The following is a 56,893-nucleotide window of genomic DNA, read 5'->3' on the forward strand; positions in this document are numbered from 1 at the left end:
GCAGCCCTCATGGCCGCATGCGAACGAGCATTCTACCCGGAAACGGTGGTGAGGAAAGTGGCGATATTCCACGATGCTGGCACTGCGCTTTGACGGGGCTCACTTAAAATAGGGGCGTTTTGCTCAACTTCAAGCCGTTGGGGGAAAGAAGTCAGGCGTTGATTTAATGAGCAGAGCAGGGACAAAAGCAATGGGCCAGAGGTTCCACTGCTTTCTGCTAACATGGCGCCTCTGTTACCTCAGGTGTTCGATCATGGCATTGCGCCCTCTCTCGGCCAGAGCCCCCGCCGTTCTGCTACGCGAAGCCAAACCGCTGAAAGCCATCCTCGGCCATGCCCAGCGTCTGGAGCATTTGCAGCGCCTGCTCGAAAGTCAGCTGCAGCCGGCCGCCCGCGAGCATTGCCGTGTGGCCAAGTGGCGCGAAGGCGAACTGTCGCTGGTGGTCACTGACGGCCATTGGGCGACGCGCTTGCGCTACCAGCAAAAGCGCCTGCAACGGCAGCTGCAGTTGTTCGGTGAGTTCGCCAACCTGACGCGGATCAAATTCAGCGTGCGCCCGCCAATCATTCAGGCTCGGGCGGCAGGACACACGATGGATTTGTCGAGCAGTGCGGCGGAGACGATTCAGTCGACGGCCGACGGGATCAACGATCCGGGACTTCGCGCGGCGCTGGAGCGGTTGGCGGCGCACGCCAAGGGTAAAGCCTGAAGCAAAATCAAAAGATCGCAGCCTTCGGCAGCTCCTACAGAATGAATGCATTTCAACTGTAGGAGCTGCCGAAGGCTGCGATCTTTGCTTTCAGCGGCGCTTGCTGCCGCCTAATAAAGAGCCCATCAACCCGCGCACCAATTGCTTGCCAAGGTTATTGGCCGCCTGGCGCATCGCCGATTTCAACGCCTGCCCTGCCGCCGTGCCGAGGAACTCCCCGGCGCGGTCAGCGAGGCTCGGCTCTTCGGCCTGCGGTTTGCCCGTCGGGGTTTCGGCCTCAGGCGCGAGCCCTTTGCGTCCCATCAGAATTTCATAGGCCGATTCACGATCGATCGGCTTGTCGTAACGGCCCTTGAACGGCGAGCCGGCGATCAGCAGGGTGCGCTCGGTCTCGGTCAACGGGCCGATCCGCGATTGCGGCGGCGCCACCAGCACGCGCTGGACCATTTCCGGCGTGCCCTTCTCGGTCAGCGTGCCCACCAGCGCCTCGCCGATGCCCAGTTCGGTCAACACCGACAAGCTGTCGAACGCCGGATTCGGCCGAAAGCCATCCGCCACCGCGCGCAGGGATTTCTGCTCTTTGGCGGTAAACGCACGCAGACCCTGTTGAATGCGCAGGCCCAACTGCGCCAACACATCGTCCGGCAGATCCGCTGGCGACTGGGTAACGAAGTAGACGCCCACACCTTTGGATCGGATCAAACGCACCACTTGCTCCAGGCGTTCCTGCAATGCCTTCGGCGTGTCGCCGAACAGCAAGTGCGCCTCATCGAAAAACAGCGCCAGCAGCGGTTTATCAGCGTCGCCGCGCTCGGGCAACTGCTCGAACAACTCTGCCAGCAGCCACAGCAGGAACGTCGCGTAGACTTTCGGCGCCTCATGCACCAGCCGGCTGGCGTCGAGCAAATGGATGCGTCCACGGCCATCGGCGCCCGGTTGCAGAATGTCCTCAAGTTGCAGCGCCGGCTCGCCGAACAAGGCTTCCGCGCCCTGCTGTTCCAGCGTCGCCAACCGGCGCAGCAGCGCCTGGCTGGAACCGGTGGTCATCAACGCCGCGTCTTCGCCCAGCAGTTGCGGATTGTCCTTGAGATGATTGAGCAGCGCTTTCAGATCCTTGAGATCCAGCAGCAACAAGCCTTCGCGATCCGCCACTTTGAATGCTGCGTACAACGCCGATTGCTGACTGTCGGTCAGCTCGAGCAGGCTGCCGATCAGCAGCGGGCCCATTTCGCTCAGGGTTGTGCGCAGCGGATGACCGGATTCACCGTGGATGTCCCACAGCGTGACGGGATAAGCCTGAGGCGTATGACCCAGCCACGGCATGCCGGCGATGCGCTCGGCCACTTTGCCCTGCGGGTTGCCGGCAGCGCCGAGGCCGCACAGGTCGCCCTTGATGTCGGCGGCGAACACCGCCACACCGGCATCGCTGAACGCTTCGGCCAGACGCTGCAACGTCACGGTTTTACCGGTTCCGGTGGCGCCGGCGATCAGCCCGTGGCGGTTGGCCAGGCGCATGGCCTGAGCGATGGGTTGCGCGGCCGGATCAGCGCCGATAACGAGTTGCGAAGAGTCAGGCATTTTCTCACCCAATGGTTAATCTTTGATGACACATGGCCGATACATAAATTGGATAGACCCATCAGAAAATCGGGTCGGACATTTCCCTAAGGAGAGCCGGAAATACCAGTTTTTCAACCTTGCCCATAGTGCGCGTCTTTAGCAAAGCACGCCCAGGACATTAAGACCTTAGCGGAACCCCAAGCCATGAACAAAAACCTGCGCTTCAGCCATAAGATTTTGCTTGCCGCCGCTCTCATCGTCATTGCCGCTTTCGCCTCGTTTACGTTGTACAACGACTGGCTGCAACGCAATGCGATCCGCGATGACCTGAACAACTACCTCAACGAAATGGGCGAGGTCACCGCCGGCAATATCCAGACCTGGCTCAGCGGGCGCATCCTGCTGATCGAGAACGCCGCCCAGAACATCGCCATCAACCCGCAACCTGACACGGTCGCCAGCCTGCTGGAACAGAAAAGCCTGACCTCGACGTTCATGGCTACCTACCTGGGCGACGCCACCGGCCACTTCACCATCCGCCCGGACGTGAAGATGCCGGACGGTTTCGATCCGCGCGTACGCCCCTGGTATAAAGGTGCCGAAAGCAGCAGCACTTCGACCCTGACCGAACCTTACATCGATGCGGCAACGGGCCAGTTGATCATTTCCATCGCTACCGCGTCGAAAAAGGCCGGGCAGAGCGTCGGCGTGGTCGGCGGTGACCTCAGCCTGCAGTCACTGGTCGACACCCTCGCCGCCCGTGATTTCGATGGCATGGGCTATGTGTTCCTGGTCAGCGCCGATGGCAAGATCCTCGTCCACCCGGACAAGGCCCTGGTGATGAAATCGCTGAAAGAAGCCTATCCGCAGGACACCCCGCGCATCAGCAGCGATTTCAGCGAAGTGAGCGTCGACGGCAAAACCCGCATCGTCACTTTCGCCCCGATCAAGGGCCTGCCGTCGGTGAACTGGTACATCGGTTTGTCGATCGATAAAGACCAGGCTTACTCGATGCTCAGCGAATTCCGTACCTCCGCGGTAATCGCGACCATTATTGCCGTGGCTATCATCATTGCCCTGCTCGGAATGCTGATCCGCCTGCTGATCCAGCCGCTGCACGTGATGACCCGCGCCATGGAAGACATCGCCGACGGCGAAGGCGATCTGACCAAACGCCTGAACATCGTCAATAACGATGAATTCGGCATACTTGGCACCGCGTTCAACCGTTTCGTCGAGCGCATTCACGGCTCGATCCGCGAAGTGTCTTCGGCCACCGGCCAGGTCAACGAAGTCGCCCTGCGCGTGGTCGCTGCGTCGAACTCCTCGATGTACAACTCTGACCAGCAAGCTTCGCGCACCAGCAGCGTTGCCGCCGCGATCAATCAGCTCGGCGCCGCCGCCCAGGAAATTGCGCGCAACGCCGCGCAAGCGTCGAACCAGGCCAGCGACGCCCGGGGTCTGGCCGAGGATGGCCAGCAGGTGGTCGAGCGCAGCATCAAGGCGATGAATCAGCTGTCGAGCATGCTCAGCGCGTCCAGCACCAATATCGAGTCGCTGAACAGCAAGACCGTCAACATCGGCCAGATCCTCGAAGTGATCACCAGCATTTCCCAGCAAACCAACCTGCTCGCCCTTAACGCCGCGATCGAAGCGGCCCGCGCCGGTGAGGCCGGTCGTGGTTTTGCCGTGGTGGCCGACGAAGTACGCAACCTCGCGCACCGCACGCAGGAATCGGCGCAGCAGGTGCAGACCATGATCGAGGAGCTGCAAGTCGGGGCCCGGGAATCGGTGAGCACCATGAGCGACAGTCAGCGTCACAGCCACGACAGCGTGGAGATCGCCAACCTTGCCGGCGAACGCCTGAACAGCGTGACCCTGCGCATCAGTGAAATCGACGGGATGAACCAGTCGGTGGCGACCGCGACCGAAGAGCAGACCGCGGTGGTCGAGTCGATCAATGTCGACATTACCGAGATCAATACGCTCAACCAGGAAGGCGTGGAGAACCTGCACGCGACGCTGCGTGCGTGCTCGGATCTGGAGCAGCAGGCTTCGCGGTTGAAGCAGTTGGTGGGTAGTTTCCGCATCTGAGGCGCCGCCACTTCCGCCTTCGCGAGCAAGCCCGCTCCCACATTGGAATGCATTTCAATTGTGGGAGCGGGCTTGCTCGCGAAGGCGCCCACTCAAACAACACTAAACCGACCTGAGACCCCACCGCGCAATCCCGACCGAACATCTATTCTGGATAACGGTCAACCAAGGGAGAACAACACAGCGGAGGGTTGCTCACCGTGCATATCGCCGACATCACCATGTTCTACGCCCCGGCCAGCGGAGGCGTGCGTACTTATCTGGATGCCAAGCACCGTCGCCTTGGCGACCGCAGCGGTATTCGTCACAGCCTGCTCATCCCCGGCGCGCGACTGGGTGAACATGACGGCATTTACACGGTTCCAGCACCTGCCCTGCCTTTCGGCAAAGGCTATCGCTTCCCGCTACGGCTGGCGCCATGGCGAAACGTCCTGCAGGATTTGCAGCCGGATCTGATCGAAGTCGGCGATCCCTACCTCACCGCGTGGGCCGCGCTGGATGCCCGGCGGCAGCTGGATGTGCCGGTGATCGGCTTTTATCACTCGGATCTGCCGCTGCTGGTGGGCAATCGCATGGGCCACTGGGTCACGCCGAACGTCGAAGCCTACGTCACCCGTCTCTACGGCAATTTCGACCGCGTTCTCGCGCCGAGCCAGGTCATGGCGGACAAGCTCACCGGGCTCGGCGTACGCAATGTCCATGTGCAACCGCTGGGCGTCGATCTGCACACGTTTCATCCCGACGCCCGCGACCCCGGCCTGCGTGCCGAATTGGGGATTGCCGAAGACACCCGGCTATTGGTCTTTGCCGGGCGCGGTTCCAAGGAGAAAAACCTGCCGGTGCTGCTCAAGTGCATGCAACGCCTCGGCCCGCGCTATCACTTGCTGTTGGTCGGCTCGTCAATGCCCACTGCGGTGCCGGATAACGTCAGCGTCATCGATGAATTCTGCCCGGCAGCAAAAGTCGCGCGCCTGATGGCCAGTGCCGATGCGCTGGTGCACGCCGGTGATCAGGAAACCTTCGGTCTGGTCATCCTTGAAGCCATGGCCTGCGGCATTCCGGTGGTGGCCGTCGCAGCCGGGGCGTTTGAAGAAATCGTCAACGATTGCTGCGGTCTGCTCTGTGCCCCGAACAACCCGCAAGCGATGGCCAACGCCGTGCGCGAGCTGTTCAGTCGCGGCTGCGATCGGCTTGGCCGCCAGGCGCGCCAGCATGTAGAACGGCATTACGCCTGGGACACTGTGGTCGACAGCCTGCTCAGTCACTACCACGCTGTGCTCGGCCATACGCTGCCACGGGTGGCCAATGGTTGAACACATGAAAGCCGTATGCCTAGTGTTGCATGATGTGGCGCCCTCGACGTGGGCGGACTACCAGCCCTTCGTCGAGGCCGTCGATGCCTTGGGCAATGTGCCGATGACGTGGCTGGTAGTGCCGAACTTTCACCGCCACGATGCGCTTGATGCCAACCCGGCGTTTCGCCGGGTGCTCGACGCCAGGGTGGCCCGAGGCGATGAACTGGCGCTGCACGGTTATTACCACGACGACCAGGAAGCTATGCCAAACAACCCGCGCGACTGGTTCATGCGTCGGGTCTACACCCATGAAGGTGAATTTTATCGCTTGTCCCACGACACAGCCCTCGCCCGTTTGCATGCAGGTCTGGAAATATTTCAGCGCTACGACTGGCCAGTGCACGGCTTCGTCGCCCCGGCCTGGCTGATGAGCGACGGCACCCGCCAGGCCTTGCGCGAATTACCGCTCAGTTACACCAGCGATCCGCAGCATCTTTATCGCTTGCCTGACTTCAGCGCCCTTGATGCGCCCGGGCTGGTATGGAGTGCGCGCAGTGCCTGGCGTCGCGGCTTGTCGAAAATCGTCAGCGACCAGCGTGAACAGCGTTGGCGCGAGGCGCCGGTGATTCGCCTGGGCCTGCACCCGGTCGACATGCGCCACCGCTTTTCGCGCGATTACTGGTTACACACCCTGCAACGCCTACTCGCAGACGGACGCGTCCCTTTGACCAAGATCGACTGGCTCGCCCGCCAGCGCGGACAACTGGAACAGGCGGCATGAAGCGCAGTCTGTTGTTGCTGATCGGCCTGCTCGCGGCGGTGCTGATTCCGCTGCTGTTGGGCGGTGGTGAAATCTGGGCACGCCTGCGCGGCTTTCCGTTGAACTGGCTGTTGATCATGTTCGGCATGATCCTGCTCTGCTGGGGCATCAATACCCTGCGCCTGCGTTTGTTGCTCGGCGACCAGCGTGAAAAGGTCCCGCCGATGAAAAGCCTCGGCGTAGTGATGGCGGCCGAGTTCGCATACTGCGCCACGCCCGGCGGCAGCGGCGGGCCGCTGACCATCATGGCTTTGCTGGCCCGCTACGGCGTGCGTCCGGCGCGAGGCAGCGCAGTGTTTGCCATGGATCAGCTCAGCGATCTGCTGTTTTTTCTCTGCGCGCTGAGCGGGATTCTGATTTATGCACTGTTCCAGCATCTGAGCGATCGGCTCGAATGGCTACTGACGGTCAGCGCGGTGTCGCTGTTCGGCGGATTATTCAGTTGCGTGCTGATTGCGCGCTACCACCGGGCGTTGATTCGCCTGAGCGGTCGGGTATTGGCAGGCATGAACGTGACTGCGCGCACTCGCCGCCGCTGGGCGCGCAAGTTGCTGCACTTTCTCGCGGCGTTTACCGATACCTTGAAGCTGCCATGGCGGACGCTGGTCCAGGTGTTCGCCCTGACCTGCGTGCACTGGCTGCTGCGCTACAGCGTTTTATATCTGGCCCTGCGCGGGCTCGGTGCCGACTTGCAGTGGGCCTGGAGTTTTCTGGTGCAGATGCTCTCACTGGGCGCCGGCCAATTCAGCCTGTTACCCGGCGGCGCCGGCGCGGCGGAATTGACTTCGGCTGCACTGCTCGCGCCGATGGTGGGCAAATCCACCGCAGCGGCGGCGATTCTGATCTGGCGGGTGGTGACGTATTACTTCTATCTGCTGGTCGGCGGCCCGGTGTTCGTGCTGATGCTGGGCAAGCCGTTGCTGAAGAAGCTGATGAAAGTGCGCCAAGCCTAAAGATCGTCACCCGTTTCATCGTCCGACTCTGGTTTCAGCTGTTCCCACAACGCGGCGGCGCCGGGAAATTCGGTGCCGTCCTCAGGACCCATGTCATCCGGATCGTAGCGACTGAGGCAACCTTCACCAAGGGTGGCGGGCGCTTTTGAGGTGGCTTTGTCCAGTGGATCGCTCATGGTTTTTCCTCGGGCAGAAACGGCGAAAGAGCTTGAACGACGAAGGGCTTGAGCGATTCAACGCCCAAGCCCTTCGTTTTTCAAGCGTGTCTGTGCGATCAGAACACGACCGTCTTGTTGCCGTGCACGAGCACGCGGTCTTCGAGGTGATAACGCAGGCCGCGGGCCAGCACCATTTTCTCGACGTCACGACCGAAACGCACCATGTCTTCAATGCTGTCGCTGTGGCTGACACGCACCACGTCCTGCTCGATGATAGGGCCGGCGTCCAGTTCTTCAGTCACGTAGTGGCAAGTCGCGCCAATCAGCTTGACGCCGCGAAGAGACGCCTGATGGTAAGGCTTGGCGCCGACGAACGAAGGCAGGAAGCTGTGATGAATGTTGATGACCTTGTGCGCATATTCGCGGCACATGTCCGGCGGCAGGATTTGCATGTAACGCGCCAGCACCACCACTTCGGCGTCGTGCTGTTTGACCAGCCGCGACACTTCGTCGAATGCAGGCTGCTTGTCCTGTGGATTGACCGGGACGTGGTAATAAGGAATGCCGTGCCACTCGACCATGCTGCGCAGATCGTCGTGGTTGGAAATCACGCAGGAGATCTCGCAATCCAGTTCGTCGCTGTGCCAGCGGTGCAGCAGGTCGGCCAGGCAGTGGGATTCACGGCTGGCCATCAGTACAACGCGTTTTTTCTGCTCGGTGTCGGTGATGCGCCAGTCCATCGAGAACTCCTCGGCGATCGGCGCGAACTTCTCGCGCAGCTCTTCGATACCGAACGGCAGCGAATCGGCACGGATTTCGTGACGCATGAAGAACCAGCCCACTTGATTGTCAGAGTGGTGGCTCGCTTCGGTGATCCAGCCGTTATGAGAGGCCAGAAAATTACTGACTTTGGCAACGATGCCAACGCGGTCCGGGCAAGATATCACCAGCCGAAAAGTGCGCATGAGGGGGAAACTCCAGAACTTCACAAAGGCCGCCATTCTAGCGACTGTGCAGGAAAACTGCAGTACGCATGCGCGCCGTGCGGAACGAAGCCTGGCGAAACGACTTTCTGACGCAGGTTTTCGTCAAGACTGTGGCGCTTTAGCGAGAGGTTTGCCAGACAACTGTAAATATCTGTGCTGACTGCATCACATTATTTAACTGAACATTCAATTGGCGCCTAACTCCTGTAACTCATTTAAATAAAAAGCCCATCCAAATGTTTACTTGATGAAACAGCCTGACTATTATTACGGCACTGTCCCCTGTCATTCAGCATTCTACGAAAGGTAGTACTCATGTCCTTGATCAACGAATATCGCGCCACCGAAGAAGCCATCAAAGAACTGCAAGCCCGTCTGAAAAACCTGTCCGAAGACGACAAACTGCAAGCCGAACTGGAATTCGAAGGCAAATTGCGCACGCTGATGGGTGAATACTCCAAATCGCTGCGTGACATCATCGCCTTGCTCGACCCGGAAGCCAAATCCAAGGCTCCACGTGGCGGCGCAGTGAAAACTACCGGCACCAAGCGTGCACGCAAAGTTAAGCAATACAAAAACCCGCACAACGGTGAAGTCATCGAAACCAAAGGTGGCAACCACAAGACTCTGAAAGAGTGGAAAGCCAAGTGGGGCGGCGACGTGGTTGAAGGCTGGGCTACCCTGCTGGGCTAAGCCGCAACGCCTTCGCAGAGCGATCCGCGAACAAAAAACGCCAGCATGCGCTGGCGTTTTTTTATGCCCGTAAACTATTGCCAGGCATGTTCGATTTCAAAGCTTCAAACGTTTGCGTAATGCCTCGACATAGTTCTGCCAGTCGTTGAGCACCTCTCGCTGCAATGGCGTCGCACTAAGTGACCATTGCTCGGCAGCTTCGATAAATGACTGCACGGTATTCGGCGCACCTGCCTCAGGTTGCGTCAGACGCTGGCGACAAAATAATTTCCAGCGTTCTTGCTCGGCGACATCCAAGGTCTCTGGAAAGTTGCGTGCTCGATATCGAAAAAGTAATTCGGGCAAACGTTCATCATCGAAAGGCCACTGCTCTTGTGCTAATTGCGCAGGATCGGCCGTTCGAACTTGCTCGCATAGACGGCGATCTCGGTCACCGATAAATCCATCGTACAACTGCTGCTCCGGATCTTCGCTGGGAGTGAAATCTTCGCTGGCATAAATCGCCGCGATTTTATCTTTCCAGACTTGCTGTGCGTCAGTTAGTCGCAGTGCCCGCTCCTGATAAACCGCCATCTCCAGGCCGAGGCGTTGCTGATCTTGCGCACGCAATACCGCCAACGGCGCCACCACCGGGCAACGATTGATATGGATCAGCTTGAGCGGCACGGGCAATTCACCTTCAGCCAATTCATCGCGGCGGGTGTATAAACGCTGGCGCAGGGTTTGTGCATCAAGGTCCAGCAACCCTTGCGGATCAAGATGCAGATCACAGACGATCAAGGCGTTGCGATTCTTCGGGTGCCAGGCCAGCGGCAACACCACACCGACATAACTGCGCGCCGCCGAGAAACGCCCGGACACATGCACCAGCGGTTGTAACAGACGAATCTGATCCATGACTTTCTGTTTACTGCGCAGCTGGAACAGCCACTCGTAGAGCTTGGGCTGTTTCTCGCGAATCAACCGCGCCAACGCGATGGTGGCGCGCACATCCGACAACGCTTCGTGAGCGTGCCCGTGATCGATGTGATTGGCCGCCGTCAGCCGTTCGAGTTTGAGGGTTACCCGGCCATCGTCACCGGTCGGCCAGACCAGACCATCGGGGCGCAATGCGTAAGCGGCGCGCACCACATCAATCAGATCCCAGCGACTGTTGCCACCCTGCCATTCACGGGCGTAGGGGTCGAAAAAATTGCGATAGAGACTGTAGCGGGTCATCTCATCGTCGAAACGCAAGGTGTTGTAACCGGCGCCACACGTACCCGGTGCAGCCAGTTGCGCATGCACGCGAGTCATGAAATCGGCTTCGCTCAGGCCTTTTTCGGCGAGCTGGCCAGGGGTGATTCCAGTGATCGCGCACGCCGCCGGATGCGGCAGGATGTCTTCGCTGGGCTGGCAATAGAGATTGACCGGCTCGTCGATTTCGTTGAGCGCATGGTCGGTACGGATCCCGGCCACTTGCAGCGGACGGTCGTTGCGCGGATTGATGCCAGTGGTTTCGTAGTCGTACCAGAAGATTGAAGTCACGGGCGAATCCTGAACAGAAGATCGGCGAAGTCTAGGCGCTCAGCCGACCCCGGAGCCAGTCTCCTGTCCCTCAAACAGCACTTTTTCCAATTTCCTACAGCTTATGGGTACTCGTACTGTGGGAGCGTGCTTGCTCGCGAAGGGGCCAGCACATTCAACATCGCTGCTGCCTGTCACTACGCGCTCGCGAGCAAGCTGGCTCCCACAGGGCCAGTATGGTCAGCCTTTACGTGGCGGTTACACGCTGTGCAATACATAGTGATGTCGTTCCCCCCCGAGAGGCTGCTAGCATCAGGCGCACTTGCATCCCGAACAGGCGAACATCAGGTAGCCCATGCTCGAACCCACAGCACCGCCAAGGAAAGCACCGCTGGCCCCGCCGCTGGATACGCGTCATCAGGTCGAAACGCCGGAAGGCATCGACCTGCCGTTGCGTCCCGCCGGGTTGATGGTGCGCGCTGTGGCGTTTGCCATCGATCTGGGCATTCGCGGCTTCATCCTCGGCGTGCTGTTTATCGCACTGGCGTTTCTCGGCAGGCTTGGCATGGGCCTCGGCTCGCTGCTGCTGTTTGCCATCAGTTGGTGGTACATGGTGCTGTTTGAGGTGCTGCGTCAGGGCCGCTCGCCGGGTAAGCAATGGCTGGGGTTGCGCGTCGTGCACGACGACGGCACGCCGATCGGCTGGTCTGCCTCGCTATTGCGCAACCTGTTGCGTTTTGTCGACCTGCTGCCATTCGGCTATTTCCTCGGTGCACTCAGTTGCCTGCAACACCCGACCTTCAAACGCCTGGGCGATATCGCTGCCGGCACGCTGGTGGTTTACAGCGAACGTCCGCTGAACCGCCCGCAATTGCCTGACGCTGAACCTCGTCGCTCGCCCGTTGTTCTCACACTCAGCGAACAACGCGCGGTGCTCGGTTTCGCCGAGCGTCAGGCCCAGTTGTCTCCCGCGCGGGTCAATGAGCTGGCTACATTGCTGGCCCAGCCGCTGCATATTTGCGCGTCTGAAGCGGTGGTCGAACTCAATGGCATCGCGCGCGGTTTGTTGGGGCCGAGCCCATGAAGCAAAGCCTGTTCGAAACCCGCCACAAGGCCGAATGGGAGCGCTTCGCCTCGGCGCTCGAACGTCTCGAGCACGGTAAGGACACCCCGCAAGTGGCCGCTTTCCCCAAATCCTATCGACGCCTCTGCCAACACCTGGCCTTGGCACAGGAGCGCGGCTACAGCAGTTTTCTGATCGATTCATTGCAGCAACAGGTGCTGCGCGGCCATCAACAGCTGTACCGGCATCGCAGTCGCCTCGGCGCGCAGATAATCAGTTTTATCCTCGCCGACTTCCCGCGACTGGTGCGCGAGGAGTGGCGCTTTGTCGCGGTCGCCAGTCTGCTGTTCTTCGCCAGCCTGATCGGTTTCGGCGTGCTGGTGTATCTGTTTCCCGAACTGATCTACAACCTGATCCCGGCCGAACAGGTGCGCGAAATGCAAGGCATGTACGATCCAGTCGCTGGTCACCTCGGACGCACGGCGGAACGCGCGGCGAGTGAAGACTGGGTGATGTTCGGCTATTACGTGATGCACAACACGGGCATCGCCTTTCAGACCTTCGCCAGCGGTTTGCTGATGGGCGTTGGCAGCGGTTTTTTTCTGCTCTACAACGGCATGATCATCGGCGCGGTGGCCGGACACCTAAGCGAAATCGGCTTCGGCCAGACCTTCTGGTCGTTCGTGATCGGCCACGGCGCATTCGAACTGACCGGCATTGCCCTCGCCGGCGCGGCGGGGCTCAAGCTGGGCTGGGCGCTGATCGCACCGGGACGCCTGACACGCGGCGAGGCACTGCGCCTGGCTGCGCGCAAAAGCGTGTTGCTGGTCTGCGGGGTCATGCTGTTCTTGCTGATCGCAGCGTTCATCGAGGCGTATTGGTCGTCGAAAGCCAGTGTCACGCCACTGACCAAATATGCAGTCGGCGCCGCGCTGTGGCTGGCCGTCGCGGTTTATCTGTTGTTTGCCGGAAAGACCCGCCATGCGCCTGAGTGACGCCAGCGTCGTGATCCGCCCGCGCACGACCTGGGAAGCCATGGACCTGGGCGTGTTGATGAGCCAGCAGCATCGCCGGTTGTTGATGACCAGTTGGGCGATCGTCACCCTGCCGCTGTTCGCCCTGTTCAGCCTGCTGTTGTGGGACTGGCCATCGCTGGCGGTGTTCATTTTCTGGTGGCTGAAACCGGCCTACGAACGCCTGCCGTTATATATCCTCTCCAAAGCACTGTTCGGCGAAACCCCGACGCTCAAACAAGCCCTGCGTGAATGGCCGCGCCTTCTCAAGCCGCAACTGCTGGCGAGCCTGACCTGGCGACGGCTGAGCCTGAGCCGCAGCTTTGCGCTGCCGGTGACACAACTCGAAGGTCTCGACGGCGAAGTTCGACAACAACGCTTGCAGGTGCTGCTGCAACGCAACGGCGGCGCTGCGCAATGGCTGACAATTATCGGCGTGCATCTGGAAACCGCGCTGTGGATCGGCCTGATGGTCCTGTTCTACCTGTTGTTGCCGCAGCAAATCGAAACCGACTGGGACTGGCAGTCGCTGCTGCTCGCAGCCGATCGGGACTGGCGTTGGCTGGAACACCTGACCAACGCTTTTTACGCGCTGATCCTGGTGGTCTGGGAGCCGATTTATGTTGCCTGCGGCTTCAGCCTCTACCTTAATCGCCGCACGCAACTGGAAGCCTGGGATATCGAGCTGGTCTTCCGCCGTTTGCGCCAGCGCTTGAACAACGGCGTGCTCGGTGTGTTGCTCGCCGCGTGCCTGTTGCTGCCGAACCTGCAACCGGTACGGGCCAGCGATGCGCCGCACGCACCACGACTGCTCAATCAGCCGCTGACCAGCCAGGCCGCGCGCGACAGTATCCAGTCATTGCTTGAACAACCGCCGTTCAAGAACAAGGAGAGCGTCACCCGCTACCGCTTCGGCGACGACCCGGCGAGCCCGGCCAAGGAAGGGCAGACGGGAGAGGCACCGCAGTGGCTGAAAACCCTGCTCGGCTGGCTCGATGGTCGGCACCTCGACACCTTTGCCAGCCTGATTGAGGTGCTGCTCTGGGGCGCGTTGATCGCCGCCCTGGGCTGGCTGCTCTGGCGGTATCGCGAATTTCTCCAGGCCTTCGTCAGTCGTCGTCCGAACCTGCCAGTGCGCCGCAAACGAGCGGCGGCGCCACAAGTCTTCGGCCTCGATCTGAACCGTGAAACCCTTCCGGACGACGTCGCCGCCAGCGCCGAACAATTGTGGCTGAGCGAACCTCGTGCCGCGCTGGGTCTGCTTTATCGCGGCCTGCTCAGCCACCTGCTGCACGATTTCGGGCTGACGCTGACTGCCGCCGATACCGAAAACCAGATCCTCCAACGCATCGAGCAATTGCAACGCCCCGACCTGCTCGCTTACAGCCGCAACCTGACAGTTCACTGGCAGAACGTGGCCTATGGGCACCGACTTCCAGCCGCGCACCTGCAAGCAGAACTGTGCAACGGCTGGCGTGAGCTGTTCAGCAAAGGGTCGCGGCATTGAACCGGCGCATCGGCTGGTCACTGGGTGCGCTGGCGCTTTTGCTGCTGGGCGGTTTGAGCCTGTTCCTCTACCTCCAAGCCCGGCCATATGAGGAAGTCGTCGATCACGGCCCCTCGCCCACGGCGCAAGCCAACCCGTATCTGGCGGCAGAAATGTTCCTGCGCGAGCGCGGCCTCGCGGTCAGTCACGCCGAGACCCTCGCGGTGCTGCCGCAGATCGATCCACACGGCCACACCTTGCTGTTGTTCGGCGAGCGCGCACGGATGACGCCGCGAGAAGTCGATCAAGTGTTGAACTGGACTCGCGCCGGCGGACGCCTGGTGTTTGTCGCCGAGTCGCTGTGGGATGCGCAAACCGGGCAAAGCAACGATCTTTTGCTCGACCGGGTGCAATTGCACCAATCGCTGAGCAAGGATTTGAAAGATCCTCCGCAAGAAGTGGAAAAGGATCGCTTTGCGAAACTGACCAAGTTGTACCTGGAAGATGAAGACGCGCCGGCCTACGCCAGTTTCGACACCGACTTCCACCTCGATGACCCGAACAACGTTGCCCAAGCCTGGGCCAACAGCGCCAGAGCCACGCACATGATGCAACGGGTGTACGGCCTCGGGACAGTCACCGTAGTCACCGATGCCGAGCTATGGAAAACCCCGGCCATCGGCCAATACGACAATGCCTGGCTGCTCTGGTATCTGAGCGCCGACACCGACGTCACCGTGATTTACAACACCGCGCATGATGGACTCTGGACGTTGCTCTGGCGCTATTTTCCGCAGGCGATCGTCGCCCTGCTCGCCTTGGTCGGCCTGTGGCTGTGGCAGGCAAGCGTGCGCCACGGGCCAGTGCAAATGCCGGCGCGGGCGGGTCGGCGCCAACTGCTGGAGCATTTGCGCGCCAGCGCCGATTTCCTGCTGCGCCACAACGGCCAGGATGTCCTGCTGCAAGCATTGCAACAGGACATCCTGCGCCGCGCCCGCCATCGCTATCCCGGTTTCGATCAATTGAATGTGGCCGAACAATGGCTGGCGCTATCACGCCTGACCCGGCAACCCACCCGCGCCATCAGCCAGGCCCTGAGCCCACGTCCGAAACAGCGCTTGTCCAGCGCCGAATTCAGTCGTCAGGTCGCTCATCTGCAAACCTTGAGGAACGCGTTATGACTGAACAGATCGAGCCCGGCAGCGCGACTCACGCTGCCCAGCAACGCCAGCGTGCCAGCCAGTTGGCGCAGGCCGTGCGCAACGAATTGAACAAGGCGCTGTTCGGTCAGGAGGCGGTGATCGACGACGTGCTGACCGCGCTGATTGCCGGCGGCCACGTGCTGCTCGAAGGCGTGCCCGGCTTGGGCAAGACCTTGCTGGTGCGAGCCTTGGCACGTTGTTTCGGCGGTGAGTTTGCACGCATCCAGTTCACCCCGGACCTGATGCCCAGCGACGTCACCGGCCACGCCGTGTATGACTTGCAGACCGAACAGTTCAAGCTGCGCAAAGGCCCGCTGTTCACCAATCTGTTACTGGCTGACGAGATCAACCGCGCCCCGGCGAAAACCCAGGCGGCGTTGCTCGAAGCCATGCAGGAGCGCCAGGTCACGCTCGAGGGCCGCGCCCTGCCCATCGCGCAACCGTTCATGGTGCTCGCCACGCAGAACCCGATCGAACAGGAAGGCACTTATCCACTGCCGGAAGCCGAGCTCGACCGCTTCATGCTCAAGGTGCGCATGGATTACCCGGACGCCGATCAAGAACTGAACATGGTCCGCCAGGTGTGTCGCTCGACCCGCGCCGACATGCTCGACGTGCAACCGCTGCGCACGGTGTTGCAGGCGAAAGATGTCCAAGCACTGCAACGTATCGCCAGTGATTTGCCGCTCGACGATCAGGTCCTCGACTATGCCGTACGCCTGGCGCGCAGCACGCGCACCTGGCCGGGCCTGAGCCTCGGCGCCGGGCCGCGCGCATCGATCGCTCTGGTGCGCTGCGCCCGTGCCCGGGCGTTGTTGCGCGGCGGCGAGTTTGTCATTCCGGATGACATCAAAGGCTGCACGCTGGCCGTGCTGCGCCATCGCGTGCGCATCGCGCCGGAGCTGGATATCGAAGGTTTGCAGGTCGATCAGGTGCTCGCGCAATTGCTCGATCAAGTGCCGGCGCCGCGCCTGTGAAACCGTCTCGGCTGCTGTTGATCTGGCTGGCCCTGCTGCTGGTCGTCAGCAGTGTGCTCGGTGCCGTTCAGGCACTCGGCACTGAGATACCGTCGAGCCTGATGTCGATCAACTGGGGTTTGCTCCTGGCGCTGATGGCGTTGGCAGTTATTGACGCGGTGCGCCTTGCACGCCTGCCGTCGCCGCACATCACGCGGCAGATGCCCGGCAGCCTGGCGCTCGGGCGCTGGACAGACGTGCAGGTGGACATTGCGCATGAATTCGTCGAGCCATTGAACATTAGACTCTTCGACCACATACCCGACGGCCTAGAGTTTGATGACCTGCCGATGGTGGTTGAACTTCAACCTGGCTATTGCAGCCAGATCCGCTACCGGCTGCGCCCGGCCAAACGTGGGCGTTTCAGCTTCGCACAGTGCGAAGTCAATCTGCCGAGCCCCTTGGGGTTATGGTCCGGCAAACGCCTGCTCAGCATCAGTGACGAGACCCGCGTCTACCCGGACTTCGCTCGGCTCTACGGCGGTGAATTGCGCGCCGTCGACAACTGGCTCAGCCAGCTCGGCGTACGCCAGCGACAACGTCGCGGTCAGGGCATGGAATTCCATCAGCTGCGCGAATTCCGTGAAGGCGACAGCCTGCGCCAGATCGACTGGAAAGCCACTGCCCGCCAGCGCACGCCGATTGCCCGCGAATATGAAGATGAACGTGATCAACAGATCATTTTTCTGCTTGATTGCGGCCGTCAGATGCGCAGTCAGGACGATGAGCTATCGCACTTCGATCACGCGCTCAATGCCTGCCTGTTGCTCGCTTATGTTGCGTTGCGCCAGGGCGATGCGGTGGGCCTGAGTACCTTTGCCAGTGACAAGCCGTGCCACGTGGCGCCAGCCAAACGCAGCGGTCAACTGAACGTCTTGCTCAACGCTGTGCATGATCTGGAGACCACGCGGCGTCCTGCCGATTATCAGGCGGCGGCCAACCAGTTATTGGCCCGACAACAGCGCCGGGCGCTGGTAGTGCTGGTGACCAATGTGCGCGATGACGATGATCAACTGCTGGCCGCGGTCAGACGCCTGAGCGCGCAGCATCGGATATTGGTGGCAAGTCTGCGTGAGGAAGCACTGGATACGTTGCGCCAGACCAGCGTGCAGACGCTGCCCGAGGCGCTGGCTTACTGCGGGACGGTGAATTACCTGAATGAGCGGGCCGAACGCCATGAACGGTTGAATGCTCATGGCGTTGCCGTAATGGATATTCGGCCCGCGCAATTGGGCACCGAGCTGGTGACGCAGTATCTGAGCTGGAAAAGTACCGCGTCGCTGTGATCCCCGTCGTCGGTGCAGGCGTGCCTGCCAAGCGCTTGGCGCCATCGACTCAGGCCGACGCCGGCAGCGGCTGAAAACTGAAGTACTGCTGCAACGCCAGAATCAGTTGCCCGAACTCCGCCGGCGCGCGCCGCAGGATGAAACCGGCGTCGTAGTGCAGCGGCGTGGCGTCTTCATGGCACCACACGCAACAGGCGCTGAAATCGATGATCTGCTGGCTGCCATCGCGGGCGGGAACCTTGAGGCGTAACTGGAAATCGGCGCCAACCATCATTGGCAGCTGGCTGATCAGCATCAGCCCGTCTGCAGACACATTGCCGAGAAAGCCGACGGGTTTGTCGGTGACGCTGTTGAACACTCTGAGGTAATACGGCAACTGATGCCGTTCGATCCGGCGGTCGGTAAACATGATGTGCGGTTCGCCATGCAGGGCTCCGTCACGGAGCCGCATCTGTGCTTCGGAACGAACCTGTGCGGCAGGCCCGCTCTCCCCGCTTCCGGTGTGAACGGCGCACCAATCGCCGTCACCTCTACCACTGCCAGTCGCAGGTGTTGCGCCGTTAACGAGTCAAGGCTCCAAACGGTTTCCTTGACTATAGCGGAGCTTGTACAGACGGCCAGAATTTGTATGAGAAGCGCCGTTAGAAGCGTGTCGGCCGCACCACTGCCGCGGCACTGCGCGTCGGGTAATGGCCCAGGCTCTGCAGGGTTTCCAGACGCGCGCGAGCGCGGTAGGCGTATTCGCTGTTCGGGTACGAAGCGATGATGAACTGGTAGGTCTGCACCGCGTCGATGTACAACTTCTGCCGCTCCAGGCACTGGCCGCGCATCATCGACACTTCCGGCCACACGTAAGGGCGGGCGCGGCTGGCGCGTTCGACCTTGGACAGCTCAAGCATGACCTGCTCGCAATTGCCGCGATCATAGGCGCTGTAGGCGTTGTTCAAATGATGGTTCATCGACCAACGGGTGCAGCCCGTCATGGCGAGGACGCTGAGGGCAAGGGCGGCAATGGGCAACAATCGCATGGGGGTTCTCCTGTCTTGTGCTCTGTATCGACCCCTGCCGTGAAATCTTCAGCAGTGTTTGTGCCAGTTGTCGGTTCAATAAAGAAAACGATAAGTAGTGCAAACGAACAATGACTACACCTTCTGAGCATAGTAGCCTTCGCTGGCGCTTGAACTCAGGAGTCTTTGCATGTCCGTCCGTCGTACCAAAATCGTCGCTACCCTTGGCCCGGCCAGTAACTCGCCGGAAGTTCTCGAACAGCTGATTCTGGCTGGTCTGGACGTTGCCCGTCTGAACTTCTCCCACGGCACCCCCGACGAGCACAAGGCTCGCGCGAAGCTGGTGCGTGACCTGGCTGCCAAGCACGGCCGCTTTGTCGCCCTGCTCGGCGACCTGCAAGGCCCGAAAATCCGTATCGCCAAATTCGCCAACAAGAAGATCGAGCTGAAGATCGGTGACAAGTTCACCTTTTCCACCAGCCATCCGTTGACCGAAGGCAACCAGCAGGTGGTCGGCATCGATTACCCGGATCTGGTCAAGGACTGCGGCGTGGGCGACGAGCTGCTGCTCGACGACGGCCGTGTGGTGATGCGCGTTGATACCCAGACTGACGATGCCTTGCATTGCACCGTGACCATCGGCGGCCCGCTCTCGGACCACAAAGGCATCAACCGTCGCGGTGGCGGCCTGACTGCCCCGGCCCTGACTGAAAAAGACAAGGCCGACATCAAGCTCGCTGCGGAAATGGAAGTCGACTACCTCGCGGTGTCCTTCCCGCGTGACGCTGCCGACATGGAATATGCCCGTCAACTGCGCGACGAAGCCGGCGGCACCGCTTGGCTGGTAGCGAAGATCGAACGCGCCGAAGCCGTGGCCGACGACGAAACCCTCGACGGTCTGATCAAGGCTTCCGACGCGGTAATGGTTGCCCGTGGTGACCTCGGTGTGGAAATCGGCGATGCCGAGCTGGTGGGCATTCAGAAGAAAATCATTCTGCACGCACGTCGCCACAACAAGGCAGTGATCGTGGCGACCCAGATGATGGAGTCGATGATCCAGAACCCGATGCCGACCCGCGCCGAAGTGTCCGACGTGGCCAACGCCGTGCTCGACTACACCGACGCCGTGATGCTCTCGGCCGAATCCGCCGCAGGCCTCTACCCGCTGGAAGCCGTGCAGGCCATGGCGCGCATCTGCGTCGGCGCCGAGAAGCACCCGACCGGCAAGACCTCCAGCCACCGTATCGGCAAGGAATTCAGCCGCTGCGACGAAAGTATTGCGCTGGCGACCATGTACACCGCCAACCACTTCCCGGGCGTCAAAGCGATCATCGCCCTGACTGAAAGCGGCTTCACCCCGCTGATCATGTCGCGTATCCGCTCTTCGGTGCCGATCTACGCGTTCACCCCGCACCGCGAAGCCCAGGCCCGCGCGGCGATGTTCCGTGGCGTCTACACCATTCCGTTCGACCCGGCCTCGCTGGAACCGCACGAAGTCAGCCAGAAAGCCATCGACGAACTGACCAAGCGCGGCGTCGTGGAAAAAGGCGACTGGGTCATCCTGACCAAGGGCGACAGCTACCACACCACCGGTGGCACCAATGGCATGAAGATCCTGCACGTGGGTGACCCTCAGGTCTGAGTGACACGCTGAAAACAAAAGCCCCGGCATGTGAGTGCCGGGTTTTTTTGTTTACTGCTCTGGAAGAGCTGTCGACTGATCTGCCCTCTTCGCGAGAAAGCTCGCTCCCACAGGGACCGCATTCCCATGTGGGAGCGAGCTTGCTCGCGAAGAGGCCGGCACGTTCAGCGAAAATCTCAATGCCGTTTGATAAATCCGGTCAGCGCCGCCAATGCCTCCGGCGAACGCAGGCGCTGAGTGAACAACGCACCCTCGTGCTCGATCGCCTTGCGCAACAACTCGCGATCCGGCGCTCGCATCAACTGCTTGCTGATGCGTACCGCTTCGGTCGGCAAGTCATCAAAACGCAGCGCCATTTCCCGCGCCTTGCTCAACGCCGCTTCACCGCTGTCCAGCGCTTGAGTGGCAATCCCCCACTGCGCAGCCTGTTCACCACTGAAACCTTCGCCGAGCAACAACAGCTGCGCCGCTTTCGCCTGACCGAGCAAGCGCGGCAGGATCAGGCTGGAACCGAATTCCGGGCACAAACCAAGATTGACGAATGGCATGCGCAGCCGCGCGTCACGGCTGACATAGACCAGATCGCAGTGCAGCAACAGGGTCGTGCCGATACCCACCGCGGCACCGGCGACAGCGGCGATCACCGGTTTGCGGCATTCGAGCAGATTGAGCATGAAGTGAAACACCGGGCTGTCGAGGTCGCTCGGCGGTTGCTCGAGGAAATCGGCGATGTCGTTGCCGGCCGTGAAGCACTCGGCGCTGCCGCTGATCAGCACAGCATTGATCTGCGGGTCGTTGCCGGCCAGCTCCAGCGCCTCGGCGAGACGGCTGTACATGGCGCGGGTCAGGGCGTTTTTCTTGTCCGGGCGGTTGAGGCGAAGCGTCAGCAAACCGCCTTCGCGTTCGAGCAAAATGGTGTCAGGCATGGCATGTCTCGCGTCTGAAAAATCAGCGCTCAACCCCGGGACAGGAACACGTCGGCCAGCAGTTGATTGCGCGGCAATCCGGCCAGGTACAAGCGCTTGGCGAAGGCGTCGACGCTGGCCGTCGAGCCGCAGACTAAGGCCAGGGTCTGCCGGGAAACAAGGCGCAGTTGCGCCAGGGCGTCGGCCGACCCGGCCGCTGTCCATAGCTCGACGCTGAGGTTTTCGCGCTGCGCGGCCAGTGCGGCAAGGGGTTTGGCCAAATAGTGCTCGCGTTCGTCATGGGCCAGGTGAATGACGCGGATAGCGCCTTGGTGATCCTGCCGCAAGGCTTCGCGCAACACGCCGAACAATGGGCCTAAACCGGTGCCGGCGGCCAGCAGCCACAGCGGCCGGGCGTGCCAGTCCGGGTCGTAGTGCAAGGCGCCGCCGCGCAGTTCGCCGAGGCGGATCGAGTCGCCGATCTGCAGCTTGCGCGCAGCGTCGATGAATTCGCCGGGCTGACGGCAATCGAGGTGAAATTCAAGGAATCGGTCTTCTTGCGGCAGGCTTGCCAGCGAGTACGGACGGGCGACGTGGCCGATCCACAGCACCAGATGCTGGCCAGCGCTGTAGCGCAGTGGCCGTTGCGGGGTCAGGCGCAGGCGCAGAACGTTGCCGCTGAGCCAGTCCAGCGCCTCGACCAGCGCCGGGCGACCGTCGGCGATCGGATCGAAAGTGTGCACCTGCAGATCTTCTGTTACCTGGCATTGGCAGGCCAGCCGCCAGCCTTGCAGGCGTTGTTCGGCGCTCAAGGCGTCCGGGCGGTTGTCGCTGGGCAGGCCTTGCACGCATTGCACCAGACAGGTGTGGCAACTGCCGGCGCGACAGCTGTAGGGCACGGCGACACCGTTTTGATTGAGACTGTCGAGCAGGTTGCTGCCCGCTTCAACCGTCCACTGCCGATCACCGACACGCAATTCAGGCATCGACGTTCTCCCACGCGGCGGCACAACGATTGCGTCCGTCACGCTTGGCCCGGTACAGCGCCTGATCGGCACGCTGCAAGGCTTCGTCCAGATCATCGCCGACGGACAGCAGGGTCATGCCCGCCGACAGGCTCAGATTACGCACTTGCAGGCCCATCAATTCAACCTCGCTGAAGGCAATGCGCAAGCGTTCGCAACAGGCCGTCAGCCGTTCGGCATCGCAGTCGGGCACCAGCACCACGAATTCCTCGCCACCATAGCGAGCCAGCACGTCGCCGTCGCGCAAGCAGGCTTGCGCCACGCCGGCAAACGCTTGCAGCACCTGATCGCCGGCCGCGTGGCCATGCAGGTCATTGATGCGTTTGAAGTGATCCAGATCGATCAGCGCCAGCCCGTGCATCACGTTGCTGTCCAGTTCATTCAGCTCGCGCGAGGCGATGCGCAGGAAGTGTCGGCGATTGAACAGCCCGGTCAATTCGTCGGTGGCAACCAGATCTTCGAGCTGACGCATCATCCCGCGCAAGGTGTCCTGATGCGCCTGCAAGGCAAACCGACGCTGCCGCTGGCGTTGCCGCGAAACCTGCACAAACCGGGCGTAGAGCACCAGCCACGCCAGCACCATCGCCAGAATGCACACCTGCAATGCCGCAAGCGCAGGCTCGGCGAGGCGCAAGTGGTAGGCGTCCCACAGGGTGATCGCGCAGAAACTGAAAAACACCAGCAGCGCGCACCGGATGAACACGTGTCGAGTGAGATGAAACAGGCCGAACAGCAGGATCAGCACATAGAACACCAGAAACGCGCCGCGCGCCTCGTCGACATGGGCGATCAGCCAGGTCTGCCAGCCCAGTCCCATCAATACTTGCGCTTCGGTCAGGCTGGGGTCGACGAAGCGCTGGTTGCGACCGCTCCAGAACAGCCCGAACAGCGTCGCCTGGCTGATGACCACCAGGGCACTGCCGATGGCAACGCCACTAAGCGATTGCTGGTAATGCCCGGTGAAAAACGCCAGCCACAGCAGCAGCAAAGCCAATCCGTAGGTGGCCGCAGCGAGGGCGAAGCGTTTAAGCAAAAGGCGTTGAATGGCGTTATGGGTCAATCGTTGACTCACCGTGCGATAGGAGGCTGACCGAGTGTCCTACTCTACAGACCGGATGCCACTTTAGAGGCCCGGTCGCTAAATGACCACCGATTTTCGGGCCGGGAAAATGGCGTCAAAAACCCACATATTCAGTGTAGGAGCTGCCGCAGGCTGCGATCTTCTGATCTTGACCTTAAAAACAAAATCAAAAGATCGCAGCCTGCGGCAGCTCCTACAGGAATATGCGAAAGACATGCGACCAACGAATGACTGCCGGCGCGTGTATGCCCCTTTGATGCGCGGTATACTGCCGCGCCTTTTTAGCGTCGCGCCAGCAGCCCCGGCGTGCCTTGAAAGGTGCTTGCGACCGACCGATGCACCCAAGCCGCAGGCACCTTATTGAATGTTCCCGTCTTTTAGAGGAGCGCGACTCATGACCGTGATCAAGCAAGACGACCTGATTCAGAGCGTTGCCGACGCCCTGCAGTTCATTTCCTATTACCACCCCGTCGATTTCATCCAGGCGATGCACGAAGCCTACCTGCGCGAAGAATCGCCAGCGGCCCGTGATTCGATGGCGCAGATCCTGATCAACTCGCGCATGTGCGCGACCGGCCACCGCCCGATCTGCCAGGACACCGGTATCGTTACCGTGTTCGTGCGTGTCGGCATGGACGTGCGCTGGGATGGCGCCACCATGGGCCTGGACGACATGATCAACGAAGGCGTGCGTCGCGCCTACAACCTGCCGGAAAACGTCCTCCGCGCCTCGATCCTCGCCGACCCGGCGGGCGCTCGCAAGAACACCAAGGACAACACCCCGGCCGTGATCCATTACTCCATCGTCCCGGGCAACACCGTGGAAGTGGACGTGGCGGCCAAGGGCGGCGGTTCCGAGAACAAGTCGAAAATGGCCATGCTCAACCCGTCCGACTCGATCGTTGACTGGGTATTGAAGACCGTCCCGACCATGGGCGCCGGCTGGTGCCCACCGGGCATGCTCGGCATCGGTATCGGCGGCACCGCCGAGAAAGCCGCGGTGATGGCCAAGGAAGTGTTGATGGAATCCATCGACATTCACGAGCTCAAGGCCCGTGGCCCGCAGAACCGCATCGAAGAAATGCGTCTGGAGCTGTTCGAGAAGGTCAACCAGTTGGGCATCGGCGCCCAGGGCCTGGGTGGCCTGACCACCGTGCTCGACGTGAAAATCATGGACTACCCGACACACGCGGCCTCGCTGCCGGTGTGCATGATCCCCAACTGCGCTGCCACCCGTCACGCACACTTCGTGCTCGACGGTTCCGGCCCGGCCTCGCTGGAAGCGCCACCGCTGGACGCCTACCCGGAAATCGTCTGGGAAGCTGGCCCGTCGGCCCGTCGCGTCAACCTCGACACCCTGACTCCGGAAGACGTGCAGAGCTGGAAGCCGGGCGAAACCGTGCTGCTCAACGGCAAGATGCTCACCGGTCGCGACGCGGCGCACAAGCGCATGGTCGAGATGCTCAACAAGGGCGAAACCCTGCCGGTCGACCTCAAGGGTCGCTTCATCTACTACGTCGGCCCGGTTGATCCGGTCGGTGACGAAGTGGTTGGCCCTGCCGGCCCGACCACCGCGACGCGGATGGACAAGTTCACCCGCCAGATCCTTGAGCAGACCGGCCTGTTGGGCATGATCGGCAAGTCCGAGCGTGGCCCGACCGCGATCGAGGCGATCAAGGACAACAAGGCTGTGTACCTGATGGCTGTCGGCGGCGCCGCTTACCTGGTTGCGCAAGCGATCAAGAAGTCCAAGGTGCTGGCGTTTGCCGAGCTGGGCATGGAAGCGATCTACGAGTTCGAGGTCAAGGACATGCCGGTCACCGTGGCGGTGGACAGCAAAGGTGAGTCGGTGCACATCACCGGTCCCGCAATCTGGCAACAGAAGATCAGCGAAAGTCTGGCGGTGGAAGTGCAGTAAGCTTCTGGCGTCATGAAAACGGCCGGTGCATCCGCAAAGATGCCCCGGCCGTTTTTCGTTGACGATGACCGAGCGCCATTAAACACCCTGTGATGGGCTTGATCCGCCACCGAGATGCTCATGCAGCCGCCCAAACGGTTTCCGCTCGTTTGGCCTCGGCTGGAATCTGCCAGGCTGAGTGAGGTCATCCGACGCACCAACAAGGACATACCGCGACAGCGAGCACGCGGGCCGGGGCCATGCTATGGTCTCGGCCCGACTTTTCTGACCGTTTGCGCCCAGCATGCTGCCGACTTCCCGTACCCTGCGTCTGTCGTTGTATTCCCTGCTGATCATTGCCGGCACGGTCGTGGCCGCGACGCTCGCCATGCGCCACGCCGAGCGGCAGGCGCAGGAAGAAGACGCCGCGCGCGCCAACCAGCAACTGGCGCTGTACGCCAATTCACTGCACACGCTGATCGATCGCTACCGCGCCCTGCCCGCCGTGCTGGCGCTGGATCCGCAATTGCGTTCGGCGCTGGCTGGCCCTGTCGACGCCGCGCAGCAAGCGGCACTGAATCTGAAGCTGGAAAAAATCAACGGTGCAGCGCAATCCTCGACCCTTGAATTGCTGGATCGCACCGGCCGGGCCGTCGCCGCCAGCAACTGGCGCTTGCCCAGCAGCTACGTGGGTCACAATTACGGCTTCCGCCCTTACTTCAGCCAGACTCGCACCCAAGGCACCGGACGTTTTTACGCGGTGGGTGTGACCAGTGGGATTCCCGGTTATTTCCTTTCCAGCGCGGTGCTCGGCGACGACGGCGAGTTCCTCGGTGCGATGGTGGTCAAGCTGGAATTTCCCGAGCTGGAGCGCGAATGGAGCCAGGGCAGCGACACGCTGCTGGTCAGCGATGCGCGCGGGATCATCTTCATCGCCAATCAACCCGGTTGGCGTTATCGCGCCTTGCGGCCGCTGAGCGCGGGCGATCTGGCCGAGATCAAATCCACGCGTCAGTACGACAAACAATCGCTGGTACCGCTGACTCATTTGCCGCTAAGGCGCTTCGATGACAACAGCGATCTGCGCCGGGTCGAGGGCCCGGACGGCACTGCCGACTATCTTTGGGAATCGCTACCACTGACGACCGAGGGCTGGACCCTGCACCTGCTGCGCCGCCCGCACGTGGCTTTCGAGGAATTGCGCAACGCCGCGCTGGCTGCCGCCGGAGTGTGGCTGGCGCTGGTGTTTTTGTTGCTGTTTCTCAATCAGCGCTGGCGGCTGGCCAAGGTCCGTCAGCGCAATCGCGAAGAACTCGAGCGCCTGGTCGAAGAACGCACCCGCGACTTGCGCACCGCGCAGGAAGGTCTGGTGCAATCGGCCAAACTCGCCGCGCTGGGGCAGATGTCCGCCGCGCTGGCCCACGAAATCAATCAACCGCTGACCGCCCAGCGCATGCAACTGGCGACCCTGCGCCTGCTGCTCGAACATGGCCGCGTCGATGACGCCTACAAAGCGCTGAAACCGGTGGACGACATGCTTACGCGCATGGCTGCCCTCACCGGCCATCTCAAGACTTTTGCCCGCAAAAGCCCCAGCGGCTTGCGCGAACGTCTGGATCTGGCAACGGTGGTCGATCAATCGCTGCAACTGCTCGATGCGCGCCTGCGTGACGAGCAGGTCAGCCTGGTGCTGCATCTGGCACGCCCGGCGTGGGTGCGCGGTGATGCGATTCGCCTGGAACAAGTGCTGATCAATGTGCTGCGCAATGCACTGGATGCCATGCAGGGTAAAGCCTGCAAGCGCGTCGAAATCCGCCTCGAAGCGGATGAGCAATTGTGGCGGCTCAGCGTCAGCGACAACGGCGGCGGCATTGCCGAAGAACACCTGGGCCAGGTGTTCGATCCTTTCTTTACCACCAAACCGGTGGGGGACGGTCTCGGCCTGGGGCTGGCGGTCTCATTCGCCATCGTGCATGAATCCGGCGGGCGCCTGAGCGTCGAGAATGGCGAACACGGCGCGGTGTTCAGCCTGACCCTGCCAATCGATCTGGAGGCACACATCTGATGCTCGACTCGGTGATGGTGATCGACGATGAAAGCAGCATTCGCAACGCCGTCGAACAGTGGCTGAGCCTGTCGGGGTTCCAGGTGCAACTGTTCAGCCGCGCCGAAGAATGCCTCGCGGCGCTCCCCGAACATTTTGCCGGAGTGATACTGAGCGACGTGCGCATGCCCGGCATGGACGGTTTGCAATTGCTCGCCGCCGTGCAAAAGCGCGACGCCGATCTGCCAGTGATTCTGCTCACCGGCCATGGCGACGTGCCGATGGCGGTCGAGGCGATGCGCGACGGCGCCTACGACTTTCTGGAAAAACCATTCAGCCCGGAAACGCTGCTGGGCAGCCTGCGCCGGGCGCTGGACAAGCGCCGTCTGGTGCTGGAAAACCGCGCCCTGCACGAGCTGGCCGACAACCGCGCGAAGCTGGATGCGACGCTGCTGGGCGTATCCCGGGGTTTGCAGACATTGCGTCGGCAGGTGCTGGATCTGGCGAAGTTGCCGGTCAACGTGCTGATCCGTGGCGAAACCGGCAGCGGCAAGGAACTGGTCGCGCGTTGCCTGCACGATTTCGGCCCCCGCGCCGGCAAGCCGTTCGTGGCGCTGAACTGCGCGGCGATTCCGGAGCAACTGTTCGAGGCCGAGCTGTTCGGCCATGAGAGCGGCGCGTTTACCGGCGCCTCGGGCAAGCGCATCGGCAAACTGGAATACGCCGATGGCGGCACGCTGTTTCTCGACGAGATCGAAAGCATGCCGCTGGCCCAGCAGGTGAAATTGCTGCGGGTCTTGCAGGAGCAAAAGCTCGAACGGCTGGGATCGAACCAAAGCATTCGTGTCGATTTGCGTATCGTCGCGGCGACCAAACCGGACCTGCTCGACGAAGCCCGCGCCGGGCGTTTTCGCGAGGATCTGGCGTATCGTCTGAACGTTGCCGAACTGCGCCTGCCGCCGCTGCGTGATCGCCGCGAAGACATTCCGTTGCTGTTCGAGACCTTTGCCCACAACGCCGCTCAGCGCCTGGGCCGAACGTTTGCGCCGCTGACAGGCGCGCAATTAAGCCATCTGCTCAGCCACGACTGGCCGGGCAACGTGCGCGAACTGGCCAACGTCGCTGAGCGTCAGGTGTTGGGGCTGGATGAACCGGTCACCGGGATTGACCCTGGGCAATCGCTGGCGGCGCAGCAGGAAGCCTTCGAAGCGCACTGCCTGCGCGCGGCATTGACCCGGAACAAAGGGGATGTGAAAGCGGTGCTTGAGGAGCTGCAACTGCCGCGCCGGACATTCAATGAAAAGATGCAGCGACATGGGTTGAGTCGGGAGATGTTTGTCTCCGACAGCTGAGTTGATCGTTCCCACGCTCCGCGCGGGAATGCAGCCCGGGACGCTCCGCGTCCCCTTCGAAGCCGAAGGCGGAGCGTCTGTTGAGGCATTCCCACGCAGAGCGTGGGAACGATCACATAAGCGGAAATCCGCTCATCGATTCGAATTCTTCGGCAACATTCCGCTCACCCGATCCCGCCCCCCCCTCTAAACCGGCCCTCCCCCCGTTGGCACACCTCCTGCTATAGCCCCAGCAGGCTGCGTTCCGACGCGCTCCACAAAAACAATTAAACGAAGGATCCTTCAATGGATAACTCCAACGCCCTGCCCCTCGGGTCGGCTGCCGTGCCGGCCAAACCGCGAACCACTGCGAGCCGGATCAAATCGATCTTCAGCGGCTCCGTCGGCAACATGGTCGAGTGGTACGACTGGTATGTGTATGCCGCCTTCTCCCTGTACTTCGCCAAGACCTTTTTCCCCGCCGGTTCCACCACCGCGCAGCTGATGAACACCGCCGCGATTTTCGCCGTGGGCTTCCTGATGCGCCCGATCGGTGGCTGGCTGATGGGCATGTACGCCGACAAGGTCGGGCGCAAGAAAGCGCTGATGGCTTCGGTCTACCTGATGTGCTTCGGCTCGCTGCTGATCGCGCTGAGTCCGAACTATGAAACCATCGGCATCGGCGCGCCGATCCTGCTGGTGTTCGCCCGTCTGCTGCAGGGCCTGTCGGTCGGCGGCGAGTACGGTACTTCAGCGACTTACCTGTCCGAGATGGCCACCAAGGAACGTCGCGGCTTCTTCTCCAGCTTCCAGTATGTGACGCTGATTTCCGGCCAGCTCATCGCCCTCGGCGTGTTGATCGTGCTGCAGAACACCCTGACCACCGAACAGCTGTACGCGTGGGGCTGGCGCATTCCGTTTGCCATTGGCGCGCTCTGCGCAGTAGTAGCGCTATACCTGCGTCGCGGCATGGAAGAAACCGAGTCGTTCACCAAGAAAGAAAAGTCCAGAGAAAGCGCTATGCGCACTTTGATGCGCCACCCGAAAGAGCTGTTGACCGTGGTCGGCCTGACCATGGGCGGCACACTGGCGTTCTACACCTACACCACCTACATGCAGAAATACCTGGTGAACACGGTCGGCATGAGCATCTCCGACTCGACCACCATTTCCGCTGCCACGCTGTTCCTGTTCATGTGCCTGCAACCGATCATCGGCGGCCTGTCGGACAAGATCGGCCGGCGTCCGATCCTGATCGCCTTCGGCGTGCTCGGTACGATCTTCACCGTGCCGATCCTGATGACCCTGCACACGATCCAGACCTGGTGGGGCGCGTTCTTCCTGATCATGGCCGCGCTGATCATCGTCAGCGGCTACACCTCGATCAACGCAGTGGTGAAAGCCGAATTGTTCCCGACCGAAATCCGCGCCCTGGGCGTTGGCCTGCCGTACGCACTGACCGTATCGATCTTCGGCGGCACCGCCGAATACATCGCGCTGTGGTTCAAGAGCATCGGCATGGAAACCGGTTACTACTGGTACGTGACAGCGTGCATCGCCGTGTCGCTGCTGGTGTACATCACCATGAAAGACACCCAGAAGCATTCGCGGATCGTGACTGACTGACAGGGCCTTGCAGCCACTGCAACACTGGTTTTGCGACTCGCTCCCACAGAGCAACACATCGCAACTGTTGGAGCGGGCTTGCTCGCGAAAGCGGTGGGTCAGTAAGCATCTCTTGATCGTTCCCACGCTCCGCGTGGGAATGCAGCCGGGGACGCTCTGCGTCCCAAGAGATCGCAGCCTTCGGCAGCTCCTACAGGATCTCGCGTCCGGGTGGAAGTCTGCGCGGTGTCCTAGCAATATGGCTGCATCCGAATGCAGCTCAGGAATCCGCTCCCCATGCCCGATGACATCCACTTCTACGAACCCGCCAACGGCCACGGCCTGCCTCACGATCCGTTCAACGCCATCGTCGGCCCGCGCCCCATCGGCTGGATTTCCTCGCAGGATGCCGAAGGCCGACTCAATCTCGCGCCGTACAGTTTCTTCAACGCCTTCAATTACGTTCCGCCGATCATTGGTTTCTCCAGCGTCGGGCGCAAAGACAGTCTGAACAATATCGAGCAGACCGGTGAGTTCGTCTGGAACCTCGCCACCCGCCCGCTGGCCGAGCAGATGAACCAGAGCTGCGCGATGGTCGCGCCTGAGGTCAACGAGTTTGAATTGGCGGGGCTGACGACCGTGGCGTCAAAGGTGATTTCGGTACCACGGGTCGCCGAAAGCCCGGTGTCCTTCGAGTGCAAGGTCACGCAGATCATCCAGCTGCAACGCGCCGATGGCGAAACCGTGCCGAGCTGGCTGATCCTCGGCGAAGTAGTCGCGGTGCACATCGCCAAATGGCTGCTGAAGGACGGCATCTACGACACCGCCGCCGCACAGCCGATTCTGCGCGGCGGCGGGCCGGCGGATTATTTCCAGCTGGGGCCTGAAGCCCTGTTCAAGATGTGGCGCCCGGGCGCGCAGAAGTAATTACCAGATCAGCTCGGCGTCGTCAGTGACGCCCTTGAGCTTGTCCAGCTCGTTGATGGCTGCGTCATCGGCAGCAATGGCGCCGGGGAACACCTGCTCGTTCAGCAATTTGTGAAAGCGTGGTGCGCCGCCATCGACCAAGGCCTTGACTGCGATAGCCGCGTAATAACCCTTGTTGCCGCCCAGCTCGACGGGGACGACTGCGGAGACTGCTTCGAAGCGTTCAAACTCTTTACGTGCCATGTCGCGGATCCTGGCTCAATAATTAAGCCGGACATTAAACCCTCAACCGGCGAGTTTGTGTATCGGTGCCGAGCATTGACCGAGGGCCTGCGCGGCCGAGACGTCTCTGAAGGTATGAAAGTCGAGGCTGTTGACCACCAGGTCCTGGACCAGCTCGGCGAACACTTCCATCGACGCACTGTTGAAATAAGCAGTCATCATCTGCTGACTGCTCCAGTAGCCGCTGACCAGCCACAGGTCAGTGTCGCACTGCGATTGTTGCAACGAAAAACTCAGGCAGCCGGAGGCTGCGCGCGAGACTTCGATCAACGCGCTCAGGCGCACACCGAGTTCCGCCGAACGCCCGGCCTGGGCACGAACGAAGGCCATATGACTGACAGGCATCTGCTTGGACATGATCAACCCTCCATGAAATCGCGTGGCAGCCGGGGGACGGGCTGCGACTGAAGCAAAGATTAAGGGCCGTAGCGGCTGCGCCGTTAGTCGATTCCTGCCTTCGCGTTGCACAATCCTGCGAGACTTGCCAAAACCCCGGCCGCCACCACGGCCCTGTAGGAGCTGCCGAAGGCTGCGATCTTTTGATCTGAAAAACAAAAATCAAAGATCGCAGCCTTCGGCAGCTCCTACGGTCGGGCGTGTCGGCGACGGTCGCGAACGGCGCGATGCAGAATCAGGCAAGCATTTGGCAGAATGTGTCTACCGCTGCTGCTTGCACAAACATATGCTCTGTTGCATTCCCCCTCTCTTGCCGAGGATGCCGTGCATGACGTCATTCGACCGTTTTCAAGCCAGCGCCGACATGGAAAAGCAGCGCGCGGAGCTGGCGGCGATCATCCGCCGCAACACCAGCGAAGATGGCAGCTACCAGACCGCTATCGGCTCGCTGGTGATGTCGCGCCACACCAAGTCCCATGATTTCGCCCCGGTGCTCGCGCAACCGGCGCTGTGCATCATGGCGCAGGGGCGCAAAGAGGTCCGCCTGGCCGATGAGTTCTTCAACTACGACCCGCTGAATTACCTGGTTGTGTCCGTTTCGATGCCGCTCAGCGGGCGCGTGGTCAACGTCTCGCCAGAGGAGCCGATCCTCGCCGTGCGGCTGGACATCGACCCGACCGAAATCACCGCGCTGATCGCCGACGCCGGCCCGATGGGCGTTCCGACGCGGCCGACCGGACGCGGTCTGTACGTGGAAAAAATCGACAGTGCCATGCTCGACGCGGTGCTGCGTCTGGCGCGGCTGCTCGACGCGCCGAAAGACATTGCCATGCTCGCGCCGCTGATTCGCCGAGAGATTCTCTATCGCCTGCTGCGCAGTCCGCAGGGTCATCGTTTGTACGAGATTGCGATCGCCAACAGCCAGAGCCATCGCATCAGCCAGGCGATCAAATGGCTCAACGGCAATTTCGAGCAGCCGCTGCGCATCAATGATCTGGCCCGGGAAGTGAACCTCAGCGTGTCGACGCTGCATCACCGCTTCAAGGCGATGACCGCGATGAGTCCGTTGCAGTATCAGAAGCAGTTGCGCCTGCAGGAAGCGCGACGCCTGATGTTGACCGAAGGGCTGGAAGCGTCGGCGGCGGGGTATCGGGTGGGCTATGAAAGTCCGTCGCAGTTCAGCCGTGAGTACAGCCGGCTGTTTGGCGCGCCACCGTTGCGAGATCTGGCGCGGCTGCGGCTGTCGGTCTGATCCGGTATCTGAAGCGAGGCTTATGGCGCTTTCGCGAGCAGGCTCGCTCCCTCAGGGAAATGCATTCCAATGTTGGAGCGAGCCTGAACGCGAAGGAGTCAGTCCAGGCGCTACATCTTTGTGATCAGACCGCCCGGATCACATGCTTGATCTCTTGAAAAGCTGCCAACCCCCAAGGCCCCAGCTCACGACCGACACTGCTCTGCTTGTAACCACCCCATGCCGCCTGCGGGAAGATCACCTGTGGCGCATTGATCCACACCAGCCCCGCCTGCAACGCATTGGCCACGCGATCTGCCGTTGCGGCATCACGCGTCACCACACTCGCGACCAAGCCGAACTGGCTGTCGTTGGCCAAGGCAATTGCCTCGGCCTGCGTGCTGAAACTGCGCACACACACCACCGGCCCGAAAATCTCTTCACGCCATAACGCGCTGTCCAGCGGCACATCGGTGAACACCGTCGGTTGCAGAAAATAACCGCGCGGCAGATCCGCCGGACGATTGCCGCCACAGAGCAAACGGGCACCAGCGCTCAGACCACGATCGATATGCCCGAGCACCCGTTGGTACTGCGCCTGATTGACGAGCGCGCCCATCTCGACCTCCGGGTCGAACGGGTCGGCGACTCGAATCGCCTCTGCGCGCTTTTGCAGACGCTGAAGAAATTCATCCATCAATTGCTCGGCGACCAGCACCCGACTGGTGGCTGAACACATTTGCCCGGCGTTGAAGAACGCACCGCCACAGGCCAGTTCCACCGCCAGCTCCAGGTCAGCGTCCGCCAGCACCAGCAACGAAGATTTGCCACCCAATTCCAGGCTCACACCTTTCACTGTTTCGGCAGCGCGTTGCATCACCTGCACGCCAACCGCATTGCTGCCGGTAAAGGAGATTTTGGCAATGCGTGGATCGGCCGATAACGGTGCGCCCACTGCCAGACCGGTGCCGCAGACCAGATTGAACACGCCGCCGGGCAAGCCGGATCCGGCAATGATCGCGGCCAATTCCAGCTCCGGCAACGGCGTCACCTCCGAGGGCTTGAGCACCACGCAGCAACCGGCAGCCAGGGCGGGCGCCAGTTTCCATGCAGTGGTGACCATGGGGAAATTCCACGGCACGATCAGCCCGACCACGCCGCACGGCTCACGACGCAGGCGTGCGCTGAAATCCTCGCTTGGCAGCGGCACGTTGCTGTCCTGCCTGGCGTCGAGGCCTTCGGCGAGCTCGGCGTAATAGTCGAAAGTGGCGGCCACGTCATCGACATCGATGGCCGCTTCGAACTGCGGTTTGCCGTTGTTGCTCGACTGCAATTTCATCAAATGCTCGCGACCGTTGCGCACGCCATTGGCAATGTTGCGCAGGACCGCAGCGCGCTCGGCGCCGGTGGTTTTCGACCAGTGTTCGAACGCCTCGGTCGCTGCGCTGATCGCTTGCTCCACGGCGTGTTCGTCACCGCCATTGACCGTGGTCAGCAGCGCCTCGCTGGCGGGATTGATCACGCGCAGATGTTCGCGGCCCGACGACCATTGGCCGTTGATGTAGAGACCGTCGAGTGTGGTCGGGAAACTGATCATTTGGCCACCGCCTGCATCCACTGGTTCTGGTCGATTTCAATCAGCGTCGGGCCTTGCCGGTCCGTCGCCTTGCGCAGCGCTGCGCGCAGCTCTTCAACGCTGCCGATGGTTTGCGCAGCGCAGCCGAGGCCCTTGGCTACGGCAACGAAGTCAGGGGTGTAGATGTCCACGCCGACCGGTTCGATGGCGCGGTTGACCATGTACTTTTTGATCTCCTCGTAACCCTGGTTATTCCACAGCAGGACGATCACCGGCACCCGCGCTTCGACGGCGCTGGCCAGTTCCGGCAGCGTGAACTGCAAGCCGCCGTCGCCGATCAGGCACACCACTGGCGGGCGCGCGCCGTTATCGGGTTGCCCACCGAGCCACGCACCAATTGCCGCCGGCAATGCATAGCCGAGGGTGCCGTAACCGGTGGATGCATTGAACCAGCGGCGTGGTCGCTCGGGGTTGAAAGTGAGATTGCCGGTGTACACCGGTTGCGTCGAGTCGCCGACGAACACCGCTTCGGGCAATTCGTGCAACACGGTTTCAAGCAAACACGTCTGCGCCAGCGTCGGCGCATCCCAGCTCGCCGCCAATTCATCACGCAGACGCGCGGCGCGAACCTGGCCCCAATCATTGCGGCGATCGGCCAGCGGCTTTTGCGTCAGCGTACTGAGCAACGCTTGCGCGGCGTTGCGCGCATCAGCGACCAGTGCGACGTGCGGCGGGTAGTTGCGCACGGTCTGATCGGCATCGATGTCGATGCGCAGCAGCTTGCCGGGAATCTCGAAGCCGCCGGCGAAGGTCACGTCGTAATCGGTCTCGGCCAGCTCGGTGCCGATCGCCAGCACCACGTCCGCTTCAGCGACCAGTGCGCGGGTGGCGACCAGGCTTTGCGTCGAACCGATCAACAACGGATGGCTGGTCGGCAGCATGCCTTTGGCGTTGATGGTCAGCGCCACTGGAGCGTCGAGCAATTCGGCGATTTGCGTGAGCTGCGGCGCCGCGTCGATAGCGCCGCCACCAGCGAGAATCAGCGGACGTTGCGCGTTAGCGAGCAGTTCGCTCATGCGACTCACCGCAGCCGGTGCGGCGCCGGCACGGTCGATATTCACCGGCAGGCTGGCGAGCAGGTCATCGGCTTGTTCCACCAGCACGTCCAGCGGAATTTCGATGTGCACCGGACGCGGTCGCCCGGCCTGGAACAAGGCAAACGCACGCGCCAACAGCACCGGAAGTTCGGCGGCGGACATCAGCGTGTGCGAAAACGCTGCGACGCCGCCGACCAGTGCGCTTTGATTCGGCAGTTCATGCAACTTGCCGCGCCCACCGCCCAACTGGCTGCGTGACTGCACGCTGGAAATCACCAGCATCGGAATCGAATCGGCGTAAGCCTGACCCATGGCCGTGGTGATATTGGTCATGCCCGGGCCGGTGATGATGAAGCACACACCGGGTTTGCCGCTGGTACGCGCATAGCCGTCGGCCATGAAACCCGCGCCCTGTTCGTGGCGAGGCGTGACGTGGTTGATGCTCGAACGGGCCAGACCTCGGTACAGCTCAACGGTGTGCACACCGGGAATGCCGAATACCTGTTCGACCCCATAACTCTCGAGTAACTTGACCAGTACTTCGCCGCACGTTGCCATGTTGATTGCCTGTTGTTGTTCGCTGAAACACAGATTCCCTGTGGAAGCGGGTCTGCACATGGGTCTATTGGAACGGCGCGCAGCTGGCAGCAACAATCGATTAAAAGTCATACTAGCCATGTCCTCACGTCATACCTCGGATCGCCATGAAACGCCTGCCTCCCCTGCCCGCTCTGCATACGTTCTGGATCACCGCGCAATGCTGCAACTTCACCCGCGCCGCCGAGCAGCTGCACATCACTCAGGGCGCGGTAAGCCGACAGATCGCCGGGCTGGAAGAACAGCTCGGTTATCCGTTGTTCATTCGTTTGGCCAGAGGCCTGGCGCTGACGGCCGAAGGACGGGAATGGTTACCGCAGGTGGAGAAGGTCTTCGGGCTGATCAGTGAAGCAACCGAGCAGATCGGTCAGGCGCGGCAAACCTTGCAACTCAAGGCACCAAGCTGCGTGATGCGCTGGCTGCTGCCGCGCCTGCTGCAATGGCAGAAGGAGCGCCCGGACGTGCCGGTGAAGCTGACAGCGTCGCTGCAACACGGTGTGGATTTTCAGCGCGAGCAATTCGATGCCGCCGTGATTTACGGCCCGCCACCGGACCATTCGCCAGGCGCGCTGCATCTGTTCGACGAACAACTGACACCGGTCTGCTCGCCGCAACTGCTCAAAGGTTCGCCCGCACTGAAATCACCGAATGATCTGCAGGAGCATCTGTTATTGCATCCGACCCACGATATTCACGACTGGTCGGTGTGGCTTGATGCGGCGGGTTTGCAACTGAGTAACCTGGGCAGCGGCCAGCATTTCGAAACGCTGGATCAGGCGATGTCGATGGCCTCCCATGGCACGGGAGTAGCGATCGGGGATTGGTCGCTGATTGGTGATGATCTGAACGCCGGACGGCTGGTGATGCCGTTTGAATTGAAGGTGAAGACGGGGTTGGCGTATTACGTGGTGGTGCCTGCTGGAGCCGAACCCTCGCCGCAACTTGAGGAACTGATGCTCTGGCTGGTTGAGCAGGCTCATACCCGCTTACCACACAAATCCTTGTAGGAGCTGCCGAAGGCTGCGATCTTTTGATTTTGCTTTTCAAGATCAGGATCAAAAGATCGCAGCCTTCGGCAGCTCCTACAGGGATAGCATCTCTGATCAGTAGCCGACGGTGTAGCGCTGGCGCGAATGCTTCGGCGTTTCCACTTCGTCCATCAGCGCAATCGCATAATCGGCAAAGGTGATCCAGCTTCGCCCTTGGGCACTGACCAACAGATGGTCCTTGCCGACCCGGAATGTGCCGCTGCGCTCACCCTCGACAAACTCAGCCGATGGCGACAAAAAGGTCCAGTCCAGTTCCTGCTCTTGCCGCAACGCTTCAAGAAACGCTGCGCCAGCACTCGCCTCGGTTTTGTATTCGGCCGGGAAACCGGCGCTGTCGATCACCCGCGTACCGTCCGGCAGCAACAGCGAACCGGCGCCGCCGACCACCAACAAACGCTTCACACCCGCCTGCTTCACCGGCCCGACAATCGCCGAGGCCGGCACGGTGGCGAAGTGCGCTGCGCTGATCACCACGTCGTGACCGGCCACCGCCGCTTGCAGCGCAGCCGAATCCAGCACGTCGAGATTTTTGTTGACGACACCGGCACGGCTGCCGATTTTCGAGGTATCGCGGGCGATGGCGGTGACGCTGTGACCGCGACGCAGGGCTTCTTCCAGCAGTTGGCTACCGGCACGTCCGGTGGCGCCAATGATTGCGATCTTGCTCATGAGATTCTCCAGTGGGCTTGAAAATGCTGCGTGTTCAGGTTCGGCTTACCACTGCATCTCGCCCTTGGCGACTTTCGCACTGAGTTCCAGCGAACTTTCCTCGCCGAGTTGCGGGTAGCGTTTTTGCATCGCCGCGATCAGTGCAGCAGAGTCTTTCGCTTTGGCGGTTTCGGCATCAAAGGCCTTGATGTAATCAGCGGTGAATTTCACGCTGGCCAGCGAGCGGCTGCTGTCACCCAGGTAATGGCCGGGCACCACGGTTTGCGGTTTCAGGGTTTCGATGGTGTGCAGAGTGTGCAGCCAATCGGCGTGGGATTGCGCAGTCTGAGTGTCGGCCATCCACACATGAATGTTCTCGGCGACCACTACGCCACCGACCACCGCTTTGAGCGAAGGGATCCATACGAAACTGCGATCCGGCTGTTTGCCGTCGAGTCCGATCACCTGCAATTTCTTGCCTTCGAGGATCAGGCTGTTGCCCTTGAGCACGTCGGGGACGATGGTTTTTGCCGGCACGTCGGCGCCCATTTTCGGCCCCCAGTAGGCCAGTTTGCCGTCAACGGTGTGTTTGATGTGATCGACGGTCGGTTGCGAGGCCAGCACTTTCGCCTGCGGGAATGCCTGGGTCAGGGTGTCAAGGCCGAAGTAGTAATCCGGATCGCCGTGGCTGATGTAGATAGTGGTCAATTGCTTACCGCTGGCGCGGATCTTTTCCACCACCTGCTCGGCCTGGGATTTGCCGAATTGCGCGTCAACCAGAATCGCTTCTTTCTCTCCGCTGACCAGCACCGAGCTGACCGGGAAAATCGCCTGGATGCCCGGGTTGTAGACATCGAGGCTCAGCTCGCCAGCGGATGCCTGGGCGGCAAAGCCGAAAAATGCGGTGGCGAGCAGAACGCGTTTGAAGGGGGTGAAGCCGATCATGTGTTGCTCCGGATTGCGAATGCCAGTTTGGCGATGCAGCAGAGCTTAGTTGCCAGACTCAGTACAAAAAATGCGATGCTTGAACATAGTTTGTTTCTGAAAGCGGGCAAATCATGGATCGGCTTCAAGCAATGCGGGTATTCGTCACCGTGGTGGATCTGGGCAGCCAATCGGCGGCGGCCGATCACCTCGACCTGTCGCGGCCGGTGGTGTCGCGCTATCTGGCGGAGCTGGAAGACTGGGTCGGCGCGCGGCTGATGCACCGCACCACGCGCAAATTGAGCCTGACCGCTGCCGGCAGTGAAATCCTCCCGCGCTGTCGGCAGATGATCGACCTGTCGCACGACATGCAGGCCGCCGTGAGCGAACCCGATGACGCGCCGCGTGGCCTGCTGCGGATCAGTGTCAGCACTTCGTTTGGCCAGGCACAACTGGCCGATGCGGTCGCGGCGTACGTCAGGCTTTACCCCGGCGTGAGTATCGATCTGCAGATGCTCGACCGCACGGTGAATCTGGTCGATGAACGCATCGATCTGGCGATTCGCACCAGCAACGATCTCGATCCGAATCTGATCGCCCGGCGCCTGACCGTGTGCCGTTCGGTGGTCTGCGCCGCGCCGGCTTATCTGCTTGAGCAACCGGCGCCGCGAACAGTTGAAGATTTGAGCCGGCACAACTGCCTGACCCACTCCTATTTCGGCAAGAGCCTGTGGCATTTCGAGGAGGATGGCGAACCGGTTTCGGTGCCGGTGCAGGGCAATATCAGCGCCAACGAAGCCAGCACCTTACTGCGTGCAACCCTGGCCGGCGCAGGGATAGCGATGCTGCCGACCTACCAGGCCGGGGTGCATATTCACAACGGCGAACTGCTGCGTTTGCTGCCGCATGCCGAGCCGCGACAGATGAATATGTACGCGGTGTACGCCTCGCGCAAACACATGCCGGCGGCACTGCGCAGCATGCTCGACTTTCTGGTGCAGCGTTTCCCGGAGAACCCCGCGTGGGATGTGGGACTGTAAAGTCAAAAGATCGCAGCCTTCGGCAGCTCCTTCATTTGGGATGCGTTTCCCCTGTAGGAGTTGCCGAAGGCTGCGATCTTTTGATCTTGTTCTATGCTCAAGGTAATACCGCAAGGTAGACGTTCAGAGGTCGAACACCATGAACATCAAAACAAAAAGATACGCCGCCATCTTCATTACCTGCGCCGCCACGCTGGCGCTGTACGGCACCGCTGCCTGGCGGGTCGAGCAGTTGCGTCAGCTGCCGCGCGAGTATGCGAGTTGCAACTATGAGCGGTGTATTCCGCACAATGCCACGCTGAACGCATTGCGCTGATAGACCTGAACTGGAATGCAAGCTCGCTCCCACAGATATTTGGTGGTGATATTAAGGTTGTTGCTCGGCCTTCAAGCGGTCGCGGAATGCCTTCGGCGAAATCCCCACCCGGCGGCGGAACAGCCGCGTGAAGTTGGTCGGATCGGAAAAGCCCAACAACTCCGACATCTCGTAAATTGTCATGCTGGTGTAGGTCAGGAGGCGCTTGGCTTCCAGCAACTGGCGCTCGTGCATGATCTGCAACGCCGGTTGCCCGGCCAGTTCACGGCAGGTGCCGTTGAGGTGCGACACGGAGATGCCAAGGCGATGGGCGAGGTCTTCGACCTTGACGTGCTGGCGGTAAGTCTCTTCCACCAACTGAATGAAGCCGTTGAGGTATTCGCGCTGGCGTTGCGGCCGTTGACTGGCCTTGTGACGGACGATCGCCTGGCGACTGACCCAGACCATGATCACGCTGACCAGCGAATGCATGAGCATTTCCCGCGCCGGTTGATGGCCGTTGTACTCGGCCTGCAACGCTGAAAACAGACTGTTGAGATAATCGCCATCCTTGCCGGCCGGGTAGTTTTCCACCCGAGCCAACGCGTGTACCGAATCGCCCAATTGCGCCTGCAAATGGTTGATCAGCGGCGTGGCCAAGGTGACGATGAAGCCTTCAACATCCTCGGAAAAACGAAACCCATGCACCGATAAAGGTGGCAGCACCTGAATCGCTGGCGTCTGGAGTTGCGTACGCTGCCCTTCGATTTCAAGCGCTGCCTGACCTTTGAAAACGAACAGCAACTGGCACAGATCCGCGTGGCGGTGAGGTTTGATTTCCCACTGGTGTTCGCGACTGCGCGAGGAGATGGTTTCACAGTGCAGCAAGTCCGGGGTCGGCCAGTCCAGGCTTTCGCCATAGAGCTTGAACACCGGAATCGAAGGCAGGGCAGGCTTGTTCATCACTTCAATCCAGGCCTCGGGTTTTGGGCGATAATCGCACCGATTGGCAGAATGTACAGGTATCGGCTCAGTTTTCACCTTCAATTGACAGACCCGCAAGGGAAAAATGCAAGCACTCGATCCATAAAATCAGTCACCGGCGATTGCTGCGTGATGCTTGCGAGTCATAAAAACAATGAAAACCCTGAAAACCCAAGTCGCCATTATTGGCGCCGGTCCTTCCGGACTGCTCCTCGGCCAGTTGCTGCACAACGCTGGCATCGACACCCTCATCCTCGAACGCCAGACTCCTGATTATATTCTCGGGCGCATTCGGGCCGGCGTGCTTGAACAAGGCATGGTAGAGCTGCTGCGTCAGGCCGGCGTCGGTGAGCGAATGGATGCCGAAGGTCTGGTTCATGGCGGCTTCGATCTGGCGCTGGACGGGCGTCAGGTGCACATCGACCTGCACGCGCTGACCGGCGGCAAAACAGTAATGGTCTACGGCCAGACCGAAGTCACCCGCGACCTGATGGCCGCTCGTCGGGAGGCTGGCGCGCCGACGATTTATCAGGCGAGCAATGTCGTTCCCCACGGTATGAAAAGCGACGAAGCCTTCGTCACGTTCGAAAAGGACGGCGAAAGCTGGCGCGTCGATTGCGATTACATCGCCGGTTGCGATGGTTTCCATGGCGTCGCCCGCCAGTCGATTCCGGCCGATTGTCTGAAGATTTTCGAGCGGGTTTATCCGTTCGGCTGGTTGGGCATTCTCGCCGACACACCGCCGGTCCACGACGAATTGGTCTACGCCCGCCACGAGCGCGGCTTCGCTTTGTGCAGCATGCGTTCGGCCACCCGAACGCGCTATTACCTGCAAGTGCCGGCGGATGAAAACGCCGACGACTGGAGCGACCAGCGTTTCTGGGATGAGCTGAAAAAACGCCTGCCGGACGCCCTCGCGGAAAAACTGGTGACCGGTCCTTCGATCGAAAAAAGCATCGCGCCGCTGCGCAGTTTTGTCGTCGAGCCAATGCAATACGGGCGCATGTTCCTCGTCGGCGACGCAGCGCACATTGTCCCGCCTACTGGCGCCAAGGGCTTGAACCTGGCCGGCAGCGATGTCAGCACGTTGTTCAATATTCTGCTGAAGGTCTATCGCGAAAATCGTACTGATCTGCTGGAAAAATACTCTGAGATCTGCCTGCGCCGAGTATGGAAAGCCGAACGGTTTTCCTGGTGGATGACTTCGATGCTGCATCGTTTCGACGAACACGATGAATTCAGCCAGCGCATCAGCGCTTCTGAGCTGGACTACTTCGTCAGCTCCGAGGCTGGGCAAAAAACCATTGCAGAAAATTACGTCGGGCTTCCGTACGAGGCTATCGAATAGCCTGCTATCGACTTACACTGGCGAGCACTTACCCGCTCGCCTTGTCCATGCGGGTCAATCACTGCCCGCAGGTTTTCCGTGACCCCTCTCAATCAGCCTGAAACGCCCAAACCGGCCATTCGCAGCGTGCTGGTCGCCTTGATGATGGCGATCTTCCTCGGTGCGCTGGACCAGACCATCGTCGCCGTGTCGATGCCGGCGATCTCCGCGCAATTCAAGGACGTCAGCCTGCTGGCCTGGGTGATTTCCGGTTACATGGTGGCGATGACCGTGGCGGTGCCGATCTACGGCAAGCTCGGCGACCTGTACGGGCGGCGCAAACTGATGCTGTTCGGCATGGGCCTGTTCACCCTCGCCTCGTTGTTCTGCGGCATGGCGCAGAGCATGGAACAACTGGTGCTGGCACGGATCCTTCAGGGCATCGGCGCCGGTGGCATGATCTCGGTGAGTCAGGCGATCATCGGCGACATTGTCCCGCCGCGTGAGCGCGGGCGCTATCAGGGTTACTTCAGCAGCATGTACGCCGTGGCCAGTGTCGCGGGGCCGGTGCTTGGCGGCTACATGACCGAATACCTGTCGTGGCGCTGGGTGTTTCTGATCAACCTGCCATTGGGCCTCGGCGCCTGGTGGGTGGCGCGCCGCAATCTGCGCGGCTTGCCGATTCCGCAGCGCAAACCGGTGATCGATTACCTCGGCACGGTGCTGATGATCATCGGCCTCACGACCTTGTTGCTCGGCATCACAGAAGTCGGCCAGGGTCATACATGGCGCAGCCGCGAAGTGCTCGGCCTGTTCGCCTGCGCCGTGATCGTATTGGCGCTGTTTGTCTGGCATGAGCGCCGGGCGCGCGAGCCGTTGCTGCCGATGCACCTGTTCGCCAACCGTAATGCGCTGCTGTGCTGGTGCACGATTTTCTTCACCAGTTTCCAGGCCATCTCGCTGATCGTGCTGATGCCGCTGCGCTTTCAAAGCGTTACCGGCGCTGGCGCCGACAGCGCGGCGTTGCACTTGCTGCCACTGGCGATGGGCTTGCCGATCGGCGCCTATTTCGCCGGCCGCCGCACCTCAATCACTGGGCGCTACAAACCGCAGATCCTTACCGGCGCGATCCTCATGCCGATCTCGATTCTCGGCATGGCCTTCAGTCCGCCACAAGCAACGCTGCTCAGCGGTTTGTTCATGCTGCTCAGCGGTATAGCCGGCGGCATGCAGTTCCCCACCTCGCTGGTCGGCACGCAAAACTCGGTGGAACAACGCGATATCGGCGTCGCCACCAGCACCACCAACCTGTTCCGCTCCTTGGGCGGTGCGGTGGGCGTAGCGTTGATGTCGGCGCTGTTGCTGGCATTGCTGCACGACTCCAGTGTCGCCCACCTGGCGAACAGTGCGCTGATCAGCGAAGGCCATTCGGGCAACGTCCTGCTCGATGGCCTGAACGCCGCGCCGGGCGATGCACAGCACGCCTTGCGCGCGGAGCTGCTGGTGACCTTCCGCCACTTGCTCTGGGTCAGCACGGCGGTGTCGCTGCTGGGGCTGGCAGCGGCGATTGCCATGCCGAACAACCTGTTGCGCGGGCGGGAGCACGGCGCCCGCTGACGGCAAAAGATCGCAGCCTTCGGCAGCGCCTACAGAAGAACGCTTTCCCATGTAGGGGCTGCCGAGGGCTGCGATCTTTTGATCTTCAAGGGCTGTAGTAACCCACCGCGACGAGGAAGTGTCCGACCTTTTTAAGGTAGGCATGCTTGTCCTCGATCTTGCCGGTCACGGGGTTTTTCCAGCGGTATTCGTATTCGCCTTCATCCTGCTTGCCGATCAGCGCCAGAATCGGCTCGCCCACGGGTTTTCCTTCAGGGTCCTTGACCTTGCCGAAATCGGTGTTGATCAAACGCAGATTGGTGCCGTGGGCGACGTAGCGCTGGTTGTCCAGATCGACCACGAACACATACAGGTCATCCTGCAGATAACCGCCCTTGAGCGAGTTGATCGCGGTCAGCGTGCCCTTCTCGTCCTTGGTCAGATCCGTCGCGGCCTTATCCAGTAGCGCTTTGGCTTGTTCTGCCGAAGCGCGTGGCAAGTAGTAACCCACCGCAAGAATTCGCTGCCCGACGCGCTGATAGAACACATGCTTGCGCTCGACCTTGCCGTCGGCCCAGTTCTGCCAGCGGTATTCGGCCTGCTGAATGCCGTTGCCTTCCGGCACTTTCAACGCATCCTTGAATGCCTTTTGCAGATCCGGCCCGAGTACTTCGCTGACATCACGGCCGATCAGTGCCGATGACGGCCCGCCACTGGCAAGCATGACGCCTTTGGTGTCGAGGACGAACACGTAGCGATCCTTGTCGACAAATTCACCCTGGCGACTGAATGCGGCGAAGGCTTTGTCGCCGTTGTCGTGGTAGTAAGCCAGAGCTTTTTCCAGTAAGGCGATAGCGGCCTGACTGTCGTCCTTTGCAGCGGTGGCGGCGCTGGCCTGGCCGACACTGGCCAACAAGATCAGGCCGAGCCAGGCCACTTTATGCAAAAACCCCATAGCGCATCCCTCGTTCTTTTTGGTGTTTCAAGAGCGTAGACGGCTTGCGGTCATGTAGAGATATTCAGAGCGTTTCTGAACGTTGCGCCGCGAGGCTGGCAAGCAGTGCTCGCCAGCCTCGATCAGCTTATGGGCGGGAATTGATCTGTTGTTGCAGATTCTGGATCTGCGCCTGCAGGGTGTTGAGGTTGCGCGTCATCTGCGCGCGGAATGCATCGAACTCGGCGGTATTGCCGCCACCCTGAGGCGCTGCCGGGCGGTTGTCCTGCTGACTTTTCAGCACCACGATGTCCTGCTCCAGACGATCGATCGCCGCGCTCGGATTGCCCTGTTTCTTCAGCGCGGCGATATCGGCGCCCAGGCTTTTGAACTGGGCGTCGAAGGCTTTCAACTGCGCGTCGACCTTGCTGGTATCGGCTGGGGTGCTTTTGATTGTCGCAAGCTCGGCACTCAAAGCTTTGACCTGTGCCTGCAATTGCGTATTGGCGTTCTGTTGTTCGATGGTCTGTGCGGTCATCTGCGCCAGACGCTTGTCCAGCTCGCTGGCCTGCCCGGCCACGCCTTGCTGCTGCTTGCTCTGGTCGAGCAGCTTGCCTTCGAGTTGCTTGATCTGCAGCTTCAGCGCTTCGCTGTCGCTGCTGACGTTGCTCTGGCTGGCGACGACTTTGCCGGAAATATCCTGCAGGCGCCCGGCCGCTTCTTCGCTGATCCGCGCGAAGCTTTCCTGGGTGGCGACCAGTTGCTGTTCCATCAACGAAATCTGCTGAAAACTCCACCAGGCCAGACCGATGAAGGCGAAAAACAACGCGCCGACCAGCGCCCACAGCGGCCCGGTGCTGGCAGCCTTGACCTTGACCACTGGCGCGGTACGCGAATGCACGGAGGTGCGGGGACTGGGCGCGATGTCATCGTCATCGAACGGATCGGCGCGCAGGCTTGGCACGTTATCGAAATCGTCGTCGTGGGCATCGTTTCGCATGGACATTGAGGCAACCTTTGGCAAACGCGGTGATGGCTAAATGCTGCGAAGTATAACCGCCGCAGCCGCAGGCATTGACCCTCAACCCGCAAGGCGGTTCAGTGCCGCCCGGCCGAATCGTTTCAACGGATGTCCTGGGCTTTCCACCACGCACAGAACTCATCGAGTGCAGCCCACAGACTGACTTTCGGATCGTAGTCGAGATAATGCCGGGCGCGGCTGATGTCGAGGGTGAAATTTTTCTTCATGACCTGCATGCCCAGACGCGACAGTGTCGGCTCCGGACGTCCGGGCCAGAGCCTGCAGGCGCCTTCGTTGAGCACCGCAACGCTGTAGGCCAGACCGTACGATCGGTATTTGCGCACCTGATCGACTTCCATCCGCCGCATCACGTAGTTGACCACGTCCCACAGCGGCACCGGCGTACCGTTGCTGATGTTGTAAGCCTTGCCCAGCGCAGAACCCTGGGCCAGCAGGCTGCTGAGCATGGCTTCGTTGAGATTCTGCACGCTGGTGAAGTCGACCTTGTTCAAGCCGTTGCCGATGATCGCCAGACGGCCCTTGCGCTGCATCTTCAGCAGGCGCGGAAAGATGCTCATGTCGCCGGCACCGGTGACAAAGCGCGGGCGCAGCGCGATGGTTTCAAGACCAAACTCCTGGGCACCGAAGACTTTCTGCTCGGCCAGGTATTTGGTTGCGGCATAGGGATGTCCGAAGCGCTTGGGCACCTGCTCTTCGGTCAAACCGAGATGGTCGCGGCCATCGAAATAGATCGACGGCGACGACAGATGCACCAGCCGCCGCACCCGTTGCTTGAGGCAGGCTTCGACAACGTTTTCGGTGACTTCGACATTGCCCTGATGAAAGTCCTGATAACGCCCCCACACGCCGACAGCACCGGCGCAATGCACCACGGCTTCGACGTCGCGGCACAGGTCGCGCACCAGGTCGGCGTCGGTGAGGTCGCCCGGCACAAACTCCGCACCGCGGCGCACCAGATGCTCGACACTCTCGGCCCGGCGACCGTTGACCCGCACTTCAAGGCCCTGCTCCAGGGCGAAACGCGCAAAACGCCCGCCAATAAAGCCACTGGCGCCGGTAACCAAAATCTTCATCAAAAACTCCAGAAAAGCAGCTACGAGTGACAAGCTTTCAGCTGCAAGTTGAAACGGTGCGTGTTCTTGCTGCTTGCAGCTTGACGCTTGTCGCTGCGTTCAAGCCACTAGCCATTGTTTTGAGGAGCGCAGCAGTTGCTCGGTGAGCAGGTTGAGCAACTGACCGCCATTGCGCCAATGATGCCAGTACAGCGGCACGTCGATCGGTTTATCTGGCAGCAATTCGCGCAGCACCCCGCGTTGCAATTGCTCGCGCACCTGCAGTTCCGGCACCAGGCCCCAGCCCAGACCGGCTTCGGTCAGGCGAATGAAGCCTTCGGAGGACGGGCATAAATGGTGCTCGAACGCGCCGTCGACGCCCAACAGCGCCAGGTAGCGATGCTGAAGGAAATCGTCCGGGCCAAATACCAGCGCCGGGGTGCGGGGCAGCTGTTCGGCGCGCACACCATCGGGAAAATGCCGGGCGATGAAGGCCGGACTGGCCAGCGCCCGATATCGCATGGCGCCGAGCAACACACTGCGTGCGCCGGCCACCGGGCGCTCGCTGGCACACAGGCATGCGGCTACTTCACCGGCACGCATGCGCTTGAGGCCGACGGTCTGGTCCTCAACGATGAGGTCGAGCAACAAATGCTGCTCGGCGCAGAAATCGCCGACGGCCGCGGCCCACCAGGTGGCAAGGCTATCGGCGTTCAAGGCGATACGCAGGCGATCCGGCAGGCCTTCCTCATCCAGCGCCGGCACCACCGATTGCAGGTCGCGCTCGAGCAAACGCACCTGCTGCACATGGTTGAGCAAGCGTCGGCCGATTTCCGTCGGGGATGGCGGTGTTTCGCGCACCAGCACCGGCTGGCCGACCCGCGCCTCGAGCAATTTGATGCGCTGGGAGATGGCCGACTGCGACAGGCCCAGCACCTGCGCGGCGCGGTCGAAACCGGCCTGCTCGACCACGGCGGCCAGCGCGGAGAGCAATTTATAGTCAAACATCAGTTTTCCTAATGGGCGATCAGCACTATTGGTTTTTCTTATACAGCGCCACACCCGAGAATAGCCAGCAAGCACTCTCTTTCAAAGGACATCTCTCATGTGGCAAAGCTATGTAAACGGCCTGCTGGTGGCGTTCGGCCTGATCATGGCGATCGGCACACAGAACGCTTTTGTCTTGGCGCAAAGCTTGCGCCGTGAACACCATCTGCCGGTGGCCGCGCTGTGCGTGGTGTGTGACGCGATTCTGGTCGCAGCCGGGGTGTTCGGGCTGGCAACGATCCTGGCGCAGAACCCGACGCTTCTGGCGATTGCCCGTTGGGGTGGCGCGACCTTTCTGATCTGGTACGGCAGCCAGGCGCTGCGCCGGGCCTGTTCGAAGCAGAGCCTTGAACAAAGCGAGAACCAGACCGTGCGTTCGCTGCGCGCGGTGATGCTCAGCGCGTTGGCGGTGACATTGCTCAACCCGCACGTTTATCTCGACACGGTTTTGCTGATCGGCTCGCTGGGCGCGCAGCAATCGGTGCCGGGCGCTTATGTGGTCGGCGCGGCGAGTGCCTCGCTGCTGTGGTTTTTCACTCTGGCACTTGGCGCGGCGTGGCTGGCACCGTGGCTGGCCCGGCCGAGCACCTGGCGCATCCTCGATCTGGTCGTCGCGATGATGATGTTTGCCGTTGCCGCGCAATTGATCATCGCCGGATGAATAATTGCCAAAGGCTCTGGAACCTCTATCCCACACAGTTGTTGCGTGGTTAAGGCGCGACCCCGGTGCTATGATCCGAACCCTGCGCCGCAAAGAGTAAAAACTCGCCGGTGCATTTCCGGCCGCCCGTGATCGGCCTTGCGCTCACCGCAACAGACCTGATTAGGAGAATCATCATGGCTTTCGAATTGCCGCCGCTGCCTTACGCACACGATGCCCTGCAGCCGCACATCTCCAAGGAAACCCTGGAGTTCCACCACGACAAGCACCACAACACCTACGTCGTGAACCTGAACAACCTGGTGCCAGGCACCGAGTTTGAAGGCAAGACCCTGGAAGAAATCGTCAAGACTTCTTCGGGCGGCATCTTCAACAACGCCGCTCAGGTCTGGAACCACACTTTCTACTGGAACTGCCTGGCGCCAAACGCCGGCGGTCAACCAACCGGCGCACTGGCAGATGCCATCAACGCAGCGTTCGGTTCGTTCGACAAGTTCAAGGAAGAATTCAGCAAAACCTCGATCGGCACCTTCGGTTCCGGCTGGGGCTGGCTGGTGAAAAAGGCTGACGGTTCCCTGGCCCTGGCCAGCACCATCGGCGCCGGCAACCCGCTGACCAGCGGCGACACCCCGCTGCTGACCTGCGATGTCTGGGAACACGCTTACTACATCGACTACCGCAACCTGCGTCCGAAGTACGTTGAAGCGTTCTGGAACCTGGTCAACTGGAAGTTTGTGGCCGAGCAGTTCGAAGGCAAAACCTTCACCGCTTAAGCTGCACGCCAGACAAGAAACCCGGCCTCGGCCGGGTTTTTTTATGCCCGGCGCATGGCGTTTGTCGCACGCCAAAAGCAGCCTCGCGCCGTTTGCCGGGAGCCTTGAGCCGACTACCATCCACGATAGGAAAAAATCTTTGACCCGGTGCTCAAGTTGAGGGCGATTGCAACCGACACAGTAATTCAGAGCTATTACTCAAATGACCACATGGCGGCCAGGATACCGGCGAATTTTCCCGTGCCTGATTGTCCCTTTGACTGCCAACCCGGGATTGCCAATACTCATGGCAACTTGACGCTACCCGCACGGAACAAGGAATAACCCTTTGAAGCTGGAACTCAAGAACAGCTTGTCGGTGAAGTTGCTCCGGGTCGTGCTCCTGTCGGCATTGATCGTAGGCGTAGTCTTGAGCTGCGCGCAGATTGTCTTTGATGCCTACAAGACCCGCCAGGCCGTGGCCGGTGACGCCGAGCGCATCCTCGACATGTTTCGCGATCCGTCGACCCAGGCGGTTTACAGCCTGGACCGGGAAATGGGCATGCAGGTGATCGAAGGGTTGTTTCAGGACGACGCCGTGCGCCAGGCCTCGATCGGCCACCCCAACGAAGCCATGCTCGCGCAGAAATCCCGCGAACTGCAGCACTCCAACAGCCGTTGGCTGACCGACCTGATTCTCGGCCAGGAACGCACCTTCACCACGCAACTGGTCGGCCGTGGCCCTTACAGCGAGTATTACGGCGACCTGAGCATCACCCTCGACACCGCCACCTATGGCGAAGGGTTTATCGTCAGCTCAGTAATCATTTTCATTTCCGGGGTGTTACGCGCACTGGCGTTGGGCCTGGTGCTGTATCTGGTCTATCACTGGCTGCTGACCAAACCGCTGTCGCGAATCATTGAGCACCTCACCGAGATCAACCCCGATCGTCCCAGCGAGCACAAGATTCCGCAGATCAAGGGCCACGAAAAAAACGAACTGGGCCTGTGGATCAACACCGCCAACCAGTTGCTAGAGTCCATCGAACGCAACACTCACCTGCGCCACGAAGCGGAAAACAGCCTGCTGCGCATGGCCCAGTACGACTTCCTCACCGGTCTGCCGAACCGCCAGCAGTTGCAGCAGCAACTGGACAAGATTCTCGTCGATGCCGGCAAATTGCAGCGCCGCGTCGCCGTGTTGTGCGTCGGTCTCGATGACTTCAAAGGCATCAACGAACAATTCAGCTACCAGACCGGCGACCAGTTGCTGCTGGCGCTGGCCGATCGATTGCGCGCCCACAGCGGTCGTCTTGGCGCCCTCGCCCGTCTCGGCGGCGACCAGTTTGCACTGGTGCAGGCCGACATCGAACAACCCTACGAAGCAGCAGAACTGGCGCAGAGCATTCTCGATGACCTCGAGGCGCCCTTCGCCCTCGACGATCAGGAGATCCGCCTGCGCGCGACCATCGGCATCACCCTGTTTCCGGAGGACGGCGACAGCACCGAGAAGCTCTTGCAGAAAGCCGAGCAGACCATGACCCTGGCAAAGACTCGCTCGCGCAATCGCTATCAGTTCTACATCGCCAGCGTCGACAGCGAGATGCGCCGCCGTCGCGAGCTGGAAAAAGACCTGCGTGACGCACTGATCCGCGATCAGTTCTACCTCGTCTACCAGCCGCAGATCAGCTATCGCGATCACCGCGTGGTCGGCGTTGAAGCGCTGATTCGCTGGCAACATCCGGAACATGGTCTGGTGCCGCCGGACCTGTTCATTCCGCTGGCCGAACAGAACGGCACGATCATCGCCATTGGCGAATGGGTGCTTGATCAGGCCTGCAAGCAATTGCGCGAGTGGCACGATCAGGGTTTCGTCGATCTGCGCATGGCGGTCAATCTGTCGACCGTGCAACTGCACCATGCCGAGCTGCCGCGGGTGGTCAACAACCTGCTGCAGATGTACCGTCTGCCACCGCGCAGCCTGGAACTGGAAGTCACCGAAACCGGCCTGATGGAAGACATCACCACCGCCGCCCAGCATCTGCTCAGCCTGCGCCGCTCCGGTGCGCTGATAGCGATCGACGACTTCGGCACCGGCTACTCATCCCTCAGTTATCTGAAAAGCCTGCCGCTGGACAAGATCAAGATCGACAAGAGCTTCGTCCAGGACCTGCTTGATGACGACGATGATGCGACCATCGTTCGCGCGATCATTCAACTGGGCAAGAGCCTGGGCATGCAGGTGATTGCCGAGGGCGTGGAAACCGCCGAGCAGGAAACCTACATCATTTCCGAGGGTTGCCACGAAGGTCAGGGCTACCACTACAGCAAACCGCTGCCGGCGCGGGAGCTGGGCATCTACCTCAAGCAGGCGCAACGCAGTAACGCGGCTATTCTTTAACGATCAAAAGATCGCAGCCTCAAAGATCAAAAGATCGAAGCCTCGTTGCACTCGTCAGCTCCTACAGTGCAACGAGGCTGCGATCTTTTGATCTTCATGTGCAAATAAGAAATATTTCCAGCCACGCCTTTACACATAATGCGAAAGATTTGCATTATGTCGCAGTTTTGCGCGCCCCCGGCGCCAGTCCACTCAACTACCGAAGCAGGATGTTCGCCATGATTCGTATGCCTCTGGCTACCGCCAGTCTGCTGGCCATCGCTATTTCCCTCGCCGGTTGCGGCGAAGGCAAGGACAAAGAAAAAGCCTCCGAGATGACCCCGGCTTCCAGCAGCGCTGCTCCAGCTCCTGCCGCTGCACCTGCGCCTGCTGCCGGTAAAGTTGACGATGCCGCCGCCAAGGCTGTGGTCGCGCACTACGCCGACATGGTCTTCGCCGTTTACAGCGATGCCGAATCCACCGCGAAAACCCTGCAAACCGCCGTCGACGCGTTTCTCGCCAAGCCGAATGCCGACACCCTGAAAGCCGCCAAGGCTGCCTGGGTCGCCGCGCGCGTGCCGTATCTGCAGAGCGAAGTGTTCCGCTTCGGCAACACCATCATCGACGACTGGGAAGGTCAGGTTAACGCCTGGCCGCTGGACGAAGGCCTGATCGACTACGTCGACAAATCCTACGAGCACGCACTGGGTAACCCGGGCGCCACCGCCAATATCATTGCCAACACCGAAGTCCAGGTCGGCGAAGACAAGGTCGACGTGAAAGAGATCACCCCGGAAAAACTTGCCAGCCTCAACGAGCTGGGCGGTTCCGAGGCCAACGTCGCCACCGGTTACCACGCGATCGAATTCCTGCTCTGGGGCCAGGATCTGAACGGCACCGGCCCAGGCGCTGGCAACCGTCCGGCCTCGGATTACCTGGAAGGCGCCGGCGCCACCGGTGGTCACAACGAGCGTCGTCGTGCCTACCTCAAAGCCGTGACCCAACTGTTGGTCAGCGATCTGGAAGAAATGGTTGGCAACTGGAAGCCGAACGTGGCCGACAACTATCGCGCGACGCTGGAAGCCGAGCCGGGTGAGTCGGGTCTGCGCAAAATGCTGTTCGGCATGGGCAGCCTGTCTCTCGGCGAACTGGCAGGCGAGCGCATGAAGGTTTCCCTGGAAGCCAACTCCCCTGAAGACGAGCAGGATTGCTTCAGCGACAACACCCACTACTCGCATTTCTACGATGCCAAAGGCGTGCGTAACGTTTATCTGGGCGAGTACACCCGCGTTGATGGCACCAAAATGACTGGCGCCAGCCTGTCGTCGCTGGTGGCCAAGGCCGATCCGGCCGCCGACACCGCGGTGAAAGCCGATCTGGCCGCGACCGAAGCGAAAATTCAGGTCATGGTCGATCACGCCAACAAGGGTGAGCACTACGACCAGTTGATCGCCGCCGGCAACACCGCTGGCAACCAGGTCGTTCGTGACGCCATCGCCGCACTGGTCAAGCAGACTGGCTCGATCGAAGCCGCTGCCGGCAAACTGGGCATCAGCGACCTGAACCCGGACAACGCCGATCACGAGTTCTGATCAGCGCGCGCGCTTTAAAAAAGGCGACCTTCGGGTCGCCTTTTTCATACCCCATGATCACAGTCCCCTGTAGGAGCTGCCGAAGGCTGCGATCTGTTGATCTTGATTTTTGAAGATCAGAATCAAAAGATCGCAGCCTTCGGCAGCTCCTACAGGGCGTTTGCATCGCTCTGCAGATTTGCGCTGTATCAAGCAAACGATAATTCCTCTTATTCAAACTCCCCCGCCCTGTTAGACTTTGCGCCTTTGTTTTCGCCCGTTTGCAGGATGTCTGATGCCGTCGTTGCCGCTTCGCTTGTCCGCACTGTTGCTGGCCCTGGGCCTGAGTGCCTGCGATGACGCCCCGCGTTTCACCGAAGCCGAGCCGGGGGAAGCGCGTTCGGGCGGTGCGGCGACTGTGCGCAAGAGCGATCAGAACGCCTTCTCCCTGCCATCGGCCAATCTGCCCCCCTCGCGGCGCGTGGATTTCAGTGTCGGCAACAGTTTCTTTCGCAGCCCGTGGGTGATTGCGCCTTCGACCACCACGGCGCGCGACGGCCTCGGCCCGCTGTTCAATACCAACGCCTGCCAGAACTGCCACATCAAGGACGGTCGCGGTCATCCGCCAGCACCTGATGCAAGCAATGCGGTGTCGATGCTGGTGCGCCTGTCGATTCCCGATGCGCCGCCTTACGCCAGGGTTATCGAACAGCTCGGCGTGGTGCCGGAGCCGGTGTATGGCGGGCAGTTTCAGGACATGGCCGTCCCCGGCGTCGCCCCGGAAGGTAAAGTGCGCGTCGACTACACCCCGGTGCCCGTGCGTTTCAAGGACGGCACCGAGGTCGAATTGCGCAAGCCGACCCTGCAGATCACTCAACTCGGCTACGGCCCGATGCACCCGGACACGCGTTTTTCCGCGCGGGTGGCGCCGCCGATGATTGGTCTGGGCCTGCTCGAAGCGATCCCTGAAGAGGCGATCCTCGCCAACGCCGCCGTCCAGGCGAAAGCGAAAAACGGCATCAACGGCCGGCCGAACCGGGTCTGGGACGATGAGTTGCAGAAAACAGTGATTGGCCGTTTCGGCTGGAAAGCCGGGCAACCGAACCTCAATCAACAAAACGTTCACGCCTTTTCTGGCGATATGGGCCTGACCACCAGCCTGCGCCCCTTCGATGACTGCACCGAGGCGCAAACCGCCTGCAAACAGGCGCCGAACGGCAATGGTCCGGACGGTGAACCGGAAGTCAGCGATAACATTCTGCGTCTGGTGCTGTTCTACAGCCGCAACCTGGCGGTGCCGGCGCGCCGTGGGGTCAACGACCCACAGGTGCTGGCGGGCAAGAATCTGTTTTTCCGGGCCGGTTGCCAGACGTGCCACACGCCGAAATACACCACCGCGGCCAATGCTGCCGAGCCTGAATTGGCCAATCAGGTGATCCGCCCTTACAGCGATCTGCTGTTGCATGACATGGGCGAAGGCCTGGCGGATAACCGCACCGAATTTCAGGCCTCCGGCCGCGACTGGCGCACCCCGCCGTTGTGGGGGATTGGTCTGACGCAAGCGGTCAGCGGTCACACGCAGTTTTTGCATGACGGCCGCGCGCGCAATCTGCTCGAAGCGGTGCTCTGGCATGGCGGCGAAGCGACGGCGGCGCAGCAACAGGTTTTGTCTTTCAATGCCGAGCAGCGCGCTGCGTTGCTGGCGTTTCTGAACTCACTTTAAATACTGAAAAAGCATCGGGAGCCCGACATGTTCCGTCCCAAGTTACTGTTCACCAGCCTTGCCGCGCTCGCCCTCGGCGCCTGCTCGCCGCAGGATCCGCAAGCGGTCACTTCGGCGGCGATCGCCAAATCGGTGATCCTGCCGACCTACACTCGCTGGGTCGAAGCCGACCGGCAACTGGCGGTCAGCGCCCTCGCCTATTGCCAGGGCAAGGAAAGCCTGGAAACTGCCCGTGCCGACTTCCTTCACGCGCAGAAAGCCTGGGCCGAGTTGCAGCCGCTGCTGATCGGTCCGCTGGCCGAGGGCAACCGTTCGTGGCAAGTGCAGTTCTGGCCGGACAAGAAAAACCTCGTCGGCCGTCAGGTCGAGCAACTGGTCGTCGCCCAGCCGCAGATCGATGCCGCCGCATTGGCCAAATCCAGCGTCGTGGTGCAAGGCCTGTCGGCTTACGAATACATCCTCTTCGACGCCAAGCCTGACGTCGCCAACGACGCGCAGAAAGCCAAGTACTGCCCGCTGCTGATCGCCATTGGCGAGCGCCAGAAGCAACTGGCCGAAGAGATCCTGCAGGGCTGGAACAACACCGATGGCATGCTCGCGCAGATGAGCAAATTCCCCAACCAGCGCTACGCCGACTCCCACGAAGCGATCGCCGATCTGCTGCGCGTACAAGTGACGGCACTCGATACCCTGAAGAAAAAGCTCGGCACGCCGATGGGCCGTCAGAGCAAAGGCGTGCCGCAGCCGTTCCAGGCGGATGCGTGGCGCAGCCAGTCGTCGCTGACGGCGCTGGAAGCCAGCCTTGCCGCAGCCAAAACCGTCTGGGAAGGCGTCGACAACAAGGGCCTTCGCGGTCTGTTGCCGGCCGAGCAGAAACCGCTGGCGGACAAGATCGACGCCGCTTATGCCGCCTCGCTGAAGCTGTTCGACAGCACTCAGCGTTCGCTCGGCGAAATGCTTGAAGACGACGCCGGTCGCCAGCAGCTCAACGATATCTATGACAGCCTCAACGTCGTCCATCGCCTGCATGAAGGCGAACTGGCCAAGGCGCTGGGCATCCAACTGGGCTTCAATGCCAACGACGGTGACTGATGAGGGCGAGTGCCATGCTGCGACGTCAGGTTCTGACTTTAGGTAGTGCACTGCTGGGAGCGGTGACGCTGGGCGGCTGGACGCTGTTCAAACGCAAGGATCAAAGCCCGCTGCTGTTGTCGGCGCGCGACGATACTGACGGCAAGCATTACGCGGTCGGTTATCGGCTCGACGGCACGCGGGTGTTCGCCACCCACGTCGGCCAGCGTTGCCACGACATCATCAATCATCCGACGCAGCCGCTGGCGCTGTTCGTTGCACGGCGTCCGGGTACCGAGAGTTACCTGATCGAC

Annotated in this window: 51 protein-coding genes and 1 pseudogene (1 of these 52 only partly in view); 32 read left to right on the plus strand and 20 right to left on the minus strand. The window is 61.0% G+C overall.

The genetic code is table 11. The features are described from left to right. Positions 1 to 253 precede the first annotated feature (253 nt). On the plus strand, positions 254 to 709 hold the full coding sequence (locus tag ACIGDJ_RS15910; RefSeq protein WP_101155718.1) for a DUF721 domain-containing protein: 456 nt from the start codon (positions 254 to 256) through the stop codon (positions 707 to 709). Positions 710 to 799: 90 nt separating this feature from the next. On the opposite strand, the gene ACIGDJ_RS15915 is transcribed toward ACIGDJ_RS15910, so the two are convergent. Continuing rightward, complete coding sequence (locus ACIGDJ_RS15915; RefSeq protein WP_397479451.1) at positions 800 to 2,287, minus strand: helicase HerA-like domain-containing protein; 1,488 nt, start codon at positions 2,285 to 2,287, stop codon at positions 800 to 802. Positions 2,288 to 2,473: 186 nt separating this feature from the next. Between ACIGDJ_RS15915 and ACIGDJ_RS15920 the strand changes: the two are divergent. The 5 genes and pseudogenes from ACIGDJ_RS15920 to ACIGDJ_RS15940 all read left to right on the plus strand — a co-directional run. Beyond that, positions 2,474 to 3,505, plus strand: a pseudogene (locus tag ACIGDJ_RS15920) (cache domain-containing protein); the annotation flags it as partial. A gap of 93 nt (positions 3,506 to 3,598) precedes the next feature. Next, positions 3,599 to 4,363: a methyl-accepting chemotaxis protein gene (locus ACIGDJ_RS15925; protein WP_371918362.1), complete on the plus strand. Its 765-nt coding sequence runs from the start codon at positions 3,599 to 3,601 to the stop codon at positions 4,361 to 4,363. Positions 4,364 to 4,563: 200 nt separating this feature from the next. Then, a complete protein-coding gene (locus tag ACIGDJ_RS15930) occupies positions 4,564 to 5,676 on the plus strand; it encodes a glycosyltransferase family 1 protein (protein WP_101156402.1) in 1,113 nt (370 codons plus the stop codon). Between the two features lie 4 nt (positions 5,677 to 5,680). Beyond that, on the plus strand, positions 5,681 to 6,439 hold the full coding sequence (locus ACIGDJ_RS15935; RefSeq protein WP_397479450.1) for a DUF2334 domain-containing protein: 759 nt from the start codon (positions 5,681 to 5,683) through the stop codon (positions 6,437 to 6,439). Continuing rightward, the gene (locus tag ACIGDJ_RS15940; RefSeq protein ID WP_397479449.1) at positions 6,436 to 7,431 is read left to right on the plus strand and encodes a YbhN family protein; all 996 of its coding nucleotides are present in this window, start codon (positions 6,436 to 6,438) and stop codon (positions 7,429 to 7,431) included. Before ACIGDJ_RS15935 ends, ACIGDJ_RS15940 begins: the two co-directional genes overlap by 4 nt. Here the strand turns inward: ACIGDJ_RS15940 and ACIGDJ_RS15945 are convergent. Further along, positions 7,428 to 7,607: a hypothetical protein gene (locus tag ACIGDJ_RS15945; RefSeq protein ID WP_101155710.1), complete on the minus strand. Its 180-nt coding sequence runs from the start codon at positions 7,605 to 7,607 to the stop codon at positions 7,428 to 7,430. The two genes, ACIGDJ_RS15940 and ACIGDJ_RS15945, sit on opposite strands and share 4 nt — an antisense overlap. A gap of 98 nt (positions 7,608 to 7,705) precedes the next feature. After that, positions 7,706 to 8,554, minus strand: a complete 849-nt coding sequence (gene purU / locus ACIGDJ_RS15950) for a formyltetrahydrofolate deformylase (RefSeq protein WP_016773477.1) — start codon at positions 8,552 to 8,554, stop codon at positions 7,706 to 7,708. Positions 8,555 to 8,890: 336 nt separating this feature from the next. On the opposite strand from purU, the gene mvaT reads away from it, so the two are divergent. After that, positions 8,891 to 9,268 (plus strand): histone-like nucleoid-structuring protein MvaT, encoded by a 378-nt coding sequence (mvaT, locus tag ACIGDJ_RS15955; RefSeq protein ID WP_016773476.1) that lies wholly within the window; start codon positions 8,891 to 8,893, stop codon positions 9,266 to 9,268. Between the two features lie 96 nt (positions 9,269 to 9,364). On the opposite strand, the gene sbcB is transcribed toward mvaT, so the two are convergent. Next, positions 9,365 to 10,795 (minus strand): exodeoxyribonuclease I, encoded by a 1,431-nt coding sequence (gene sbcB, locus ACIGDJ_RS15960; RefSeq protein ID WP_397479448.1) that lies wholly within the window; start codon positions 10,793 to 10,795, stop codon positions 9,365 to 9,367. 334 nt (positions 10,796 to 11,129) lie between these two features. Here sbcB and ACIGDJ_RS15965 point away from each other — a divergent pair, with 334 nt between their 5' ends. The 6 genes from ACIGDJ_RS15965 to ACIGDJ_RS15990 are packed head-to-tail and all read left to right on the plus strand — an operon-like array spanning position 11,130 to position 17,840. After that, the gene (locus tag ACIGDJ_RS15965; protein WP_101155704.1) at positions 11,130 to 11,858 is read left to right on the plus strand and encodes an RDD family protein; all 729 of its coding nucleotides are present in this window, start codon (positions 11,130 to 11,132) and stop codon (positions 11,856 to 11,858) included. After that, entirely contained in the window at positions 11,855 to 12,832 is a 978-nt protein-coding gene (locus ACIGDJ_RS15970) for a stage II sporulation protein M (RefSeq protein ID WP_397479447.1), read from the plus strand. The genes ACIGDJ_RS15965 and ACIGDJ_RS15970 overlap by 4 nt, the downstream gene beginning before the upstream one ends. Next, positions 12,819 to 14,357, plus strand: coding sequence for a DUF4129 domain-containing protein (locus ACIGDJ_RS15975; protein WP_397479446.1), 1,539 nt, complete (start codon positions 12,819 to 12,821; stop codon positions 14,355 to 14,357). Before ACIGDJ_RS15970 ends, ACIGDJ_RS15975 begins: the two co-directional genes overlap by 14 nt. Further along, on the plus strand, positions 14,354 to 15,517 hold the full coding sequence (locus ACIGDJ_RS15980; protein WP_101155698.1) for a DUF4350 domain-containing protein: 1,164 nt from the start codon (positions 14,354 to 14,356) through the stop codon (positions 15,515 to 15,517). The genes ACIGDJ_RS15975 and ACIGDJ_RS15980 overlap by 4 nt, the downstream gene beginning before the upstream one ends. Next, positions 15,514 to 16,515, plus strand: a complete 1,002-nt coding sequence (locus ACIGDJ_RS15985) for a MoxR family ATPase (protein ID WP_101155696.1) — start codon at positions 15,514 to 15,516, stop codon at positions 16,513 to 16,515. The genes ACIGDJ_RS15980 and ACIGDJ_RS15985 overlap by 4 nt, the downstream gene beginning before the upstream one ends. Continuing rightward, complete coding sequence (locus ACIGDJ_RS15990) at positions 16,512 to 17,840, plus strand: DUF58 domain-containing protein (protein WP_397479445.1); 1,329 nt, start codon at positions 16,512 to 16,514, stop codon at positions 17,838 to 17,840. The genes ACIGDJ_RS15985 and ACIGDJ_RS15990 overlap by 4 nt, the downstream gene beginning before the upstream one ends. A gap of 49 nt (positions 17,841 to 17,889) precedes the next feature. Here the strand turns inward: ACIGDJ_RS15990 and ACIGDJ_RS15995 are convergent, their stop codons facing one another. Further along, a complete protein-coding gene (locus ACIGDJ_RS15995; RefSeq protein WP_101156399.1) occupies positions 17,890 to 18,249 on the minus strand; it encodes a PilZ domain-containing protein in 360 nt (119 codons plus the stop codon). 232 nt (positions 18,250 to 18,481) lie between these two features. Beyond that, the gene (locus ACIGDJ_RS16000; protein WP_101155692.1) at positions 18,482 to 18,868 is read right to left on the minus strand and encodes a tol-pal system YbgF family protein; all 387 of its coding nucleotides are present in this window, start codon (positions 18,866 to 18,868) and stop codon (positions 18,482 to 18,484) included. 169 nt (positions 18,869 to 19,037) lie between these two features. On the opposite strand from ACIGDJ_RS16000, the gene pyk reads away from it, so the two are divergent. Then, positions 19,038 to 20,489, plus strand: a complete 1,452-nt coding sequence (pyk, locus tag ACIGDJ_RS16005) for a pyruvate kinase (protein ID WP_101155690.1) — start codon at positions 19,038 to 19,040, stop codon at positions 20,487 to 20,489. A gap of 176 nt (positions 20,490 to 20,665) precedes the next feature. Here pyk and ACIGDJ_RS16010 read toward each other — a convergent pair whose 3' ends face one another. From ACIGDJ_RS16010 to ACIGDJ_RS16020, 3 genes are read right to left on the minus strand one after another with little or no spacing between them, the layout of a single operon-like run. After that, the gene (locus ACIGDJ_RS16010) at positions 20,666 to 21,415 is read right to left on the minus strand and encodes an enoyl-CoA hydratase-related protein (RefSeq protein ID WP_101155688.1); all 750 of its coding nucleotides are present in this window, start codon (positions 21,413 to 21,415) and stop codon (positions 20,666 to 20,668) included. A 29-nt stretch (positions 21,416 to 21,444) separates the two neighbouring features. Next, positions 21,445 to 22,380 carry an iron-sulfur-binding ferredoxin reductase gene (locus tag ACIGDJ_RS16015; RefSeq protein WP_101155686.1) on the minus strand — a complete coding sequence of 312 codons (936 nt, stop codon included), beginning with the start codon at positions 22,378 to 22,380 and terminating at the stop codon, positions 21,445 to 21,447. Then, a complete protein-coding gene (locus tag ACIGDJ_RS16020) occupies positions 22,373 to 23,479 on the minus strand; it encodes a diguanylate cyclase (protein ID WP_101155684.1) in 1,107 nt (368 codons plus the stop codon). Before ACIGDJ_RS16020 ends, ACIGDJ_RS16015 begins: the two co-directional genes overlap by 8 nt. A 415-nt stretch (positions 23,480 to 23,894) precedes the next feature. Between ACIGDJ_RS16020 and ACIGDJ_RS16025 the strand changes: the two genes are divergently transcribed. The 5 genes from ACIGDJ_RS16025 (at position 23,895) to ACIGDJ_RS16045 (ending at position 31,304) form a co-directional block, all read left to right on the plus strand. After that, positions 23,895 to 25,418 (plus strand): fumarate hydratase, encoded by a 1,524-nt coding sequence (locus tag ACIGDJ_RS16025; protein WP_007916251.1) that lies wholly within the window; start codon positions 23,895 to 23,897, stop codon positions 25,416 to 25,418. Between the two features lie 283 nt (positions 25,419 to 25,701). Next, positions 25,702 to 27,462 carry an ATP-binding protein gene (locus tag ACIGDJ_RS16030; protein ID WP_397479441.1) on the plus strand — a complete coding sequence of 587 codons (1,761 nt, stop codon included), beginning with the start codon at positions 25,702 to 25,704 and terminating at the stop codon, positions 27,460 to 27,462. Next, entirely contained in the window at positions 27,462 to 28,793 is a 1,332-nt protein-coding gene (locus ACIGDJ_RS16035) for a sigma-54 dependent transcriptional regulator (RefSeq protein ID WP_101155669.1), read from the plus strand. The genes ACIGDJ_RS16030 and ACIGDJ_RS16035 overlap by 1 nt, the downstream gene beginning before the upstream one ends. Before the next feature lie 285 nt (positions 28,794 to 29,078). Continuing rightward, entirely contained in the window at positions 29,079 to 30,398 is a 1,320-nt protein-coding gene (locus ACIGDJ_RS16040; protein ID WP_101162249.1) for an MFS transporter, read from the plus strand. Positions 30,399 to 30,674: 276 nt separating this feature from the next. Then, positions 30,675 to 31,304, plus strand: a complete 630-nt coding sequence (locus ACIGDJ_RS16045) for a flavin reductase family protein (RefSeq protein WP_071173402.1) — start codon at positions 30,675 to 30,677, stop codon at positions 31,302 to 31,304. Here ACIGDJ_RS16045 and ACIGDJ_RS16050 read toward each other — a convergent pair whose 3' ends face one another. Continuing rightward, the gene (locus ACIGDJ_RS16050) at positions 31,305 to 31,547 is read right to left on the minus strand and encodes a hypothetical protein (RefSeq protein ID WP_041479831.1); all 243 of its coding nucleotides are present in this window, start codon (positions 31,545 to 31,547) and stop codon (positions 31,305 to 31,307) included. A gap of 42 nt (positions 31,548 to 31,589) precedes the next feature. Next, entirely contained in the window at positions 31,590 to 31,943 is a 354-nt protein-coding gene (locus ACIGDJ_RS16055) for a putative quinol monooxygenase (RefSeq protein ID WP_101162247.1), read from the minus strand. A gap of 367 nt (positions 31,944 to 32,310) precedes the next feature. Here ACIGDJ_RS16055 and ACIGDJ_RS16060 point away from each other — a divergent pair, with 367 nt between their 5' ends. Further along, positions 32,311 to 33,234 (plus strand): AraC family transcriptional regulator N-terminal domain-containing protein, encoded by a 924-nt coding sequence (locus ACIGDJ_RS16060; RefSeq protein ID WP_397479440.1) that lies wholly within the window; start codon positions 32,311 to 32,313, stop codon positions 33,232 to 33,234. Between the two features lie 124 nt (positions 33,235 to 33,358). On the opposite strand, the gene ACIGDJ_RS16065 is transcribed toward ACIGDJ_RS16060, so the two are convergent. Together ACIGDJ_RS16065 and ACIGDJ_RS16070 are read right to left on the minus strand one after the other, a co-directional pair. Further along, on the minus strand, positions 33,359 to 34,807 hold the full coding sequence (locus ACIGDJ_RS16065) for an aldehyde dehydrogenase family protein (protein ID WP_397479458.1): 1,449 nt from the start codon (positions 34,805 to 34,807) through the stop codon (positions 33,359 to 33,361). Next, a complete protein-coding gene (locus ACIGDJ_RS16070; protein WP_397479439.1) occupies positions 34,807 to 36,444 on the minus strand; it encodes a 5-guanidino-2-oxopentanoate decarboxylase in 1,638 nt (545 codons plus the stop codon). The genes ACIGDJ_RS16065 and ACIGDJ_RS16070 overlap by 1 nt, the downstream gene beginning before the upstream one ends. Before the next feature lie 146 nt (positions 36,445 to 36,590). Between ACIGDJ_RS16070 and ACIGDJ_RS16075 the strand changes: the two genes are divergently transcribed. Then, entirely contained in the window at positions 36,591 to 37,490 is a 900-nt protein-coding gene (locus ACIGDJ_RS16075; protein ID WP_101162239.1) for a LysR substrate-binding domain-containing protein, read from the plus strand. 96 nt (positions 37,491 to 37,586) lie between these two features. Here the strand turns inward: ACIGDJ_RS16075 and ACIGDJ_RS16080 are convergent, their stop codons facing one another. Beyond that, positions 37,587 to 38,201, minus strand: coding sequence for an NAD(P)-dependent oxidoreductase (locus ACIGDJ_RS16080; RefSeq protein WP_101162237.1), 615 nt, complete (start codon positions 38,199 to 38,201; stop codon positions 37,587 to 37,589). A gap of 45 nt (positions 38,202 to 38,246) precedes the next feature. Next, positions 38,247 to 39,125 (minus strand): MBL fold metallo-hydrolase, encoded by an 879-nt coding sequence (locus ACIGDJ_RS16085; protein WP_397479438.1) that lies wholly within the window; start codon positions 39,123 to 39,125, stop codon positions 38,247 to 38,249. Between the two features lie 113 nt (positions 39,126 to 39,238). On the opposite strand from ACIGDJ_RS16085, the gene ACIGDJ_RS16090 reads away from it, so the two are divergent. Continuing rightward, a complete protein-coding gene (locus ACIGDJ_RS16090) occupies positions 39,239 to 40,144 on the plus strand; it encodes a LysR family transcriptional regulator (RefSeq protein WP_397479437.1) in 906 nt (301 codons plus the stop codon). A 139-nt stretch (positions 40,145 to 40,283) separates the two neighbouring features. After that, on the plus strand, positions 40,284 to 40,460 hold the full coding sequence (locus tag ACIGDJ_RS16095; protein WP_016773438.1) for a hypothetical protein: 177 nt from the start codon (positions 40,284 to 40,286) through the stop codon (positions 40,458 to 40,460). A 51-nt stretch (positions 40,461 to 40,511) separates the two neighbouring features. Here the strand turns inward: ACIGDJ_RS16095 and ACIGDJ_RS16100 are convergent, their stop codons facing one another. Then, positions 40,512 to 41,402, minus strand: coding sequence for a helix-turn-helix domain-containing protein (locus ACIGDJ_RS16100; protein ID WP_397479436.1), 891 nt, complete (start codon positions 41,400 to 41,402; stop codon positions 40,512 to 40,514). Between the two features lie 175 nt (positions 41,403 to 41,577). On the opposite strand from ACIGDJ_RS16100, the gene pobA reads away from it, so the two are divergent. Together pobA and ACIGDJ_RS16110 are read left to right on the plus strand one after the other, a co-directional pair. Then, a complete protein-coding gene (gene pobA, locus ACIGDJ_RS16105) occupies positions 41,578 to 42,771 on the plus strand; it encodes a 4-hydroxybenzoate 3-monooxygenase (protein ID WP_397479435.1) in 1,194 nt (397 codons plus the stop codon). Positions 42,772 to 42,849: 78 nt separating this feature from the next. Continuing rightward, complete coding sequence (locus ACIGDJ_RS16110) at positions 42,850 to 44,367, plus strand: MDR family MFS transporter (protein WP_397479434.1); 1,518 nt, start codon at positions 42,850 to 42,852, stop codon at positions 44,365 to 44,367. Between the two features lie 85 nt (positions 44,368 to 44,452). Here the strand turns inward: ACIGDJ_RS16110 and ACIGDJ_RS16115 are convergent, their stop codons facing one another. The 4 genes from ACIGDJ_RS16115 to ACIGDJ_RS16130 form a co-directional block, all read right to left on the minus strand. Continuing rightward, on the minus strand, positions 44,453 to 45,301 hold the full coding sequence (locus ACIGDJ_RS16115) for a cache domain-containing protein (RefSeq protein WP_397479433.1): 849 nt from the start codon (positions 45,299 to 45,301) through the stop codon (positions 44,453 to 44,455). A gap of 127 nt (positions 45,302 to 45,428) precedes the next feature. Beyond that, positions 45,429 to 46,286, minus strand: coding sequence for an ATPase (locus ACIGDJ_RS16120; protein ID WP_101162224.1), 858 nt, complete (start codon positions 46,284 to 46,286; stop codon positions 45,429 to 45,431). 116 nt (positions 46,287 to 46,402) lie between these two features. Then, positions 46,403 to 47,395 (minus strand): NAD-dependent epimerase/dehydratase family protein, encoded by a 993-nt coding sequence (locus ACIGDJ_RS16125; RefSeq protein ID WP_397479432.1) that lies wholly within the window; start codon positions 47,393 to 47,395, stop codon positions 46,403 to 46,405. Positions 47,396 to 47,494: 99 nt separating this feature from the next. Next, on the minus strand, positions 47,495 to 48,382 hold the full coding sequence (locus ACIGDJ_RS16130; protein WP_101162211.1) for a LysR family transcriptional regulator ArgP: 888 nt from the start codon (positions 48,380 to 48,382) through the stop codon (positions 47,495 to 47,497). Positions 48,383 to 48,479: 97 nt separating this feature from the next. Between ACIGDJ_RS16130 and ACIGDJ_RS16135 the strand changes: the two genes are divergently transcribed. The 7 genes from ACIGDJ_RS16135 to ACIGDJ_RS16165 form a co-directional block, all read left to right on the plus strand. Further along, complete coding sequence (locus tag ACIGDJ_RS16135) at positions 48,480 to 49,082, plus strand: LysE/ArgO family amino acid transporter (protein ID WP_101162209.1); 603 nt, start codon at positions 48,480 to 48,482, stop codon at positions 49,080 to 49,082. A 176-nt stretch (positions 49,083 to 49,258) separates the two neighbouring features. Then, positions 49,259 to 49,855 carry a superoxide dismutase gene (locus tag ACIGDJ_RS16140; RefSeq protein WP_016773431.1) on the plus strand — a complete coding sequence of 199 codons (597 nt, stop codon included), beginning with the start codon at positions 49,259 to 49,261 and terminating at the stop codon, positions 49,853 to 49,855. 328 nt (positions 49,856 to 50,183) lie between these two features. Then, positions 50,184 to 52,235 carry a bifunctional diguanylate cyclase/phosphodiesterase gene (locus ACIGDJ_RS16145; RefSeq protein WP_016773430.1) on the plus strand — a complete coding sequence of 684 codons (2,052 nt, stop codon included), beginning with the start codon at positions 50,184 to 50,186 and terminating at the stop codon, positions 52,233 to 52,235. Positions 52,236 to 52,453: 218 nt separating this feature from the next. Then, positions 52,454 to 53,806 (plus strand): imelysin family protein, encoded by a 1,353-nt coding sequence (locus ACIGDJ_RS16150; RefSeq protein ID WP_101162208.1) that lies wholly within the window; start codon positions 52,454 to 52,456, stop codon positions 53,804 to 53,806. A gap of 274 nt (positions 53,807 to 54,080) precedes the next feature. Next, positions 54,081 to 55,508 carry a di-heme oxidoredictase family protein gene (locus ACIGDJ_RS16155; protein ID WP_397478921.1) on the plus strand — a complete coding sequence of 476 codons (1,428 nt, stop codon included), beginning with the start codon at positions 54,081 to 54,083 and terminating at the stop codon, positions 55,506 to 55,508. A 27-nt stretch (positions 55,509 to 55,535) separates the two neighbouring features. After that, positions 55,536 to 56,600 (plus strand): imelysin family protein, encoded by a 1,065-nt coding sequence (locus ACIGDJ_RS16160; protein WP_024014143.1) that lies wholly within the window; start codon positions 55,536 to 55,538, stop codon positions 56,598 to 56,600. A gap of 14 nt (positions 56,601 to 56,614) precedes the next feature. Next, positions 56,615 to 56,893, plus strand: the 5' portion of a protein-coding gene (locus ACIGDJ_RS16165) for a DUF1513 domain-containing protein (RefSeq protein ID WP_397478922.1). 822 nt of this gene lie beyond the right edge of the window; only the first 279 of its 1,101 coding nucleotides appear in the window; the start codon lies at positions 56,615 to 56,617; its stop codon lies off the right edge, out of view.

The sequence above is a fragment of the Pseudomonas sp. NPDC079367 genome (assembly GCF_044542195.1).
Lineage (GTDB): Bacteria > Pseudomonadota > Gammaproteobacteria > Pseudomonadales > Pseudomonadaceae > Aquipseudomonas.

Coding starts and splice junctions, on each gene's coding strand:
- ACIGDJ_RS16115 (WP_397479433.1), bottom strand. CDS start 45,301: ATGGGGTTTTTGCATAAAGTGGCCTGGCTCGGCCTGATCTTGTTGGCC.
- ACIGDJ_RS16085 (WP_397479438.1), bottom strand. CDS start 39,125: ATGATCGGCTTCACCCCCTTCAAACGCGTTCTGCTCGCCACCGCATTT.
- ACIGDJ_RS16030 (WP_397479441.1), top strand. CDS start 25,702: ATGCTGCCGACTTCCCGTACCCTGCGTCTGTCGTTGTATTCCCTGCTG.
- ACIGDJ_RS16075 (WP_101162239.1), top strand. CDS start 36,591: ATGAAACGCCTGCCTCCCCTGCCCGCTCTGCATACGTTCTGGATCACC.
- ACIGDJ_RS16135 (WP_101162209.1), top strand. CDS start 48,480: ATGTGGCAAAGCTATGTAAACGGCCTGCTGGTGGCGTTCGGCCTGATC.
- ACIGDJ_RS16160 (WP_024014143.1), top strand. CDS start 55,536: ATGTTCCGTCCCAAGTTACTGTTCACCAGCCTTGCCGCGCTCGCCCTC.
- ACIGDJ_RS16060 (WP_397479440.1), top strand. CDS start 32,311: ATGACGTCATTCGACCGTTTTCAAGCCAGCGCCGACATGGAAAAGCAG.
- purU (WP_016773477.1), bottom strand. CDS start 8,554: ATGCGCACTTTTCGGCTGGTGATATCTTGCCCGGACCGCGTTGGCATC.
- ACIGDJ_RS16015 (WP_101155686.1), bottom strand. CDS start 22,380: ATGCCTGAATTGCGTGTCGGTGATCGGCAGTGGACGGTTGAAGCGGGC.
- ACIGDJ_RS15985 (WP_101155696.1), top strand. CDS start 15,514: ATGACTGAACAGATCGAGCCCGGCAGCGCGACTCACGCTGCCCAGCAA.
- mvaT (WP_016773476.1), top strand. CDS start 8,891: ATGTCCTTGATCAACGAATATCGCGCCACCGAAGAAGCCATCAAAGAA.
- ACIGDJ_RS16000 (WP_101155692.1), bottom strand. CDS start 18,868: ATGCGATTGTTGCCCATTGCCGCCCTTGCCCTCAGCGTCCTCGCCATG.
- ACIGDJ_RS16040 (WP_101162249.1), top strand. CDS start 29,079: ATGGATAACTCCAACGCCCTGCCCCTCGGGTCGGCTGCCGTGCCGGCC.
- ACIGDJ_RS15935 (WP_397479450.1), top strand. CDS start 5,681: ATGAAAGCCGTATGCCTAGTGTTGCATGATGTGGCGCCCTCGACGTGG.
- ACIGDJ_RS16155 (WP_397478921.1), top strand. CDS start 54,081: ATGCCGTCGTTGCCGCTTCGCTTGTCCGCACTGTTGCTGGCCCTGGGC.
- ACIGDJ_RS15965 (WP_101155704.1), top strand. CDS start 11,130: ATGCTCGAACCCACAGCACCGCCAAGGAAAGCACCGCTGGCCCCGCCG.
- ACIGDJ_RS15910 (WP_101155718.1), top strand. CDS start 254: ATGGCATTGCGCCCTCTCTCGGCCAGAGCCCCCGCCGTTCTGCTACGC.
- ACIGDJ_RS16080 (WP_101162237.1), bottom strand. CDS start 38,201: ATGAGCAAGATCGCAATCATTGGCGCCACCGGACGTGCCGGTAGCCAA.
- ACIGDJ_RS16070 (WP_397479439.1), bottom strand. CDS start 36,444: ATGGCAACGTGCGGCGAAGTACTGGTCAAGTTACTCGAGAGTTATGGG.
- ACIGDJ_RS15975 (WP_397479446.1), top strand. CDS start 12,819: ATGCGCCTGAGTGACGCCAGCGTCGTGATCCGCCCGCGCACGACCTGG.
- ACIGDJ_RS16090 (WP_397479437.1), top strand. CDS start 39,239: ATGGATCGGCTTCAAGCAATGCGGGTATTCGTCACCGTGGTGGATCTG.
- ACIGDJ_RS16050 (WP_041479831.1), bottom strand. CDS start 31,547: ATGGCACGTAAAGAGTTTGAACGCTTCGAAGCAGTCTCCGCAGTCGTC.
- ACIGDJ_RS15940 (WP_397479449.1), top strand. CDS start 6,436: ATGAAGCGCAGTCTGTTGTTGCTGATCGGCCTGCTCGCGGCGGTGCTG.
- ACIGDJ_RS15925 (WP_371918362.1), top strand. CDS start 3,599: ATGTACAACTCTGACCAGCAAGCTTCGCGCACCAGCAGCGTTGCCGCC.
- ACIGDJ_RS16055 (WP_101162247.1), bottom strand. CDS start 31,943: ATGTCCAAGCAGATGCCTGTCAGTCATATGGCCTTCGTTCGTGCCCAG.
- ACIGDJ_RS16130 (WP_101162211.1), bottom strand. CDS start 48,382: ATGTTTGACTATAAATTGCTCTCCGCGCTGGCCGCCGTGGTCGAGCAG.
- ACIGDJ_RS16120 (WP_101162224.1), bottom strand. CDS start 46,286: ATGTCCATGCGAAACGATGCCCACGACGACGATTTCGATAACGTGCCA.
- ACIGDJ_RS16100 (WP_397479436.1), bottom strand. CDS start 41,402: ATGAACAAGCCTGCCCTGCCTTCGATTCCGGTGTTCAAGCTCTATGGC.
- ACIGDJ_RS16010 (WP_101155688.1), bottom strand. CDS start 21,415: ATGCCTGACACCATTTTGCTCGAACGCGAAGGCGGTTTGCTGACGCTT.
- ACIGDJ_RS16125 (WP_397479432.1), bottom strand. CDS start 47,395: ATGAAGATTTTGGTTACCGGCGCCAGTGGCTTTATTGGCGGGCGTTTT.
- ACIGDJ_RS15995 (WP_101156399.1), bottom strand. CDS start 18,249: ATGTTTACCGACCGCCGGATCGAACGGCATCAGTTGCCGTATTACCTC.
- ACIGDJ_RS16025 (WP_007916251.1), top strand. CDS start 23,895: ATGACCGTGATCAAGCAAGACGACCTGATTCAGAGCGTTGCCGACGCC.
- pobA (WP_397479435.1), top strand. CDS start 41,578: ATGAAAACCCTGAAAACCCAAGTCGCCATTATTGGCGCCGGTCCTTCC.
- ACIGDJ_RS15915 (WP_397479451.1), bottom strand. CDS start 2,287: ATGCCTGACTCTTCGCAACTCGTTATCGGCGCTGATCCGGCCGCGCAA.
- pyk (WP_101155690.1), top strand. CDS start 19,038: ATGTCCGTCCGTCGTACCAAAATCGTCGCTACCCTTGGCCCGGCCAGT.
- ACIGDJ_RS15970 (WP_397479447.1), top strand. CDS start 11,855: ATGAAGCAAAGCCTGTTCGAAACCCGCCACAAGGCCGAATGGGAGCGC.
- ACIGDJ_RS16150 (WP_101162208.1), top strand. CDS start 52,454: ATGATTCGTATGCCTCTGGCTACCGCCAGTCTGCTGGCCATCGCTATT.
- ACIGDJ_RS16140 (WP_016773431.1), top strand. CDS start 49,259: ATGGCTTTCGAATTGCCGCCGCTGCCTTACGCACACGATGCCCTGCAG.
- ACIGDJ_RS15945 (WP_101155710.1), bottom strand. CDS start 7,607: ATGAGCGATCCACTGGACAAAGCCACCTCAAAAGCGCCCGCCACCCTT.
- ACIGDJ_RS16095 (WP_016773438.1), top strand. CDS start 40,284: ATGAACATCAAAACAAAAAGATACGCCGCCATCTTCATTACCTGCGCC.
- ACIGDJ_RS16045 (WP_071173402.1), top strand. CDS start 30,675: ATGCCCGATGACATCCACTTCTACGAACCCGCCAACGGCCACGGCCTG.
- ACIGDJ_RS16035 (WP_101155669.1), top strand. CDS start 27,462: ATGCTCGACTCGGTGATGGTGATCGACGATGAAAGCAGCATTCGCAAC.